The sequence below is a fragment of the Aedoeadaptatus coxii genome (assembly GCF_001553115.1).
GTDB classification, from domain to species: Bacteria; Bacillota; Clostridia; order Tissierellales; family Peptoniphilaceae; genus Aedoeadaptatus; species Aedoeadaptatus coxii.
In genome coordinates this window covers 1-57,671 of the sequence record NZ_KQ960175.1, presented here as the reverse complement: position 1 = coordinate 57,671, position 57,671 = coordinate 1, and the positions used below count along the sequence as shown (strand labels likewise).

Sequence of the window (57,671 nt, the reverse complement as noted above, 5' to 3'; positions counted from 1 at the left end):
ATAAAAAAGGCATGGAGATTTTCGTCATGGATACATTAATTGAGGGTGATCATATGATGATTAATCGGAATGTATCCTTTGAACTCTCTGATCCCCTTCACTTGGTGCGCGCAGAGAAAAGGGATTCGGAAACTGTGCTTTCGTTAGTACGGGTTGGTCGTGAAAAACTAAAGAGAGACGGCGTGGATCAATGGCAAGGGAAAGATCCGACGGAAGGAACTATAGTCGAGGATATTTTAAAGGGGCACACTTTTATTTTTAAAGACGGCGAGGATATCGTCGCCACCGCCGTTTTAATAAAAGGCGAAGATCCGACCTATTCCACTATCGACGGCGCTTGGCAAACGAGCGGAGATTATGTGACCATTCACCGTTCCGTCGTCTCGGAAAAATATGTTGGAAAGGGAATGGGGCGTCGCATGATGCATCGCATTAAACTTTATGCGGCGACGGTAAATGTGGGCTCGATTCGCGTCGATACGCACGAGGACAACAAAGCCATGCGAGCACTTATCGAAGGCTCCGGCTTTACCTACTGCGGCATTATTACCGTAGCGGACGGAACGAAACGTGTGGCTTACGAATGGAGTTTAAAATGAAGCGACTTATAATTTCCGCCGCGAGCTCCGGAGCGGGAAAGACGACCGTCACCATGGGGCTGATTCGCGCTTTTATTCGACGGGGCATAAGTCTTTCTACGGCAAAGATCGGACCGGACTACATCGATCCCATGTATCACCGCGCCCTTGGCGGCGACGGTTATAATCTTGATTCTTTTTTGATGGAGGAAGATTATATTCGCGCACTGCTATCCAAGATGGAAGAGAAGGATCTCGTTCTCATGGAAGGCGCCATGGGTTACTACGACGGCATTTCTACGACGACAAAAGCTTCCTGCGCCGACATGAGTGTGTTAACGGACACGCCTACTATTCTCGTCATGACGGGGAAGGGGAAGGGCGCAAGTCTCGGGGCGGAAGTAAAGGGCTTTTTAGATTTTGCCCCCAATCGCATTGTCGGTGTGATGTTAAATCGGACGAAGCCTATGCTGGCATCTTATTATAAAAAGATTATCGAAGACTACACAGGGCTTCCTCTTTTAGGATGTATTCCGTCTATGGATGGCCATCTGTCGTCGCGGCATTTAGGTCTTTTTCGACCGGAAGAAGTAGAGGACTTAAAAGATTATGCAGAAAAAATGGCGGTTTTTATTGAAGAATATGTGGATATGGAAAAACTCCTCGCTCTTGCCGAAGTAAAGCCGACGAAGGCCACGGGTAAAGAAAAAATGACCACGGGTAAAGTAAAAGTCGCCATAGCGAAAGATGAGGCGTTTCAATTCTACTATCGCGACGTATTGGAAGATTTCGAGGAGGCCGGAGTCGAGTGGATTCCTTTTTCGCCTCTGCGCGATTCTCTACCGAAAGGTATTTCAGGACTTTACTTAGGAGGCGGCTATCCGGAACTTTATAAAGAAGAGATTTCTAAAAACACCGTCCTTCAAAAAGAATTGCGAGATTATGTTAAAAAAGGTCATTTGCTAATCGCCGAGTGCGGCGGCTATATGAGTCTTTTAGAATCTATTGACGGTGTATCGACGTGGAACTTATTGCCGGGCAAGGCGACAATGACCGATTCTTTAAAGAATTTCGGTTACCATGTTATGGAAGCGGCGACCGGCGGCCTTTTAATAGAAGAGGGAGAGCGCGTTCCGGTACACGAGTTTCATTACGGAAAGACGACAGTAGAGGGGGAAGATTTTATTATGAAAAAAGCCGGCCGCAACGCGGAGCGGAAGGCGGGCTTCCATGGAGAAAATGTATATGCAGGCTTCCCCCATCTCCACTTAAGCGGCAATAAAAATTTACGACGGCGTATTTTGACGAAGCTGAAGGAGGCGACACCGTGGCAGGGATAATATTACTAGGCACCGCATCCAATGCGGGGAAAAGCGCCATGGTGGCGGCCCTTTGTCGAATTTACAAGCGGCGCGGATTTAAAGTGTGCCCTTTTAAGGCGCAGAATATGGCCCTCAACAGTGGCGTTACAAAAGCGGGAGAAGAAATTGGAAGAGCCCAACTGATGCAAGCGGAGGCGGCGGGAGTCGAAGCCGATCATCGCATGAATCCTATTCTTTTAAAACCGACGGGCAATGGCGTAAGCCAAGTCATCGTCAACGGAAGGGTTTTAAAAAATATGAGCACAAAAGAGTATTATGCATCGAAACCTGCTCTTTTTAAAGAAGCCATTGTAGCCTATCGATCCTTGGAAGAGGATTACGACATTATTATCGCCGAAGGGGCGGGAAGTGCGTCGGAAATCAATTTAAAATCCGTGGATATGGTGAACATGGGCTTCGCCAAGGCGGTAAATATGCCGGCGATTCTTGTTGCAGACATCGATCGCGGGGGCATGTTCGGTGCCGTCGTAGGTACCCATGTTTTATTTGACGAAGAAGAACGGCGTCTGTTTAAGGGAACCATCGTCAATAAATTTCGCGGCGATGTTTCCATTCTAAAGCCGGGCCTGGATATGCTCGAAGACTATACAAAAAAGCCCGTGCTCGGCGTCGTGCCTTATGTCGATGTTACCTTGGACGCGGAAGATTCCCTGGCGACGCCATTTCGTAAAAAACAAAATGCGCCTATCGACATCGCCGTTATAAAATTTCCCCACGTTTCCAATATTACAGACGTTGCACCCTTTACGTTATACGACGATGTTTCCCTTCGCTACGTGGATCAAGTGGAAGATTTCGGCGATCCCGATCTTTTAATTTTACCGGGAACGAAAAATACCATGGCGGATTTAAAGTGGCTGAAGGAATCCGGGCTTTATGCCCGTGTCCTTCGCCATGTTCAGAATCGAAAGCCTCTCTTTGCCATATGTGGCGGCTTTCAAATGATGGGCGCAAGCATTACCGATCCTCTCGCCATCGAAAGCGGCGGTACAATCGACGGTTTGCATTTAACTGACGGCGTGACGGAAATAACGTCCGTTAAGGAACAACGGCAAGTAGAAGCGATCATTACCTACGGCGGCGATCTCTTGCGGGAAGCAAGGGGAAAGCAAGTTAAAGGTTATGAGCTTCACATGGGACGCACGACGTCTTCGAGGGAAGGAAAAGAATTGACCGATAGAGGCGGCGTCGTCATCGACGATTCTATATATGGAACGTATTTCCACGGATTTTTTGACGAACCGGGGATAGCCGATGCAGCGATCCATTATTTGCGTGGACTTAAAAACGTCACGGCGAAAGAGACCATGGATTATCGAGCATTTAAAGAAACCCAGTATAACAAACTTGCCGATGCAGTAGAGGCTGCCATCGACATGGAAACCTTAGATCATATACTGGGAATCAACAAATGACGTCATCCATTCTGAAAAATGACGCTACGAAATATCCCGAAATTTGGATTTGATTCAAGTTTCGGGTTTTTTATTGGCCACGTTTTTTGAAAATAATGGGTAGGGATATTTGAACAAAATAAAATCGAGTAAGCGATGGCTCACTCGAAGTCGTTTCATTTTATCGTTTTATAATTTGATCACATCAATTTGGGAAGGATGACGGATGCGAGCCCCAGGAAAATAAAGAAGCCGCAAATATCCGTTGCCGTCGTCAAAAAGATGGGAGATGAAATAGCGGGATCGATCTTCATTTTGTCGAAGATCAGTGGAAGCAAGAAGCCTACCACACCTGCGATCACCATATTTAAAATCATGGCGACGAGAATAATTAAACCGAGAAAAACATTATGGTACTTCAGGTAGAGAACGAAGCCGGCGATCAGGCCGATAATGGCGCCGTTAAAAATACCGAGGCCCACCTCTTTGATGATAAGAGGCAAGTCGTCTTCCAGCGTAATTTCGTCCCGCGCAAGACTCGTCAGTACAATAGATAGTGCCTGATTACCTGCATTGCCGCCCATACCGGTGACGATAGGCATGGCGGCGGCGAGGGCCACAACTTGGCTGATAGTAGACTCAAACATACTGACCACCGCCGAGGCCATAAACGCTGTCACGAGATTAATGACCAGCCAAGGCAGACGGCTCTTAATCGAATGGAAAAAATTTGAGTCAAACTCTTCGTCTTTTGAAACCCCACCCATGGCGAGAATATCTTCATTATGTTCTTCTTCCATAACGTCGATAATATCGTCACTGGTGATGACACCTAAGATCGCCATGTTTTTATTGACGACGGGCAGGTACTTTAAGTCGTATTTATAAATTAGATTGGCGGCTTCTTCCTGGTCCTGATCGGCGTAGACGAAGAACGGGTGATTTTCCACGAGATCCGCCAAAGGTTTAAAGCCCGGCGCCACGAGAATATCTCTTAAATTGACGATACCTTGAATACGATGGAGATCGTCGGTAATAAAAATAGATTCAATGATTTCCGTCGTCGGCGCGATTTCCTTGATCTTCAACAGCGCTTCGCGTACCGTTAAGGATTGACGCAGGGAAATAAATTCCGTCGTCATAATTCTTGCGGCACTGTCGTCTTCATAGGAGAGGATCATCTTTAAAATATCCGATTCGCTCGCCTTCATATAATTTAAGACTTCTTTACGCCGTTTCGTCGACATAAAACCGAGTAAATCGGCGACATCGGCGTTGGTCATAAAGCTGAAAATTTCAATTAATTCCTTCGTGGAATAAAACCGCGTCATTTTCGGTTGCAGATCGGGATCGGCATTTTCTATTAAATTGGCGACCTGCTCGGCATTTAACATAAATAGGAAAAATTGGAGATCCGTAGGTTCCAGATCTTCTAAAACCTCGTCGATGTCCACAGAGTGGTATTGATCAAAAAGAGCAGTAGCATCGTGAACGTCACCATGTTGGATAACATGTTCTAATTGCTCTTTTAATATTGCATAGTCGGAATCAAATTCCAACATCATCACCTCCAATCCTAGTATTCCTTTCCATTATAACACTCTACAGGCGAGTTACCACAGGGAAGAAAACCAATAGGTTAAATACGTAACATAACGTCACAAAGCTGTAACAGAGAAGTAACATAAATGACCCACGAAATAGTTACATTTTGTAACCGATCATGTTATAATTTTCAAAGATCATTAAGAAAAATCTAAATTCCCGAGAGAATTCATGACGTTTGTTTTATACGAAACAAGTGATTTACATAAGGAGTGTAGCTAATAAATGAATCAGAAGATTAAACTTACCATCGGAACTGCGGCTTTAGCACTTATTTCAGTGGTAGGTCTAAGAGATACCGGCGTTTTCGTTCAGGATCACAGCACGACATTGTACAGTGGCAAGCAAATCGGATTTGCCGTTGAAGAAAAGGCAAATATTATCGAAACCACCGACAATGGTTACATCGTTCAAAAGGGCAATGCCAAAGTGACGGTTCCCAAGAATAAGATTCTTGTAACCGAAGGCAAACCTCAAGAATATATCGTAAAGAAAAATGCCATTCTCAAGAAAGACGGCAAAGTCGTCCGTAATCTTTTTATCGGCGAAACATTACAAGCAGTCGATCATTACAAAAACGGCGTTACGGTTAACACCGTCGACGGTCTTTTCGGCTCGGTAGAATATGGTTTTGTCGAAGCAGTTGAAGGCCCACACGTCACATCTGCAAAAGTAAAACAAGATTTAAGACTTGAAAATGCTAACGGCGTTTACGCAGTAAAGAAAAACAACACGGTTAACGTCGTAGGATATAAAAACGGTCTGTTCATCGTTTTAAATGAACAAGGCAAGGATTTCCAAATCGATCCGAACTATTTAGATTTCGGCGAAGGCGGAGTACAAGCTGTAAAACGTGAAGTGATTCAACGTCAAGCACCTGAGCAAGTAGCTAAGGTTGCCGTTAAGGGCGCTCCGGCTCCCAGAGTTGACGGTGCAAAAGCGCAACGCGTCATCGATTCCGCTTACAGCAAAATCGGTACACCCTATGTATGGGGCGCAACCGGATCCAACGGTTTCGATTGTTCCGGTTTAGTATATGCCATTTACGTAAAGGAACTCGGCATTTCTCTTCCGAGAACCTCTTCGGCACAATCCCAAGTAGGTACGCCTGTTGATCGTTCCGAATTACAACCCGGCGACTTAATTTTCTTCAACACTACCGGTAGAGGTGTAAGCCACGTTGGTATTTACGTAGGAAACGATGTTTTCGTTCACGCTTCCAGCGGCGGTGCACGAGTTAAGGAAAATAAATTAACGGAAAAATATTACAGCTCACGTTTTGTTAACGCAATGCGCGTTCTGTAATTCGAACGGAAGGAGCGGCTTAGCCGCTTCTTTTTTAATAGGAGGATTTTATGAAATATGATATTTCACCGCTGAGAGACAAGGTAAAATGTGTCCTTAAAGATAAAGTGGAACGGGCACGGGAACGGCAAATGGGCTATAAGCTTTTAATATTACGAGTCGGCGATAATAAGGCGGACATTAGTTATGAAAACTCCATCAAGAAATCGGCTGAAGGCGTCGGAATCGAGGTGGAAGTTTCAACTTTTGCCGAATTAGTCACGGAAAGTGAAATCATCGCCGAAATCAAGAGAGGTAATCTCGACGACAAAATCGGCGGAATCCTGCTCTTCCATCCACTGCCGAAGCATTTAGATGCCGATAGCATCGACAGTGCTATCGACAGCGACAAGGACATCGATTGTTTGAGCCCCTCGAATCAATGGAAGGTCTTTACATCCAACGGTTCCATCTATCCGGCAACGGCGAAGAGCGCTTTGTTAATTGCAAAGGATATGATGGATTTAAAGGGCAAGCGAGTTTTAATTATTAACCGCTCCATGGTAATCGGCAAGCCTCTTGCCATGATGATGCTCGATGAAAATGCGACGGTTACCATTGGCCATTCGAAAACCGAATCGATTCCGGAGCTCGCCAAAGGATTTGATCTCGTAGTATACGGAACCGGACAGTGTCAGTGGGTAGATGAATCTTTCGTATCGAAAGACCAGTGCATCATTGACTGCGGCATCGCATTTACGGAAGAGGGGAAAATGGTCGGCGATGTGAACTTCGATCGCGTTGTCGACGAGGTCAACTACGTAACGTCCGTTCCGGGCGGCGTCGGCAGCCTAACCAACCTCTTATTATTAGACAATATGTTTCAACACAAATAAAAAAATCGAGTGAATCATCACTCGATTTTGCGCATAGAGAAAGCCTCGAGTCATACTCGAGGCTTTTCGTGATTATCTGCGACGTCGCAGAGCCTTCCATAAAAAGTACTTCTTCAAAAATCCGCCCGAAGCTTTTCTGACGGGTTTGTGACCCAAAGCTTTAAAGATTTTTGTAAAGGCTAATAATTTTAAAATCGTTTTAATGTTCATCGTTGCCTCCTCTTCTTATTATAAATTTACCCAAAACAGGCTATTTTACACAGAAGATTAGCGTTTCGAATTTTTACGGCCTTTTGCAGTCTTTTGAGTTGCAGAGCGATTGTTTTTACTTTTCTGTTTCTGTTTATCTCGCGCTTTGGCTTGTTCCTTTTTTAAAGCTTCCTCTTGCTCTTTTTCAAGTTCTTCTTGTTGACGGAGTTGTTCGTCGTGCCATTCTTTCGTGTGAATATGGCAATAACTTGAAGGAAGGGTATAGAAATCCTTCGGCCTTATGCCGTCAAATTGAGCGGGATCATATCCCTTTGGACGTACGAAATAATATCCGTAGGTAATGGTATCGTAGGGACAGTAGGTCGACGCCTTTTCTCCCGATTCGGAGCAAATAAGCACGCGGGTGTAATTTTTTGTAATCTCTTTGGGAGCCGTTCCCGGCAGGAAGGGGAGCGTGACAGTGGAGTGGGCGCGTTTCGCGTAAGTCGATGCGAGATCGCCCGTTTTGTCGCTGACCTCTACCATTTCAAAGGAATCGGGAACCTTCCATTGGCTCTTATCGTCGGTAATGGAATAAAGGGACGCGTAAAATGATGTCGCAAGATCCTGATTGCGGCTCAATGCGAGTTTTTGAATTTCATTGCCCATCCAAAGTCCGTAGGTGTAATGGGGCGTAGAGCCTACCGCCATATAGTCGGAATGAAATTTATTTTCGCCGAATATGGCGTATGCGTCGTAGCCGTTTTGCTTTAGCGATTTTGAAAGCGGTGAAAGAGAGAGGGCATAGCGTAGAAGTGCGTTGCTTTTATTGGGGAACTTCACGCTCTTCGGCTCGTGACGATAGATAACATTACCTTCGCCGTCGGTAATGGATTCCACGATATAATTTCCTCCCGTTTGGGGCGATGCGATTTTTGCATAGGCGTTGACGAGATCTTTTAAGCTAACGCCGTCCACAAGATTGCCCGATGCCAAACCGTCGTAGGTTATATCGTTGCGCGTTTTATTTTCCGAAGATGAGACGATGGTATCATTTGAAGTGTCATCATACAGGCCGAGAAGCTTCAATGTATTTAGGCTTGCTTCAAAGCCGAAACGTTCGAGGATTTTGCCGCCAACGGCTTCGCGGGTATGAGCCGCTGCGTCGGCCAGTATATCGTATCCGTAAAATTCTCTTTGTGCCGGCCAGATGGCGCCGTCGATTTTAAGGGGCGTGTCGTCATAAGAGGTGGCAAGAGTGTCGCCCTTAATAAGTGCCGTCAAATAGGCGGAGAGAGGCGTAAGCGCCGTGCCCGGTTGCCGCTTGCTGTTTACGTGATTGAATCGCATTCTTGCAGGATTGCGGAGGCTGTTTCCGCCGGCCAAGGCGACGATCCCGCCGGTTTCATTATCTGCTATAAGAGCGGCGGATTGAGGTTGCAAACTGGATTCGTCGGGGAAGAGAAAGAGATTTTTTGAAAAGATTAATTCGCCGTCCTGTTCCTTAATAGAATTGCCGTATTTTTTCAAAACGTCTTTCGACATTTCGAATTCCTCGTCTCCGGAGACTTCTCCCGGTTCGAAAATAGCAGTGGCTCCCGAGAGAGTTTTTAAATTATCCCGCTTATCCAAGGTATAGAAATTCTTTAATTGAATCGTACCGTTTTTTTGCACAAAGGCGGGGTTATAAAAACTCAAATTACCGTTTTCAAATCGGTAATGCTCTTTCGACAAGTGTAAATTACCTTCCTCATCGAAGAGATTGCCATAGCGAAGGTAAAGAGTTTCTCCCCGGTCATCGACGATGTTTCCGGATTCATCTGTCGAGAAATCTATAAAGTGGGCGCCGCGATTGCGTCCGTTTTGTACGAGGTGTGCATAGCCGTCGTATAAAGTTTCCATGCCCTTTTGGTATTGGGGAACGATGGTAGATTGGATGGTAAGCCCGCCTTCGCGAACCAGCTGACGGGCACGATCCCGATCAATTTTTTGAGTCGTCATCAAAATTTGAATCGCTTCATCGGCGATGTAATCCGCTACATAGGAAGAATAAGGCGCGGGATCTTCCTGTTTCGGCTTAAAGATAATGTCACGCTTAGAAGCGTCGTCGGCTTCTTTGGAAGAGAGATATCCGCCGGCGGCCATGGCCTTTAACACGGTATTTTTGCGTTCCATGGAGCGTTCATTTTTTTCAAGATCGTAAACCTTATCGCCGACGGTTTGTGTGGCGACGATGTTTTCGTTTTTTTCATCGGATGCGGGGAGACGTTTAAGGGGTTGGTAATTGGCGGGGGATTTCGCAATACCCGCAAGGAGAGCCCCTTCTTCCAGCGTCAGATCTTCCACATGTTTTGAAAAGTATGCTTGGCTCGCCGCTTCTATGCCTTGGCTGCCGAGGCCTAAATCGACGCGGTTCAAATAAGCCTCTAAAATATCTTTTTTCGAAAGAGACTGTTCCAGAGCCAGAGTTATGTATGCTTCTTTTAATTTGCGGGCGACGGATTGATCCGTACTTAAGTAAATATTTTTCACCAATTGTTGCGTAATGGTGGAACCGCCGCGAATAATATGTCCGCTTTTTACATTAGCTGCAAGGCTCGCTAAAATTTGACGCAGATCCAAACCGTGATGGTCATAAAAACTACGGTCCTCAATGGCCAAAAACGCTTCCTGTACATGTTTCGGTACTTGTTTTAGCGCGACGTGTTCGCTGATGATCGAGGGATCGACTTCGTCGATAATATTACCTTCGGCATCGAGTATAGTCGACGTTTCGGCGATGGAGACTTTAAGATCATTAAAATCGATGGCATCGACACTATGAAGAACGGTGACCACCCACGCGCCTAACATTCCCGCAATGAATACGACAATAAATGCAATAATACATAAGGCGAGATGAATGGTATTTGAATGATTTTTAAAATGATGGGACATAGGCATCCTCCTGTCCACATTATAACATAGGGTACTTCTTGCGTAGAAGCTTGTGATTGTGTATATTTAGGAAAGGAGGTTTGGGAGTGGAGAAACATATTACGGAACGACAAAAGGTGATTACGGCTGCGGCGTGGGACGACAAGAGTAAATATAATGAAGAAAGTTTAAGCGAATTAAACGATCTCGTCGACGTAGCGGGAGGTGTCGTCGTAGGAACGGCGACCCAAACTGTGCGCAGTTTTCATCCGGCGACTTTGATGGGAAAGGGGAAGCTGGAGGAGATTCGATTGGCCGCCGAAACCCTGGGAGCGGAGCTCGTCATTTTTGACGGCGAGCTTACGGGAATTCAAATGCGCGAAATCGAAAAAGTTTTGGATTTGCCGGTATTGGATCGTACGGCGCTCATTTTAGATATTTTCGCATCCAGGGCACGCACCGATGTGGGAAAGCTTCAGGTCTACCTCGCCCAATTGGAATACGGCAAGACTCATTTGATCGGGAAGAAAAATTATTCTCGTCTCGGCGGCGGCATCGGCACTCGTGGACCCGGCGAACAAAAACTGGAAATCGACAGACGGCGGATTAATGATGACATTATGCGCACGAAGCGAAAGTTGAAACGGGCGCAAAAAGTGCGCGACACGGGGCGCAAACAAAGAGAGCGATCGGATATTCCGTCCATTGCCATTGTGGGCTATACGAATGCGGGAAAATCCTCTCTAATGAATCGAATGCTTCGCGAATCTTCGGCTCAAGGAAAAGAAGTTTACGTCGAGGACATGCCCTTTGCTTCATTAGATCCCGATACTCGGCGCATCACACTTCCGGGCGGCTTGGCCGTTTGCGTTACCGACACTGTCGGCTTTATCTCCAATCTTCCCACGACTTTAATCGAATCTTTCCACACCACTCTCGAAGAACTTAAGGATTCGGATCTTATTATTCATATGATCGACGGTTCCGAGGAAGATGAAGGTTTGCGCTATGAAACCACGCAAAAACTTTTAAGCGATTTAGGCGTTCGCGACACGCCGATTATTTTATTTGTAAACAAAGCGGATAAAATGGAACATAAAAAGTTACCCTTCCTGCCTTCGGAACATCGCGTGCTTTACGGCTCTGTAAGAGAAGATCCCTCTATCGAATCTCTTTACGCGGCTATAGAAGAGGCATTAAAATCGAAGTATGTAAAAGTCATGATGGCATTTTCCTACGGTGAAATGCATTTGGTGGAAGAAATCAAAAACCGCTTCCCGGTCGAAGCCTTTGAGTATACGCACGGAGGGGTGGAGCTTTTGGCGACGCTTCCGAAAGTGTATTTAAATCGCTATGAAGAACAAATAAGGAGGCGCTATGTATAAAACCGTCTATCGAGAAGGACAGATAAGCCTGATCGAGAAGAAATCAGAATTTATCGGGCGCGTGGCCTTTGTCAAGACGAAGGAAGGGGCGGAAGCCTACATTCAAAATATTCGAGACAGCGGAAAAGACGCCACACATCATTGTACCGCCTATATTATTAACGAAGATCAATCCATCCAGAAATACGACGATGACGGAGAGCCGCAAAAGACGGCGGGACCACCCATTTTAGATGTATTAAAACGTAACGGCCTAACCAATGTGGTTTGCGTCGTGACCCGTTATTTCGGGGGAACGCTCCTTGGGGCGGGAGGTCTTATTCGCGCCTATTCCTCCGCTGCATCGGCAGCACTCGATGATGCCGTCGTCGTGGAAATGCACAAAGCGCTGGATATTACCTTTACCTACGATTACACCGAACACGGAAGCATTGAAAACTATATGATGCAAAACGGCTATCCGATTATTGATACGGTTTATACCGATCGGGTACAAGTAACGACGACGGTGTATGAAAGTGGCTACGAAGCTTTTAAGGCCTATTTGTTAGATGTAACGTCGGGAACGGTAACCATAGAAAAAGTGGATGGTACTGAACGGGCCGTTCTCGACGGGAAACTATTATATGAAGGAAAAAGTTACAACCAAAAACAATATAAAGGGGAAGAATAATGGAAAGAATTGAAGCAATTTGCCAATGGATGAAAGAAATCGTGAAAGATGCCCACGCCGAAGGCGTCGTCTTCGGCCTAAGCGGCGGTATCGATTCCGCCGTTGTAGCGGGGCTTGCTAAGCGTGCCTTTGGTGACGATGCTCTGGGCATCATTATGCCCATCGAGTCCAATCCGCAAGACGAACACGATGCTCGCCTTGTAGCGGAATCCTTGGATCTTAAAATTGAAAAAGTAGATCTTTCAAAAACATATCATGCCTTGGTCGACGCTTCCATGGATAGCGACAATCAATTGGCGAAAAACAATATTAAGCCGAGACTTCGCGCCGTTACGCTTTATTATTACGCGCAAGACCGTAATTATTTGGTTTGCGGTTGTTCCAATGCCAGTGAATTTTACACCGGTTACTTTACAAAATACGGTGATTCGGCCAGTGACTTAATGCCGATTGCAAGTTTTGTGAAGAGCGAGGTAGTGGAACTTGCCAAAGCATTGGATCTTCCGAAAGAAGTCATTGAGAAAAAACCGACGGCGGGCCTCTACGAAGGGCAAACCGACGAAGACGACATGGGCTTCACCTATGATGAACTCGATGCCGTCATTCGCTCAGATTATCGAGGCGATCATCGGGACGCCATTGATCACAAACACGCAATCAGTGAACATAAGCGCAACATGCCGCCGAAATTTGAAAGATAGGCTTTAAGAGTGATATAATTTTACTTTGATATAAATCAAGGAGGTCATCATGTCAGGACATTCAAAATGGCATAATATTAAAAATAAAAAAGGCAAGGCCGACGCTAAGCGAGGTAAGATCTTTACGAAAATGGCACGTAAAATTGCGGTAGCCGTTAAAGAAGGGGGAGCGGATCCCGAATATAATCCTTCACTAAAGGCGGCTATCGACAGTGCAAAGGCGGAAAACATGCCTAACGATAATATTGAGCGCGCCATTAAAAAGGCGGCAGGGGACGGAGACAACGATCACTTTGAATCCGTTACGTATGAAGGTTACGGCCCCTCCGGCATTGCCGTTATGGTGCTTTGTTTAACGGACAATCGCAACCGTACGGCGCCCGATGTACGTCACGCTTTCGATAAGCACGGCGGCAATTTGGGAACAGACGGATCCGTTGCGTTCATGTTCGATAAAAAAGGACAGTTCGGCATCGAGCTTACCGATGACATGGATTCCGAAGTGCTGGAAATGGATGCCATCGATGCCGGAGCAGAGGATATTCAAGTCGACGAAGACGGTGTCCTCATTGTTACGGAACCGGAAGATTACGGCGACGTTCGAAAAGCACTAGAGGAGAAAGGATATAGTTTTGCTATTTCCGAAATAACCTATATTCCTCAAACGACGACAGTTTTAGAGGATCCGGAAGATCGCAAAAAAATGCGAAAACTTATCGACCAGTTGGAAGAAAACGACGACGTTCAGGAAGTTATTCATAACTGGGAAAACGACGACGAAGACGAGGAATAATGAATCGTATCCTATCTATTCTTTCCGTCCTATCCTGTTTTTTTCTGCTGTTCAGTTTTTCTACGGAAGCTGTGAGCCAAAATCAGAACTATTATGTCGAGCAAATGGAACAAAACGGCATTCCGGCCGTTACGGGAAAATCGTTAGATACGCTGGCGGAGATATCCACGGCACTGAGGCAGTATTTAAAAGAAGGAGAACGAGGAACCCTCGCTCCTTATTTTTCCGAAAGCGAAATCGATCACATGGTCGACGTCTATGCATTATTTAAATTAATGCGTAGTGTTTCGATGTTTGCCATAGCCATTCTCGCCGTATCGTTTTTTGCCCTTTCTCGTCGAATCGGTTGGCGTGGAGCACTGAAAATGACAGGATCCTCGGCCATGGCCATTCTCGCCATACTCGTTCTTTTTTCCATTATCGTGGCGATGAATTTTCACAGAGCGTGGTTTAAATTTCATCAGATCTTTTTCTCTAACAATTTATGGTTGATGGATCCCAAAAAGGATTTGATGATTCAAATGCTTCCCGAACCCTTTTTCTTCGGCATGGTGAAGCGAATCGGCGCTACTATGCTCCTCGGCTTGATCGGTTTATCGGGACTGTTTTTTATAAAAGGAGATTCAAATGAAATTAAATAAAACCATCGATCACACCATTCTTCAAGCGGACGCGACGAAGGATTTGGTCATTCAAACCATCGACGAGGCGAAAGCTTTCGACACGGCTTCCATTTGCTTGGAGCCATGCTGGGTAAAGCTCGCCGCCGAACGATTGGCAGATAGCGATGTAAAAGTCTGTACGGTTATCGGATTCCCTTTGGGCGCTACAACGTCTGCCACGAAAGCTTTTGAAGCGAAAGAAGCCGTGGAAAACGGAGCCGATGAAGTGGATATGGTTCTAAACATCGGCGCATTGAAAAGCGGTGAAGAGGAAATGGTATTGGAAGACATGAAGGCCGTGCGCCATGCCGTTCCTTCTGCCGTCGTAAAAGTAATTTTGGAAACCTGCCTCTTAACCGATGAAGAAAAGCAAACGGCATGCCGTTTGGCAAAAGAAGCCGGCCTCGACTTTGTAAAGACCTCCACAGGTTTCAGTACCGGAGGTGCGACGGTAGAAGATGTGAAGTTAATGCGCGAAGCTGTCGGCGAGGAATTGGGCGTAAAAGCAAGCGGTGGTATTCGTACGAGAGAAACGGCGGAAGCCATGATAGAAGCCGGCGCCACCAGAATCGGCGCATCCAAAACGGCCGCTATTTTAGGAGAATAGAATGAACCCCATTGCCTTTACTTTTTTCGGCATCGAGGTTCGCTGGTACGGAATATTCATTGCCATTGGCGCCATGCTCGCCATTTATTTCGGGGAAGAGCTTATAAAGAGAAATCCGCGTATTCCGAAAGAATCTATCGTGGACATAAGTTTAATCGCACTCCCTTTGGGAATCATCGGCGCACGATGTTATTACGTTTTGTTTGAGTGGGGATATTACAGCCAACACCCATCGGAAATACTCGCCATTCGAAACGGCGGCCTCGCCATTCACGGCGGATTAATAGCAGGCGCCTTGGTTATTTTCTTTTTTTCCAAGGCGCGTAAAATTGAATTTTTAGATCTCTTGGATATGATCGCAGGAGGCGTCGCCCTGGCTCAGGGCATTGGACGGTGGGGTAATTTTATGAATGGCGAAGCCCATGGCGGACCCACAAATTTGCCTTGGGCCATTCCCGTGGACGGCGTCATGGTACACCCGACCTTTCTTTACGAATCAATTTTAGATGTGGGAATTTTTCTCTTTATCTACTTTTACCTTTCGAAACGCAGGAAATATCCCGGTGAACTTTCAGGTGCATATCTCATCTTATATAGCATCGGACGATTTTTTATCGAAGGACTTCGTACCGACAGCCTCTACATCGGTCCCTTAAAAACGGCACAAGTCGTCAGTCTGATTGGAATCGTCATAGGATCCCTTCTTTTAATCTATGTTTATAACCATCGCAATGTAGGTGATTATAAATTGATCAAAAGGGAATCGACAAATAAATAAAATAATCTTAAAAAAACTGCCAATTTTGGTAGTTTTTTTAATTTCCGCCTTGAATCCCATATTAAATCGTGTAAAATAGAGTTAAGTGGGAGAAAGTGGTAGAAAAAGGTTCATTAGGGGTGAAAAATGTTTTTTGGCGAGATCCGACATAGCGTAGACTCGAAAGGGCGCTTAGTCATGCCGGCCAAATTTAGAGAAGGAATTCTCGACGGCTATGTCATGACCAAGGGCTTGGATCAGTGCATTTTTCTTTTCCCCTTAGATGAATGGAAACGCATGGAAGAAAAATTAAAGAGTTTACCCCTTACCCACAAAGATGCCCGCGCATTTGTCCGCTACTTTTTTTCAGGCGCCTGTGACGGCGAGCTGGACAAGCAGGGCAGAATTCGCATTCCTCAAAACCTTATGGACTACGCCGAGCTTTCCACAAAAAGTGTGGTAATCGGCGTGGGAACGCGAATGGAAATTTGGTCGGAATCCTTATGGGATGATTATAACGACGACGAATCCCTATCGTACGATCAAATTGCACAACAATTGGCCGATCTTGGAATTTAGGAGCAGCTATGACCTTTGAACATATACCGGTGCTGAAAAACGAAGTCATTCACGGCTTAAACATCGATCCTCGCGGAACATATGTCGACGGCACCTTAGGTGGAGGGGGACATAGTGGTGAAATATTGCGCCGCATTCCGGAAGGCCGTTTAATCGGCATCGATCAAGACGATGCGGCACTTCAAGCAGCGGATCGCCATTTGGCAAGTATTGGAGACAACTACACGCTTGCCAAAGGCAATTTTGTCGAAATGAAGGAAATCCTTTCCGAATTGAATATTGAAAAGGTCGATGGCATTTTATTGGACATCGGCGTAAGCTCGCACCAATTTGACACCGGCGAGCGCGGATTCAGCTATCGCTTTGACGGCCCTTTGGATATGCGTATGAATCCATCGGACGCGATCAGTGCGCGAGATATCGTCAACACATATGAAGAAGACGAGTTAAGCCGCATCTTTTGGGACTACGGAGAAGAACGTTGGGGAAAGCGTATCGCCGAGTTCATTGTAAACGAACGAAAACACGAGCCGATCGAGACGACCTTTCAGCTCGTTGACATTATAAAAAAAGCAATCCCGGGCGGCGCCAGAAGAGACGGCGGTCACCCGGCGAAGAAAACCTTTCAGGCATTGCGTATTGCAGTGAATCGAGAATTGGATGTTTTAGAAGAAGTCATTCCAGACGCGGTAAATCTTTTAAAACCTAAGGGACGGTTCGCCATCATCACTTTCCATTCGTTGGAAGATCGGATTGTAAAAAATCAGTTTAAATATTTAAATCTCGATTGTATCTGTCCGCCGCGCCAACCGATTTGTACTTGCGATAAAAAACGTGAGATTAAAATTATTACGAGAAAGCCTATTACGGCGACAGAGGAAGAGTTAGCAGAGAATACGCGGTCCCATTCCGCAAAGCTTCGCATTGCTGAAAAAATATAGGGGGAGTGATATAATGAAAAAGGTTCAGACGCGACGAAATCGTCGTCAACCCAAACCACGGAAAAAGAATCGTTCGATGTCCACTTCCGCCTGTATCGGCATTATTGTTTTGATGATATGTATAACGGGACTTGTACAGTTAAAAGTACAAACTCGCCTTGCGAGCATAAACTCCGCCATCGATCGGCAAACGAGAGCGCTGGAAGACATGGACAAGACGTATAAAGATATGACGGCGAGCTTAGATGAAATTAAAAATTCAGACGATATTATGCGCAAAGCGAAATTTCAATTGGGTATGGTCTATCCGGATAATGATCAGATTAAATACATAGACGTCGCCGTTCGAGAAAAAGAAAATGATGTAAACGAAAATGTTTACTTGAACCCTGTGATTTCCGTGTTGCATATTTTCAACGGAAAGTAGGAGACTTTTGTGCGTGAGCAGAAAATGAATCAAAATAATAGAGTGAGAAAGAGAAAAAACAAACGCCGTTCTTTTGGTACGTATTTAAGAAATATGGATCAAAAGGTAGCTTTTCTGTATTCGATTCTCTTCTTGCTCTTTTTTATTTTGTTTATTCGCGTCGGTTATTTGCAAACCTTCGAATCCGATGATCTAACCCGTGAGGCTCTTGCCATGGACAGTGCGCAAAACAAAAAAATGGCGCGGGGCTTAATTGTGGACAGCAATGGAAAAGAACTGGTTTACAACATAAGTAAATCGGATATTTACGTCGACATCGATACATTGGAAAAAGGGAAAAACAGTGCCAAAAATAAAGAGCAACTCATAAGCCTTGCGGAAAAAGCATTGAACATGACCCGCGAAGACGCGGAGAAACGCTTGGAGAAAAAGGGACATGTTCTTTTAAAGGGTGATGTGGATCGTTCCTCGGCTATGCGCGTGCGGGATACCGACATTCCCGGCGTCGTCGTGGAAGATTTCGAAGCCCGCTCCTATCCTTATAACGATTTGGCATCACTTGTTATCGGTTTTACCAATAAAGATGGGGAAGGGCGTTATGGGCTGGAACGTTACTATAATGATGTTTTGAGCGGCAAAACCACTGTCCTCCCGTCCCAAGAAGATCCTTCGTCGATTGTAGAGGGTGGAGGCAATTTAAAGCTTACCATGTCCGAACCGCTTCAACGAAAGACGGAGGAAATCCTCGATAATTTTCGGGAGAAAAATCATGCGAAGCGGATCACCGCCATTGTGCAGGAAACTCAAACCGGCGCTATTGCGGCCATGGCCTCTACAGACGATTACAATTTAAACTATCCTTACCGCCCGGCGACAAAAGCGCAAGCTGCTGTTTGGAAAAATCTTTCCCGCGAGCAAAAATCGGAAATGTGGTTTGATAATTGGCGAAACTTTTCGGTAAGCGATACGTACGAGCCTGGTTCGACGTTTAAAACCATTACTGCTGCGGCCGCCATTGAAGAAAACACAACGAACCCTAAAAAGCATTATTATTGCACTGGGTATGTGCGAGATATTCCGGGCATCACCATTACGTGTACATCGCTTCCCAATCCCCACGGCGACATTACGATGGAAAAAGCCTATGCTGAATCCTGTAATGTCAGTTTCGTCAACATTGCGAGAGAGCTTAAAAAAGAAGGTATGCTTAAATACATTCACGCTTTCGGCTTCGGCGAAAAAACCGGCATCGATTTACCTGCCGAACAAGACGGTATGATTCCCGAAAGTGTAGAGGATATTGGCGAAGCGCGCCTTGCCACCATGAGCTATGGCCACGGCATCGCCGTAACGCCTATTCAGATGGTAACGGCTATTTCAGCTGTCGCCAACGGAGGCTATTTGCTGGAACCCTACGTCGTCGACGAAATTACGGACGCAGCGGGAAATCTCGTAGAAAAACACGGCATCGTCGTAAGACGTCAAGTCGTGTCGGAGTCTACAAGCAGTACCATGCGGAATTTAATGGTGCAGGTAGTGGAAAAGGGCACGGGGAAATATGGTGCCGTAGATCGCTACCTCATCGGCGGGAAGACCGGTACGGCCGGGAAAGTTTCGGAAACCGGTGGCTATGAAAAAGACAAATACATCAGTAGTTTTGTTGCCGTCGGGCCAATGGACGATCCGAAATACACGGTACTCGTTATCGTCGAGGAGCCGGAAGGGGATTATTTCGGCGCAACTGTCGCAGCGCCCATCGCTTCCGAGATTATGGGTACGGCACTACGAAGTGCTGACGTTCCTTATTCCGCCGGCATGAAGGAGAAACAGGCGAAAAAAGTTATCGTTCCCAATGTGGAAAACATGCTTCTCGAGGACGCCGGCAAGGCACTTACCGATGTAGGGCTAAAGTTCAATATGGCCTCTGAAAATGTAGGTGCTTTCGGAATTGTAGAAAAACAAGCGCCCAAAGCGGGTACGGAAGTGGACGAAGACACCATAGTAGATTTAAAGGTGGATCCAAACGATGCCAACCGAAAGAGCGTACCGAATTTCCTTGGTAAATCGAAAGGTGAAGTGGAGGCACTGTTAGAAAACTCGAACATAGATTATATTATGGAAGGCGAGGGGACGGTGGTCTCTCAAGAGCCTTTGGCAGGGGAAGAACTTAAAAAAGGAACCAAAGTTCACCTTCGCCTGGAAGAGAAGCCTTCATCCGATAATAAGAACGAAGGAAAAGGGGATTCGGACAATAAGAAAGAGAAGCGTCAGATCTCTACGGAAAGTAAGACGACGAATTCTACGAAAAGCCGAAGAACTCAAGATACGCGGAATAAGAAAAAAAGGAGTCATTAGATATGTTTGCAACTCTGCCAATCAGTTTTGGCCTGGGGCTTATTTTCAGCTTAATAGGGGGACGTTACTTTATTCCCATGTTAAGAAGATTGCACGCCGGGCAGGAAATACGGGAAGAGGGACCTCAATCGCACTTGGCGAAGGCGGGCACGCCTACCATTGGCGGTATTATCTTTTTGACCTCCGCTATTTTAGCTACATTAGCGATCAAAAACTTAACCTATGAAGCCATGGTTTTATTTATTTCCACTTTAGGCTTCGCTTTAGTAGGTTTTGTAGACGACTATTTAAAAGTGGTACACAAGCGAAATTTAGGTTTCACAGCACTCCAAAAATTGGTGGCTCAAATTTTAATCGCCGTGTTGCTCTACGTGTTGATTCGCGTATCCGACGGTTTGACGACGGATATGTTGATACCGGGAATGGATAAGCACCTGGAAATGGGCATAATGTTTATTCCGTTCATTATTTTTGTCGTCGTCGGCACGGTAAATTCTGTAAATTTAACGGACGGTCTCGACGGACTGTCTTCTTCGGTTACCATTATCGTCATGTTATTTTTCTCCCTCGTAAGTCATAAAATGGGTCGCACGTCCATTACGATGTTCTGTCTCGTCATGGCGGGAGGTCTTTTAGGGTTTTTGTTCTACAATAAATACCCGGCAAAAGTATTTATGGGGGATACGGGATCCTTGGCTTTAGGCGGTGCCGTTGTGGCAGTAGCGATTCTACTGAATCTGCCTTTATTGCTGCCCATTTGCTGCGGCATTTATTTTATCGAGACGCTTTCAGTTATTATTCAGGTGATTTCTTTTAAAACGACGGGAAAGCGCGTCTTTTTAATGAGTCCAATTCATCACCATTTTGAGCAAAAGGGAATGAATGAAGTTCAAATCGTCGGTTTATTTTCCATCGTCGAAATTGTTCTTTGCGTGATCAGTTATTTCCTGATTTTTTAGGGGTGTACAATGAAAAACAAAAAGATATTAGTCTACGGCATGGGAAAAACGGGACTTAGCGCCATCGATGCGCTGGGCGATGAGAACACGCTTTATGTTTACGACGACGATCCTTCCCACTTGGATTTAGCGGAAGGTCTTCCCGTTTACGATGGAGAAGAAGTGGATTTCGTTATAAAAAGTCCGAGCATCCCATTGGATCACGGTATGTTGCCTGAGCTTGCGGAGCGAAACATCCCCATTCTTTCGGATATCGAAGTCGCTTATCGTATTTCCGAATGCGAAAACTTTCTCGCCATTACAGGTACCAACGGCAAGACGACGGTGACGGATTTACTCTATCATCTGTTAATCGACGGAGGAAAAGTGGCGTATGTCGGCGGCAATATCGGCATCGGCATTTTACCTATTGCCAAACGGGCGGGGAAAGATGATTTTGTCGTGATCGAGTGTTCCAGTTTTCAATTGGAAACCATCGAAGATTTTAAGCCGAAAGTGGCGATTTTAACCAATATTACGGAAGATCATTTAGATCATCATAAATCGGTAGATAATTACCGTGAGTGTAAAAAGAATATTTACAAAAATCAAGACGAAGACGATTACTTAATTTTAAATATAGACGATCCCTATCTCGCCATGACGGGAGAGGAATTGGAATCTCCTTTAGTGGTAAGTACGACGCCGATTCAACAAGACGGCGCTTATAAAGACGGCGATAAGCTTTACCTCGTCCACGGCGGTGAGACGATTTACTTAATGGATCGCGACGATATGCTCCTTGTCGGGGATCACAATGTACGCAATGCATTGGAAGCATCCCTCGCAGCGTTTCTTATGGGGGTAGATGTAGAATCGATTCGCAATACCCTCAAGACCTACAGAGGAAAAAATCACCGTATGGAATATGTAGCCACAATTGAAGGTGTGGACGTCTATAATGATTCCAAGGGAACAAATCCGGACTCCACCGACGTGGCGCTGGCCAGTTTCTCCCGTCCGGTACGCTTGTTGGCTGGCGGATACGATAAGGGGAGCGATTTTAAAGATCTTTTTAATCGCCATCACGACGGCATCGCCGCCTTATATCTTTTCGGCGAAACGAAAAATATAATAGCAGACGAGGCAAAAGGTGAAGGGGTTCAAAAGATTTACCTGTTTGAAACCATGGAAGAAGCGACGGAACAGGCGATGCGCGATGCCGTTGAAGGCGATATTGTACTGTTGTCGCCTGCCTGTGCTTCCTGGGATCAGTTCAAAAGTTACGAAGAACGGGGCGATCAATTTAAAGCGTTGATTTTAGAAAAACGGAGCTGATGAGGCTATGTCTCAATTAAAGAAATATGTAGATCCCCTTTTGCTGGGCTCCATTGTCGTGCTGCTCATTATCGGCGTGTTTATGGTGGCGTCCAGTTCATGGGGCGAGGGGCTTAAGGAATTTGGAGACGGCACGTATTATTTTAAGCGTCACATCGTTTACCTTATTGTCGGCATGATGGCTTGTGTCGTCGGTTATATCATTCCTTTAAAGACTCTTCGAAATCTAGCCATCCCTTTATGGGTGGTAAGCATGATCCTATGCCTTGCCCTCTACACTAGACTCGGCGTAACGGTCAACGGCGCCACTCGATGGCTCGCCATTCCGAAGACCCACTTTCAATTTATGCCATCGGATCTTTTAAAATATGCTTCCATCTTTTTTGTGGCGCATCTTTGCACCGTCCACAGAAAAGGCGGTAGACGAGGAGGCTTTTTGCCTATCCTTGCCGTAATCGGCGCTTCTGCAGGTATTGTTATTATCGAAGACTTTTCCTCGGCGAGTGTCATTGCCATTAGTTTAATGAGCATGTTTTTTATCTCCGACATGAGTTTTTCAGAGCTTATGACCATTCTCTTTTTAGGGATGGTGGGAATTTACGGTTTCGTTCTTCGCGTTCCCTATCGACTGAAGCGACTTACATCTTTTATTAATCCCTTCGACGACATAGCGAACACGGATTGGCAGTTGGCAAATTCCCTTTACTCGATCGGCATCGGATCGATTACGGGGGTAGGGTATTTTAACTCTTATCAAACTTTTAACCGCTTGCCGGAGGCCTATAATGATTTTATTTTTGCGGTCATCGGTCAGGAATTCGGTCTGATCGGCTCTACTTTTGTCATTATATTCTTTACGCTATTTATCGCGCGAGGTTTTCAAACGGTTAGAAGGCAGGATAAACTTTACGAAAAACTTGTCGCCACGGGCATCGTCGTGTCCATAGGGTTTCAGGCATTTTTTAATATGGGCGTCGCCGTAGGGCTTTTACCGGTAACGGGTTTAACCTTACCCTTTATTTCTTACGGCGGCACCGCCCTCGTCCTTGTCATGGGGATGAGCGGTATTTTACTCAGATTATCTGCGAAAGGAGCGTCACGTTGAAAGTTATTCTCTCAGGTGGCGGCACCGGCGGCCATATTTATCCCGCGTTGGCTATCGGTGAAGCATTAAAAAAGAGAGTAGAGGATGTAGACATTCTCTATGTCGGGAAAAAAGACAGCATGGAAGAGGAGCTTGCCAAAAAAGAAGGTCTGAAATTCGCTCCCGTGCATATTCAAGGCTTTCCCCGAAAAAAAATAAATAAAGAATCGATTCTCACTATGATGGAGCTTTTAAGAGGTCTTCATGATGCAGGTCAGATTTTAAGAGAGTTCAAGCCCGATGTGGTTATTGGAACGGGAGGTTACGTCTGCGCCCCCATTGTGTTAAAGGCTCAGAGTAAACATATCGCCACTGTCATACAGGAGCAAAATGCCTATCCGGGCAAGACGAATCGTCTCCTTGCCAAACGAGTGGATTTAATTGCCTATAGTTTTAAAGAAGCGGAACATTTCTTCCCGGAACACACAAAAAAACTGTACACGGGCAATCCCATTCGCTCAAGTTTCCAAAAAGTACAAAGAGAGAAAGCCCTTCAAACCTTAGGGCTTGACGATAAAAAACCATTAGTACTTTCCTTCGGCGGAAGCGGCGGTCAGGAATCGACAAATGATGCGATTTTAGAAATAATGGAAAAGCACAAAGAGTTGCCTTTCCATTTAGTACACATTACGGGCAAGGAACACTATGACGGTTTTATGGATCGAATGCCCGAGGTAGACGGAGACTCCTATACCATATTGGATTACTCTCATCAAATCCCCGAATTCCTAGCGGTGGCGAAACTTGTGGTGGCGTCCTCTTCCGCCATGACATTGGCAGAAATCAGCGCCATGCACTTGCCTTCCATTTTAATTCCGAAGGCCTATACGGCAGGCAACCATCAATATCACAACGCCATGAGTTATAAAAAAGCCGATGCGGCAGAAGTCATCGAAGAAAAAGATTTAAATGGCGACGTGTTATTTAATGCCATGGAAGACCTTTTAGGAAACGAAGAAAAATCCAAGGTGATGGGAAATCATGCCTACGGCCTTATTAATCCAAAGGGTACGGAAGAAATTGTGGATGCCATTTTAGAAGTGGTGGCACCATGACAGAAGGCAGAAGGAAACGCAAGAGAAAACTGAAACGTAAATATCGCAATCGGCGAATTTTGCTCGCCGTAGTGTTAATCGCTTTAATTGGCGGCGGTTGTATTTTATTTTCATCTTTAACGGCGACGCAAGGGGTGGCGATTTCGGGCACCAAGAAAATACCGAAGACTACCATTCGCCAAATCGCAGACGATTACGTAAACAAAAGCTATCTTACGATGGATCGCAAGAGCTTGAAAAATCGTTTAGAACAATTGCCTTACGTCAAGAGTGCGGACATCGGCATTTCTTTTCCCCATACGCTGACCATTGCCATTGAGGAGGAAACACCTTCGGCGCAGCTTTACAGCGGTGACGGATACATCCTCGTGAACGAGGATTTTAAGGCCTTGGCGAAGACGAGATCCTATGATACGGATCTCCCGAAAATTACAGGCATTCCCACAAGCGGCATTAAACTCGGTCAGGTGGCGTTTTGCGAAACTGGCAATGAAAAGAAAATTGCCATGATTCGTGCGTTGTTCCGCTCCGAAATAAAGAAAGACATTAATACCTTAGCCATATTGGATCGAGGAGTTAAAATTTCGTTTTCCGACGGCACCATCGTTCACATAGGAAGTTTTAACGACGCTGATTATAAAGTGAAGCAGCTTGAAGAAATTCGGAAAGAAATGAAAACGAAGGATGAAAGTTACCGGGAGATTTTCCTGGATCAGGGTGATCACCCCATCGCCGTGAAGCCTTCGAGCATGGATGAGGACGAAGGGGAACCGGATGGGGAACAGGATAATGCGCGAAGCGATTCCCCGAAAGATGATAAGGACGATAAAGGCGAAAAGCCGACGAAATCCGAAAAAAGTTCAAAAAAACCTTCTCAAAAAGAGGAAGGTTCCGGCGACAGCAAAAAAGAAAAAAGTACGGATAAAGAAGAAAAAACGAGATAAACCGCCTTTTCTTGACTTGTACAGATTTTCTCTATAAAATGTAATAAATTGATTCGATTTCATGGCTATTTGCGCGATTAGGAGGATTTAAATGTTGGATTTTGATATGGATCACGAAGAATTTGCAAAAATTAAAGTAGCCGGCGTTGGCGGCGGCGGAAACAATGCCGTAAACCGTATGATTAATGCCGGTGTACGCGGCGTGGAATTCCTCGCCATCAATACCGATCGTCAAGCGCTAAAGAACTCTTTAGCTGAAACGAAAATTCAAATCGGTGAAAAAATTACGAGAGGCCTCGGTGCCGGTGCAAACCCCGACATCGGTGAACAATCGGCCGAAGAAAGTTTAGATGAAATTCGCGAAGCATTAAGCGGAGCGGACATGGTTTTCATTACTGCCGGCATGGGCGGCGGTACCGGTACAGGTGCAGCTCCCATTATCGCCGATGTGGCAAAAGATTTAGGCGCCCTAACGGTAGGCGTCGTAACGAAACCCTTCACTTTTGAAGGTGCTCGCCGCACGAAACAAGCCATTCGCGGTATTGAAGAACTAAGAGGAAAAGTAGATACCTTAGTTATTATTCCAAACGACAGATTGTTTAATATTTCCGACAAGAAAACGACATTCTCGGAAGCTTTCAATATGGCGGATGAAATCTTAAAACAAGGTATTCAAGGTATTTCCGAATTAATCAGCGTTCCCAATGTCATTAACTTAGACTTTGCCGATGTTAAGACCGTTATGCACGACAAAGGTATCGCTCATATGGGTATCGGTTATGCATCCGGCGATGACAGAGCAACTGAGGCTGCTCGCAACGCCGTAGAAAGTCCCTTACTCGAAACCTCTATTGAAGGAGCCAAGTCCGTTCTATTAAACATTACTTCCGGCAACGATTTAGGTATGTTTGAAATGAACGAAGCGGCCGATTTAATTCGTTCCACAGTCGATGAAGATGCCAACATTATTTTCGGCGCAGGTATCGACGAATCTTTGAAAGATCAAGTGAAGATTACCGTTATCGCAACGGAATTCGATCAAGGCAATGACGAAAAGCCGAAGAAACCGGCGAAAGGCTTTAACGTGGCTAAAGACGATCAAAATGAAAAAGTGAGCGGATCCGGCAAGAAAGAAAATGACGACGAGTTAAATATTCCGGATTTTCTTCGCAGAATGAGATAGTAAATCATTGACGTATCCTGCGGGATACGTCTTTTACTTTTAGGAGGTGAATCATGCGCTGTCCTTATTGTCATCATTTGGATTCAAAGGTCGTCGATTCTCGCCCGACGGAGGAAGGCGCGTCCATTAGGCGCAGGAGAGAGTGTATTGCCTGCGGAAGACGATTCACGACCTATGAACAAATCGAAGTGGTGCCGATGACCGTTAAAAAAAAGAGCGGCGGCATCGATGTGTTCGATCGAAATAAAATTTTAAAAGGCCTTATTAAGTCATGTGAAAAGAGGCCGGTCAGTTTGGAATCTATGGAAGCCGTAGTGGACGATATCGAAGCTACGCTTCAGAGCAAAATGGTAAAACAAATTACCAGCGATGAAATCGGCGAAATGATTTTGGAACGGCTAAAAGATCTCGATGAAGTGGCTTATGTTCGCTTTGCATCGGTTTATAGACGTTTTCAGGACATCGACAGTTTTCTAAAAGAATTGGAAGAGCTTAAAAAACGCGACAACGAAAAGTAGGTGATTATGGATTTATTTGAATTTCAGATGAACAATCACTTAAAAGAGACGGCACCTTTAGCCGAACGCATGCGCCCTATGAAACTCGACGATTACGTCGGCCAAGATCACGTAGTCGGACGGGGAAAGTACATCGATCGGATTTTGCGTACGCAATTTTTGCCGTCCCTTCTTTTTTACGGACCGCCGGGCATTGGTAAAACGACGTTAGCAGAAATCGTAGCCAAGACATCGAATCGCGCATTTGTCGTCATCAGTGCCGTTACAAGCAATGTGAAGGAGTTGCGGGAAGTTTTAAAAGAGGCTGAAGATCGCTTGGGAGGGCAGGGACAGGAGACCGTCCTATTCCTCGATGAAATTCATCGCTTCAATAAATCCCAGCAAGATGTGTTGCTTCCCTATGTGGAAAAAGGCAAGATCATTTTAATGGGTGCCACCACGGAAAATCCCTATTTTTACGTTAATTCCGCTCTTTTATCTCGACTGCAGGTGGTTCAGTTGAATCCCTTAAACGATGACGCCATAAGGGAGCTTTTACACCGTGCCCTTGCCGATGAGGTAAGGGGCTTTGGAAAAGAGGATATTCAGTTTGAAGAGGGCGCCTTCGAAAATCTCATCGCCATGAGCCATGGCGATGGGCGATCGGCTCTTAATCTTTTGGAGATCTGCGTTCTGAGTACCCCGCCTAAGGAAAATGGTACGATTCTTATTACGGCGGATGATGTCTCGGCATCGTCATTACGACGTTCTCAACGTTACGACCGGGATGGAAACGAACATTACGATACAATTTCAGCCTTTATAAAATCCATTCGCGGATCGGATCCGAATGCCGCCGTATTTTATTTAGCCAAGATGCTGGATTCCGGTGAAGAGCCGGAATTTATCGCCAGACGCATGATGATTTCTGCATCGGAAGACATTGGAAACGCCGATCCATATGCCATCACCATGGCGGTCTCCGCCTTTCAAACCCTTAGGGTTATCGGAATGCCCGAGGGGAGAATTACACTGGCGCAAGCGGTAACTTATTTGGCGACGGCGCCAAAAAGCAATCGAAGCTACATGGCGATTAATCGCGCGATGGAAGATGTGAAGCGCGGAATCGGCAGAGTCATTCCGCCTTATTTAAGGGATCAGCATCAACCTCTGGAAGAACACGAAGGGTATCGCTACCCTCACGATTATCCCGATGCTTACGTTACCCAACGCTATTTGCCTTTGGACATGGAAGAAACGGCCTATTACAAACCCTCGGATCGAGGACATGAAATAAAGATAAACGAGTACTTAAATAAAATACATCAGGAGGACGAGAGTGAAAATTCGTGAAGTATTAGAACATTATAACGATTATTTGGACCAAGAAATGGTGCTTGAAGGTTGGATTAAGACGTCGAGAGATTCCAAGAATTTCGGTTTTATTCAACTTACCGATGGCAGTGGATTCGACGGAATTCAAGTGGTTTATGAAGGTGATATTGAAAACTTTAAAGAAATTTCAAAATATCCCCTTTACAGTTCTATTCGAGTAGAAGGAAATCTGGTAGAAAGCCCCGGCGCTAAACAACCGATTGAAATTCACGCGACAAAAATCGAACCCTTACATTTGGCGGAATCGGATTATCCTCTTCAAAAGAAGCGCCATACATTTGAATATTTGCGAACCAAGGCGCATCTACGTCCTCGTACTAATACATTTCAAGCGGTGTTCCGCGTACGCAGTCTGATCGCTTTTGCCATTCATGAATTTTTCCAACAACGCAACTTCGTCTACGTGCATACGCCCATTATTACGGCTTCCGATGCGGAAGGCGCCGGCGAAATGTTCCAAGTAACGACATTTGATTTAAATAACGTTCCGAAAAAAGACGGCGTCGTCGATTTTGAAGAGGACTTCTTCGGTAAGCATGCGAACCTTACGGTTAGCGGTCAATTACAAGCGGAAGCTTATGCACTAGCTTTTAGAGATGTTTATACCTTCGGTCCGACATTCCGTGCCGAAAACTCCAACACCCAACGCCATGCGGCGGAATTCTGGATGATCGAGCCGGAAATGGCCTTTGCCGATCTCAATGTAAACATGGATGTGGCGGAAGCCATGCTCAAATACATTATTAACTACGTCTTCGAACATGCTCCGAAAGAGCTTGAGTTCTTCAACTCCTTTATCGATAAAGGCTTAATCGATCGTTTGAAAAATGTAATGGAATCGGATTTTGTCCGCATCACGTACACCGAAGCCATCGACATTTTAGAAAAATGCGATCGCGAATTTAAGTATCCCGTCTCCTGGGGAATCGATCTTCAAACAGAACATGAACGCTATATTACCGAAGAAGTTTACAAAAAGCCCGTTTTTATTACGGATTACCCGAAAGAAATTAAGGCCTTCTACATGAGAGAAAACGAAGATAAGAAAACCGTGGCCGCAATGGATTTACTCGTACCGGGCATCGGCGAAATTATCGGAGGTTCTCAAAGAGAAGAGCGTTTAGACGTTTTGGAAGCGAAGATGAAGGATCTCGGTTTAACAGGTGATAATTATGAATGGTATCTCGATTTGCGCCGTTACGGAAGCGTCGTACACTCGGGATACGGTCTCGGTTTTGAACGCGCCGTCATGTACGTTACGGGCATGAAAAATATTCGCGACGTCATTCCCTTCCCGAGAACCGTAGGCAATGCAGAATTTTAGAAAGGGCACTCCCATGAAAGAATATGATCCGAAACAGATAGAAAAGAAGTGGCAAGATTTTTGGGACGAGCACGAAACCTATAAAGCGACTTTGGATCCCGAAAAGAAGAAATTTTACCCCTTAGTAGAATTTCCATATCCCTCCGGACAAGGCCTTCACGTCGGCCATCCGAGACCGTATACGGCCCTCGATATTGTAGCGCGTAAAAGACGTTATGAAGGCGAAAATGTCATCTTTACCATGGGTTGGGATGCATTTGGTCTCCCGACGGAAAACTACGCTATTAAAAATAAGATCCATCCTCGCATTGTTACGGAGCGAAACATCGAGAATTTTAAAAAGCAATTGAAAAGCTTAGGCTTTAGTTTCGATTGGAGTCGCGAAATCAATACGACGGATCCGAAATACTATCGCTGGACACAATGGATTTTCCTGCAATTATTTAAACGCGGCTTAGCGTATAAGGAAGAAATGCCCGTCAACTGGTGCCCTTCCTGTAAAGTAGGCCTCGCCAATGAAGAAGTCGTCGGTGGTAAATGCGAACGCTGCGGCACTGTCGTAAAACATCGTCGCCGCAGTCAATGGATGCTTCGTATAACCGAATACGCCGATCGCCTGTTGGAAGGTTTGGATACGGTAGATTTTATTGAGCCCGTAAAAATTCAACAACGCAACTGGATCGGGAAGAGCGTAGGCGCGGAAATTCACTTTAAAGTGAAAGATACGGATACGGTACTTCACGTGTTCACGACGCGACCCGATACGCTTTTCGGCGCCACCTATATGGTAGTAGCACCTGAGCACCCGATCGTGACCGATTACGCCGATAAAATCGAAAACATGGATGAAGTAAAGGCTTATCTTGCGGAAGTTGAAAAGAAATCCGACTTTGAACGTACGGAACTTTCCAAAGAAAAAACCGGCGTTCCGCTGAAAGGCCTTGTGGGCATTAACCCTGCCAATGGAAAAGAAATACCGATTTGGATTTCCGACTACGTTTTAATGACCTACGGCACCGGCGCGATTATGTCGGTACCCGGACACGATCAAAGAGACTGGGAATTTGCCAAAAAATTCGATCTTCCCATTATTCCCGTCATCGAAGGCGGCAATGTGGAAGAAGAAGCTTATACCGATGTTTCGGAAGGCATTATGATCAATTCGGATTTCTTAAACGGAAAATCCGTAAAAGATGCCATCGATACGATGATCCAATGGATTACGGAAAATGGGTTGGGCAAAAAGCAAACCAATTATAAATTAAGAGACTGGGTATTCTCGAGACAACGTTATTGGGGAGAGCCGATCCCCCTCATTCACTGCGACGAATGCGGATGGGTTCCCGTTCCGGAAGACGAATTACCTTTAGAGCTTCCCGAAGTGGAAAATTATGAGCCCACAGATAATGGACAAAGCCCCCTTTCGGAGGTGGAGGATTGGGTCAACACAACCTGCCCGAAATGCGGTAAGCCGGCCAAACGCGAAACCGACACCATGCCTCAATGGGCCGGCAGCAGCTGGTATTATTTACGCTATACCGATCCGAAAAACGAAGACGTCCTGGCATCGAAAGAAGCTCTCGAATACTTTATGCCCGTCGATTGGTATAACGGCGGTATGGAACACACCACGCTTCACTTGTTGTATTCGCGCTTTTGGCATAAATTCCTCTACGATATCGGCGTCGTCAATACCGACGAGCCTTATCAAAAACGGACGAGCCACGGCATGATTTTAGGGGAAGACGGCGGCAAAATGAGTAAGAGCCGCGGAAATGTCGTAAATCCAGACGATATCGTCAATCGCTACGGAGCCGACACGTTGAGAACTTACGAAATGTTTATCGGCGATTTTGAAAAATCCGTGCCCTGGTCTGAAAACGGCGTCAAAGGTTGTCGACGATTCTTGGAAAGAGTATGGTCCTTAGCGGAAGATATTCAAGATGGCGATGTATATCGCAAGGATATGGAAGTGTTAATGCATCAAAGCATTAAAAAAGTCAGCTACGATTACGAACACTTAAAGGCCAATACCGCCATTGCCCAACTTATGACCTTGGTCAATATCTTCCAAAAAAACGGCGTTAATCGTAAAGAATTTAGAGATTTCCTCATTCTCTTAAATCCCGTAGCACCTCATATCACAGAAGAGCTTTGGGAAGCGCTCGATTACGAAGGCTATTTATGCGAGACCCACTGGCCCACATACGATGAAGCGAAGACGGTGGAAGATGTCATCGAAGTTCCCGTACAATTTAACGGAAAAGTTCGTTTTAAAGTGGTTTTAAATCGAAACGCATCTCAAGAAGAAGCCTTTAAAGTCGTTCACGAACACGAAGATTTTGCAAAGCAAACGGAAGGCAAAACTGTCGTCAAAGAAATCTACGTGCCCGGTAAGATATTAAATGTCGTTATCAAGTAATTGACAGTACGCTTTCTTTAGAGTATCTTATTCACAGAGAATTACTCGGAATTAAGGAGGTGAAGACATGAAGTTATCGACGAGAGGTCGTTACGGTCTCATGGCCATGTCCCATTTAGCGAATAATTATGGAGGAGGCCCTCTTTCGGTGAACTATATTGCTGAAAAGGAAGGGCTCAGCGTGGCTTATTTAGAACAATTGTTTTCACGCTTAAAAAAACGCAATTTGGTAAAAAGTATTCGCGGCGCACAAGGCGGTTATGTATTGACGGAACCGCCGGAAAAAATTGCCATAGGCGATGTCATCGAAGCCCTGGAAGGGGAATTGGCTTTTTCATGTTGCAGCAGCGAGGAAGGTCACAATTGTGATCGCGGCCGAGATTGCTCGGCAAAAACGATTTTGGATCGCATCCAAGAAGAAGTCGACGATGTCTTATACTCTATGACACTTGAAGACATGAGGTAGCTATGGGACAAGCCGATTCTTTTTTCGACGTGGTCACTCCTAATTTTCTCGTGGTGATCCGCGGTTTATTATTAATTTTACTCATCGGGCTCAGTGTTTACTATTTAATCAATATCGGAAATCAGCACATCGATAAGAGCAAGCGGATACGCTTCGATTTAAAGCGCGTCGGTCTCTTTTTATCGGCGATCCTTTTCTTTATTATCCTGCGCTATATATTTCATCGATTTCCCGTACTGCCTACGACCTTGGCGGCGATTGTGATATCGGTCGTTCTTTCCTATATTATTAATCCCTTAGTAACGTATTTGGAGACAAAAAAAATATCCAGACGTTTGGGCGTCCTCATCGTCTATGTAGGATTTATCCTGATCCTCGTCGTGCTTTTTCTCGTCGTCTTGCCCAAGACCATCGAGGAGCTGCGAAATCTTCTGATTTCGCTACCCCATTTGGTGAACGATGTGAACCTTCAAATTTTAGATTTGGCGGATCATATTGAAAAAGTAACGAACATCGACATGAGCCGCATTTTAAACAATATTCAAGAGGGTATCGAACAGTATTTAAATTCAGTACAAACTAGTTTGCTGGATCGATTGCGTTTTATGGCGTCTGGAATGTACGCAGCTCTTGGGCGAATGGTAAGCTTTGTTTTAATTTTGATCCTAACCTATTACTTTACGGTCGATAAAAATCGGATCAAGGTCAAAATGTATAAACTGATTCCTTCAACTTACCGTTCCGACATCCTCTATTTGGCGTCTGAAATTAACACCGCCATGTTGGAATTTGTAAAGGGAAAACTGTTGCTGGCGGTAATCGTCGGCGTTATGACGACGATTATGCTTTTAATCCTCGGCGTCAATTTTGCCGTTGCCATCGGTCTGATTACCATCATCGCCGATATTATTCCCTATATCGGACCGTTTTTGGCCTTTGTGCCCGCCTTTTTCTTCTCCGTGATGGACTCCTGGACGAAGGCCATTTGGGTCAGCATTTTCTTCGTCTTCCTGCAATGGGCGGAAAACAATTTATTTGCACCTAAGATTTTAGGAAAGCGGACAGGGCTACATCCGGCAGTTGTTTTGCTTTGTATTTTTGTCGGCGGCGGAACCTTTGGCGTTATCGGCATGATTTTATCGGTTCCGGTCTTCTCGACTTTAATGATTCTTAAGAATTTTGTCATCATGAAGTGGCGAGACAGCCAACAACGTAAAAATGAAGTGAAAAAAGTTCAATAAGCGACGGCATGGCCGCCGCTTATTTATTTTTGAATAAAGTATTCAAATTGACATTCTATCTATCCAACTTTATAATTTTATTCATAATCAAGATTATACAGATCATCGGGAGGAAACATGAAATCATTGGGTTTACACGAAATTAGAAGCGCATTTTTAGAATTTTTTGAAAGCAAAGAACACTTGGCCTTGCCGAGTTTTTCTTTGGTTCCTCAAAACGACAAATCCCTTCTCTTAATTGGAGCGGGTATGGCGCCAATGAAAAAGTATTTTACCGGAGAAGCGACACCTCCCGCACCACGGGTATGTACGTCACAAAAATGTATTCGCACAGGCGATATTGAAAATGTAGGCAAGACCGATCGGCACGCTACATTTTTTGAAATGCTGGGAAACTTCTCTTTCGGCGATTATTTTAAACCGGAAGTTATTCCCTGGGCGTGGGAATTTTTAACAAAAGTATTGGAGATTGACCCCGAACGTTTATGGGCTACAGTTTATTTAGATGACGACGAAGCATTCCGTATTTGGAATGAAGTCATCGGCCTTCCCAAGGAACGTATTGTACGATTGGGGAAAGATGACAACTTCTGGGAACTCGCTGTCGGTCCGTCGGGTCCTTGTTCGGAGATTTATTTTGATCGCGGCGAAAAGCACGGCTGCGGCGATCCGAATTGCAAACCGGGCTGCGATTGCGACCGTTACATCGAAGTATGGAACCTCGTCTTTACCCAATTTGATAAAGACGAAGAGGGCGAATACCACCCCTTGAAGCATCCCAATATCGATACGGGTATGGGTCTGGAACGGATTGCAACTGTACTTCAAGATACGAATAATATTTTTGAAATCGACGCCATCCACGATATTTTAGAAGAAGTATGCCGCATGGCGAACTACACTTACGGAACCGACGGCAAAAAGGACGAATCGGTGCGCGTTATTACCGACCACATTCGCGCCATTACTTTTATGATTTCGGATTCCATTATTCCCTCAAATGAAGGCAGAGGCTATGTGGAACGGCGTTTAACGCGCCGCGCAGCAAAACACGGGCGCAATCTCGGTATTCACGAGGCCTTTTTATATAAGCTCGCCGATAAAGTCATCGATTCATGGAAAGTGCAATATAAAGAGTTAGATGAAAATCGCGAGGTTATTCGTCGGGTAATTCTACGCGAAGAAGAACGCTTTTTAAAGACGCTTGAAACGGGCATGAACCTTCTCGAAACGGAAATCGAAAATAAAAAGCGGGAAGGGCTTAACGAATTTTCAGGCTCCGATGCCTTCAAGCTATACGACACCTATGGATTCCCCGTCGATTTGACGAAGGAAATTCTTGCCGATAACGGCATGATACTCGATGAAATCGCATTTAATGATGCAATGGAAGCACAAAAAAACCGTGCCCGCGACGCTCGCGACGATTCTGAAAACATCGGATGGTCGGCCGGCGGCGGATTCAATTTCAACGAAATCGCTGAAGAGACAACCTTTGTCGGCTACGATAGCCTAAGCGTTAAAGACGCTGATCTTTTGCATATCATTTGTGAAGATGAAGAAATCGGCGAGTTAAAGACGGGAGAAAAGGGCATTTTCTACCTCGACCCGACGCCATTTTATGCTGAAAGCGGCGGGCAAATCGGCGATACCGGCGTATTGAAAGGGAAAGACTTCACCATCGAAGTGGAGGACACTCAAAAGACGAAGAGCGGTCATATTTATTGCATTGGGAAAGTTGTGGAAGGCGTAGCGAAAGCCGGACAAGTAGATGCGATGGTAGAAAAAGACAGACGGGAAATGATTCGTCGCAATCACTCGGTCACCCACTTATTACATCAAGCGCTCAAAGATGTGCTGGGCGATCACGTCAATCAAGCGGGTTCTTACGTAGCTCCCGGGATGATGCGTTTCGATTTTACCCATTACGAAGGTGTTTCTGAAGAGGATCTTCAGGCGATCGAAGAATTGGTCAATCGAAAAATCTTTGAATCTCTTCCGGTTAAAACTGAACTTTTGTCTTACGAAGAAGCAAAAGCCGATGGCGCCGTTGGTCTTTTTGAAAATAAATATGGCGACGAAGTACGCGTTGTGACCATGGGCGACTATTCGAAAGAGCTTTGCGGCGGTACGCATGTGGATAATACGGCCCAAATCGGAATGTTTAAAATCTTATCGGAAAACGGCATTTCCGCCGGTGTACGACGTATGGAAACTGTCACAGGCCCCGGCGCTTATCGCTTTACGAAGGATAAAGAGAACTTAGCGAAAGAAACGGCACGTCTTTTAAAAACAACGGAAGGCAACGTCCTTGAAAAACTGAAGAATCATTTGGAAAAGGAAAAGAGCCTTGAAAAAGAACTTAATCGCTTAAATGCCGAAATTGCAAAATCAAAAATGAGCGATGAAATCGGCGAAGTGGAAAAAGTGGGCGATATTTCCTTCGTTCGCGGAAGTTTTGAAAATGTATCCGTCGAAGATTTGCGGAACATGGCGGAAACCATGCGCGATAAAAACGATGCCGTCGTCGTTTTATCTACGCTTAATGACGACAAGTTGAACTTCGTCTGCGCGGCTCCCAAATCAGCCATCGAAAAAGGATGCAAAGCGGGCAATATTGTGAAGGAAGTTGCGAAAATTGCCGGTGGCGGCGGTGGCGGACGCCCGGATATGGCGACGGCCGGTGCCAAAGATCCTTCGAAAGTGAAGGAAGCCATGAACAGTGTGGCAGAAATATTACAAGCCTTATCAAAATAATGTCGGATTCTGATATTTGTGTTATAATAGCTCTATGGAGGAGATTATATGGACAATAATCAGTTTGAAACGCATATATTTGAAAAATCAGGCGGTGACAGCGAGAAAATTCGTTCAGGTATGACCGTAGTGTTTCATGCACTTGAAGACAAGGGATACGACCCGGTCGATCAAATTATTGGCTATGTATTATCCGGAGATCCCACCTATATAACGAGTCATCGAGATGCACGCAGCATCATACAATCAATTGAACGTGACGAGCTTTTAGCAGAGTTGTTAAAATTCTATTTAAAAGAAAAATAGAGATGGGCGTAGGCTCATCTCTATTCTAATGTTACAAAGGAGATCTATGGCTATTTTAGGAAAGAGGGGGATCGAAGTATCGCCTTTATGTTTTGGCTCCTTGACCTTTTCCAGATTTCAAGCAAATTTATCTTTAAAAAAAGGCACGGAATTATTAATATATGCCCGAGAAAAGGGTATTAACTTCATAGATACCGCCGAGATTTATGATAATTACGCTTATATACGCGACGCTATTAAAATTTTAGGTCGCGATGAGTGGGTTATCACTTCGAAGGCTTACTGCTATGATGCTAAAACAGCAGAGGCAAGTGTAAAAAAAGCTCTGACTGAACTGAATACCGATTATATTGATATCTTTATGCTCCACGAGCAGGAATCGCTTTTAACGCTTAAAGGTCACCGCGAGGCTTTAAAGCGTCTAAAGCAGTTTAAAGACGAAGGAATAATTCGCGCCGTAGGCATATCTACGCACTTCATCGGATGTGTCAATGCGACTGCGCTTTTTCCCGAGATCGAAGTCATTCACCCGATAATCAATAAAAAGGGAATCGGGATACAAGACGGTACGGCCGAGCAAATGCTAAACGCCATTAAAGCGCGCCACGACAAGGGCATTGGAATTTATTCCATGAAAGCTTTAGGCGGCGGCCATTTAATTCAAGACAATCGCGAAGCACTTCATTGGATTCGTGAACAGGAAGGCATCGACGCAACGGCGATCGGCATGCAGTCTAAGAGCGAAATCGATTATAATGTCGATTTATTTTTAAACCATCGCGAAAACGAGGAAGCATTACAGGATGTTTCCGGTAAAAAACGCCATTTAATTATCGGCGACTATTGTATCGGTTGCGGCAGCTGTGAAAATCGCTGCAAACAAAACGGCATTCACGTCATCGACGGGAAAGCCGTACCGAATGAAGATTGTATTTTATGTGGATATTGTGCCACGGTGTGTCCGGAATTTTGTATTAAAGTGATTTAAATGAACAGAGTATTAGGCCTAGACATAGGCAATAAAACTATCGGCGTCGCCGTATCCGATCCCCTCGGCATTTTAGCTCAGGGCGTTACGACGATTATGAGAAGTTCCAAAGTAGAAGATGTAAAGGCGTTAAAGCGCATTATTGACGAATACAAGGTGGAAAAGTTAATCGTCGGTCTACCGAAGAATATGAACAATTCCATGGGCTTTCAAGCGACCCGTACGCTAAATTACGCCGAGTATTTAAAAGAAGCCCTCGCTATGGAGATCGAATTTGTCGACGAACGATTGACGACGGCTTCCGCCACTCGCGCGCTGATGGAGGGCGGTGTACGACGTGAAAACAGAAAAAAACACGTGGATAAATTAGCCGCCGTACTCATTTTACAAACATATTTAGATCAACAGTCACTTTAATTTACGCCAAAGAAGGCGCACTTTTTATGTCAAAAGGTACATGTACAGGAATAGGTGGGTGAATTATGCCGGCAAATGAATATAAGGATTTTCTACAAGATAAAGGTTATAAATACACGAAACAACGTCAAGTTGTAATGGATGTTTTTATCGAACATGATGACGAACACATGACGACAGAAGAGGTATTTCAATACGCTTCTAAAAAAATGCCTGAAATCGGCATCGCGACAGTTTACCGTGCCGTTAGCCTCTTGGAGGAAATCGGATTTTTAACGGCCTTAACTCTTTCGGACGGTACGACACGTTACGAACGCCGTTTGAGAGGCGAAAAGCATATTCACCACCATCTGGTGTGCAATAAATGCCACAAAATTACAGAAGTTAATGTGGATTTATTAGATGACTTAGAAGAAGAAATTGAACGAACGGTTCACTTTCATATAACGGATCATAATTTAAAGTTTTACGGCATTTGTGAAGAATGCGCACAGAAGTTGAAAGGAGAGTCTGATGAAGACTAAGGAAAAACTTCGTATAATTCCTCTAGGAGGATTACATGAAGTTGGGAAGAATATGACGGTCATCGAATATCGTGACGAGATAATACTGATCGACTGCGGTATGACCTTTCCGGAAGATGATATGCCGGGAATCGACGTCGTCATACCCGACATAACGTATTTATTAAAAAACAGAAAAAAAATAAAGGGAATCGTCATCACTCACGGACACGAAGACCATATTGGTGCCGTTCCCTATGTTTTAAAACAAATTAATGTGCCTGTATACGGAACCAAACTTACATTGGCACTTCTCGAGAATAAATTAAAAGAGCATCGTTTGCTTCGCTCGACAAAACTCGTGACCGTAAGTTATAAAAAACCTATGAAGGTAGGCAAATACTTTGATATCGAATGGATAAGTGTCAACCACTCCATCCCCGATGCGGCAGCCCTTGCCATTACGACGCCCCTCGGCGTGTTGGTACACACCGGCGACTTTAAAGTTGACTTTACGCCCATTGCAGGCGCGCCCATCGACTTAAACCGCTTGGCGGAAATTGGAGACAAAGGCGTATTGGCACTTTTCAGCGAGTCGACCAACGTGCTTCGGGAAGGCTTTTCAATGAGCGAGCGAAAAGTCGGCGCTACATTGGATCGATTATTCGCCCTTATGCGGAACAATCGGATCATCATCGCCACATTCGCATCTAATGTGTTCCGGATTCAGCAGATTATAAACGCTGCCGAGCGCTATAACCGGAAGGTCGTCTTAAGCGGTCGCAGCATGCTCAATGTCATGGGTATCGCCGAGAATCTCGGTTATCTTCGTGTAAAGAAGAATACCATCGTCGACATTAAGGACATGGATCGTTACAATCCCAAGCAACTGGTTTTAATTACAACCGGTAGCCAAGGGGAACCTATGAGTGCCATGACGCGTATTGCAAATAGTCAGCATAAACGCATTCAATTGACAAAAGACGATGTGATCATTCTTTCATCCCATCCGATTCCCGGTAATGAAAATGCGGTCAATACTGTCATCAATACCTTGTTGGATAAGGGCGTCCGCGTTATCTATGAATCTCTATCCGAAATTCACGTATCCGGACACGCCTATCAGGAAGAGCATAAGCTTATGCTCAGTCTTTTAAAGCCGAAATTCTTTATTCCCGTGCACGGTGAAGTAAAGCACCTTTTAAAGCATGCGGAAGTGGCGCAACGTATGGGTATTCCGAAAAACAATATTTTCCTGCTCGAAAACGGAGCATGTTTGGAAATGAATAAGACAGAAGCCCATCGCGTGAAAGATGTGGAATCCGGTCAAGTGCTTATCGACGGTCTGGGCATCGGCGATGTAGGCAATATCGTTCTACGGGATAGAAAACATCTTTCCGAAGACGGCTTGATAATCGCCATTATTGCCATGAACAAAAAGACCGGCGAAATGGTTTCGGGACCCGACATTATTTCCAGGGGCTTCGTCTACGTTCGCGAATCGACGGATTTAATGAACGATGTGCGTAACACCGTGTCGAAATCCGTTGAGAATTGCAAACAAAGCAATGTGAAAGAATGGTCTGCCATTAAATCGCAAATTCGCGACGACTTGAGAAACTTCATCTTTAAAAAGACTAGACGCAACCCCATGATTCTTCCCATTATTATGGATATTTAATAGCCGGTTTAACCGGCTTTTTTATAGCATGTATACGACAGAACCATTTATCGAAGAGTTTCTTAATGAACTCGTGCCGGAAAAAGACAATTACTTGAAAGAAATGCGGCGCTTTGCCGAAGAGGAAGAAGTTCCCATTATCGACCGGCAGGTGGAAAATTATTTGGCTTTCTTCCTATCGGTATTAAAGCCGCGCACCATTTTGGAACTGGGTACCGCCATCGGATATTCCGCATCGGTTATGGCCCGCGCGACGAACGCCGTCATTACGACGGTGGAGCTGGATTCTGTTCGTGCCATTAATGCGCGAACCCATTTGCAGAACCAACATTTGGAAGATAGAGTGGATCTCATCGTAGGTGATGCGGCGGAATTTATTACGAAAGATCGGGGATCTTACGATTTTATTTTTATCGATGCGGCGAAGGGGCAGTATGAAGTTTATTTGAAAGAATGCCTCAGGCTTTTAAATGAGGACGGCGTAATTTGTATGGACAATGTCCTTTTTCACGGCATGTTGGCGTCGAAAGCTTTGTTTAAACGTCGAAAGATAACTATCGTTAAGCGACTGAAGCGAATGTTGCATACGGTCTTTCAATCGGATGAATTAAGTGTCAACTTACTACCCGTTGGAGACGGTGTGCTGATGATAAGGAGATTGAATGAATAAAGTAGAACTATTGGCTCCTGCCGGAGATCTTGAAAAGTTAAAGACGGCCATCGACTACGGTGCCGACGCCGTTTACTTAGGCGGCGAAGCTTTTGGGCTACGTAAAGCATCGAAAAACTTTCCCCTGGAGACTATGAAAGAGGGCGTAGAGTACGCTCACGCCCGCGGAAAGACCGTCCACGTTACGCTAAACATCGTCCCCCACGACGGCGATTTCGACGGGTTGGAGGACTATGTAAAAGATTTGGAATCTATCGGTGTCGATGCGGTCATCGTCTCCGATCCCGGTATTTTTCAGCGTGTGCGCAGTATCTCGAAGATTCCTATCCACATGAGCACCCAAGGGAGCATTACCAATAGCGACACTGTAAAATTTTGGAGGGATCTCGGCGCCGAGCGGGTGGTTCTCGCAAGGGAATTGTCTTTAGACGAGATTAAAAATATCGTCGACACAGTTGACGGCATCGACATCGAGACATTTGTTCACGGGGCTATGTGTATGAGTTACAGCGGACGCTGCTTGCTCAGCAATTACATGACGGGAAGAGACGCCAATCAAGGGGATTGTGCGCAGCCGTGCCGTTACAAATACCATTTGGTCGAAGAAAATCGTCCGGGAGAATATTTCCCCATCGATTCCACGGAAGAGGGAAGCTTTATTCTCAATTCAAAAGATCTTTCCATGATCGGACACATCGACGAACTTATCGAAGCGGGCATTCGGTCTTTCAAAATAGAAGGACGGGTCAAGAGTTCTTATTATCTCGCCACCGTCATTCGTTCCTATCGCATGGCCATCGATGCTTACTATAATGACCCTGAACATTACGTGTACGACGAAAAGTTATTCGAAGAAATTCAGAAAGTATCCCATCGGGATTTTACGACGGGTTTTTACTTCGGAGAAGCGAAGGATACGCGGGGGATCAGTAACTCCACAACCTACATCAGAGATTACGATTTCGTCGGCGTCGTATTGGATTACGATGAAGAGAATAAGCGCGTCACCATCGAGCAGCGCAATCGCTTATTTGAAGGTGACGAAGTGGAGATCTTCGGGCCGGGGAAAGACTATTTCCTTTGGACGATCGAAGATATGCGAGATGAAGATGGAGAGCCTATCGAGGTAGCCAATAAAGCGAGACAAATTTTTACAGCTCGCCTCGACCGCGCAGTAGAAGCAAAAGATATGATCAGAAAGAAGATTGATTAATATGCGACCAGTTTTAATCGGCCTTTGCGGAGGTTCCGGATCCGGAAAGAGCACTGTTACCGAACAACTATATGCGAACACGGGATCCGAACGATGCACGGTCATTCGCCAGGATAATTATTATAAAGATCAGTCCCATCTTTCTTTTGAAGATCGACAAAAAACCAATTACGACCATCCCTTCGCCTTTGATAATGATCTTTTCATCGAGCATTTGAAATTGCTGCGCGAAGGGAAGTCAGTGGATATGCCGGAATATGATTTTTCCGTTCATAATCGAAAGAAAGAAACCATTCGGCTGGAACCGAAAGATATTATTCTCATTGAGGGAATTTTACTTTTTTCCGAGCCGCGCATTTTGGAACTCCTGGATATGCGGATTTTTGTCGACACCGATAGCGACGTGCGCATCTTAAGGCGCATTAAACGGGATATGAAGGAGCGGGCGAGAAGCTTAGATTCTGTTATCGATCAGTATATGGCGACGGTACGGCCCGCCCATTTACAATTTGTCGAGCCATCGAAGCGTTATGCCGATATTATCGTTCCTGAGGGCGGTTATAATAAAGTGGCGTTGGATTTAATTCAGACAAAAGTCGATCATATATTAAACAGCAGGAAGAAATAGTTTGACAAAGGTGGAATTGACTGATATACTAACGCTTGTATGAAGAAGAAGTCCGTTTCTCACCTTACGACTTACGTTTTAAGGTTTGTTCCAGATTATGTGAAGGCGGGTTTTTTGTGCCCGCTTTTTTTGTTGCCTATGGAGGTGTTTAGTCATTAAGGAAGTTCAAATCAATGGTGAAATTCGCGCAAAAGAAGTGCGTCTTATCGATCCCGATGGAGAGCAATTGGGAGTTGTGTCCATTGACAAAGCAAGAGAAATTGCTGATGAATTTAAGTTAGATCTCGTCAACATTGCACCGACAGCGAAACCGCCGGTGTGTAGAGTATTGGATTACGGCAAGTATCGCTACGATATGATGAAGAAAGAAAAGGAATCCAAGAAAAAGCAAAAGACCATTACCGTTAAGGAATTGCGTCTTACGCCTAAGATCGAGTTTCACGACTTAAACACTAAGGCCAATCGAGCAATTGATTTCCTTAAAGACGGAAATCGCGTCAAGGTTTCGGTTCGTTTCCGCGGTAGAGAAATGGGCCATACTGAAATCGGGCGCGAAGTGCTTGACGAGTTCACCGAGCTTGTTTCGGAATATGGTCAAGTCGATAAGAAACCGAAGATGGAAGGCAGAAGCATGGTCATGTTCTTCAGTTCCAAGTCAGATAACTAATAGGAGGAAATGCTATGGGTAAAATGAAAACACATAGAGGTTCCGCAAAACGTTTCAAAAGAACGGGAACCGGTAAATTGAGAAGATTTAAAGCCTATAAAGGTCACTTGACCGGTAAGAAAACGGCTAAGAGAACGCGTAATCTAAGAAAAGGATCCATGGTCTCCGCAGCCGATACGCGTCGTATCGACCATATGATTCCGTAATCGGGGGGTAGTTAAGATATGGCAAGAGTAAAAAGAGGCGTTAACGCTAAGCGTCGTCATAAAAAAGTTTTAAAACAAGCTAAAGGTTATTTTGGAGCTAAATCCAAGCTTTACAGAGTTGCAAACCAAGCAGTTATGCGCTCTATGAGCTATGCCTTTGCAGGTAGAAAGCAAAAGAAAAGAGATTTCCGTAAACTTTGGATTACGAGAATCAACGCGGCCGCTCGTTTAAACGGCATGAGCTATAGCCGTTTCATCAACGGACTTAAAAAAGCGAACGTAGATATTAACCGCAAGGTTTTATCTGAACTCGCAATTCATGACCCGGAAGCATTTGCACAACTTGTTCAAGTAGCTAAGGGAGAATAATTGCTACACCCTGTAGGGAAGACTCCCTGTAGGGTGTTTTTATATGGAGCAACCATTGAAATTACCTGACTTTATTCATAAAAAAATCACGAAAAACCCATCCCTCGTGTTAGGCTTATCCTTTATCGTGCTCATATTAGCAGGTGCCGTACTTTTAACCATGCCCTTTGCATCTGCCGACGGTAAAAGTTTAGACTTTGTCGATGCGCTTTTTACATCCACGTCGGCTTCCTGTGTAACGGGGCTTATTGTAAGAAACACGGCGGCAGCATGGAGTATATTCGGGAAAATTGTCATTATTACCCTGATACAAATCGGCGGCCTCGGCACCATGACCATGATGGCGTGGGTTTCTATTTTAATCGGTAAACGAATTGGCCTTAGCGGGCGTATGTTTATAAAAGAGCAATGGAGTGCGGAGTCTTTAAAAGGCCTTGTGCGCCTTATGCGCTTCGCCACACTTTTTACACTTTCGGTAGAAGGTATAGGCGCTCTGCTTTTAAGCTTTCGACTGATCCCTCTATATGGCATCAAAAAGGGCGTCGCTTTTTCCGTATTTCATTCGATCAGCGCCTTTTGTAACGCCGGCTTCGACCTTTTCGGCGATTCTCTCGTCTCTTTCCAGGGCGACTATTACGTTACGTTGATCATCGCCGGTTTGATAATTTTAGGCGGTCTCGGTTTTATCGTTTACGTCGACCTTTGGCATTTTCCTGAAAAACGCCGATTACGGGGGCAATCGAAACTTGTCATTACGACGACGGCCATTTTACTCGTTGCGGGAACTTTCTTATTTTATTTCTTTGAAGCGACCAACGTAGATACTATTGCCGCCTTGCCCGTTCCTCAGAAAATTCTGGCTTCATTTTTCCAATCGACGACTTTTCGTACGGCGGGATTTAATTCCATCGATATGGGGAAAATGCGCGACGCCACCGTATTTTTCAGCTTTTTGTTAATGTTTATCGGCGGATCGCCGGGTTCTACGGCAGGGGGGCTTAAAACTACCACCTTTGCCATCGTTATGAGTTCTGCTTTTGCTACATTGAAGGGGCAGGACGACACTGTTCTTTTCAAAAGGCGAGTGGAAGAGGAGACGGTACGCAAGGCATTTTCATTATTTGTCATTGCCATCGCTCTCGTTTTTGCCGTAGCAGCCTTTATAGTGGCTTTTGAAAAAGGCGTCTTTCAGTTTATGGACATTCTCTTCGAAACTATTTCCGCCTTCGACACTGTCGGTGTCTCGAGAGGCATTACAGGAAGTTTAAGCAGCTATTCGAAACTGGCGCTTTCGTTTACAATGTATATTGGTAGAATCGGGCCCACTACCTTTGCTATGGGCCTGTTCCACGACGAACATAAAAAGAAATACCGCTATGCGGAAGGAAAATATATAGTAGGTTAGGAGCGAGCTATGGGTAAAAGTTTTATTGTTTTCGGCATCGGCCGACTGGGATCCACTGTCGCCAAGAAGTTATATGCCATGCATAACGACGTATTGGCGGTAGATGTAAACATAGAGAAGATTAAAACTATTTCTGAAGACGTCACCACCGCCATTCAAGCCGACATTATGGATGCAGACGTACTGGAGGATTTAGGGCTGAGCAATTTCGATTGTGCGGTGATCGCCATCGGTAGCAGTTTGGAATCGGCGATTATGGCGACTATATCCTGTGTCGAAGCGGATGTTCCCATGATTATAGCAAAGGCTCCGACGCGACGTTACGGAGCCATACTGAAACGCTTAGGTGCCCATAAAATTATTTATCCCGAAGTGGATATGGGCGTTCGTCTTGCGAAGAGTTTGTCGGACAACGGAATTTCCGATTATTTCGAGATCTCCGAAAATTATGGCGTCATCGAATATGAGGTAACGGAAGATTGGGTTGGAAAAACGGTAAGGTTATTGGCGTTCAGAAGTCACTTCCACGTCAATGTCATCGCCATTCGGCGGGACGAGGGGCTGATCGTCCATAATATTGCCGATGAAATTTTACAGAAAGGCGATGCGATTATTTTCTTCGGAAGCGACGAAGATTTGAAAGAAATCCAAAAGGAACATGGAATTGAAAAGAATTGATTCTGAACATAATGAACGATTCAAAAATTGGAAAAAATTAAAAGATAAAAAATACCGGGATCGCTTCGGCGAGTTATTAGTGGAAGGTACGGTAGTCGTCGAAGAGATTTATCGCGAAGGCTACGTTAAGGAAATTTTAATCGACGATGAAAAACTTCATTTGGCAGAAAAATTTGAAGATAAAGACGTGCCCGTTACGGTTTTAAAGCATTCTTTATTTGAACAGCTGACGTCGACGGAAACCAGCCAGGGTATTATCGCTCGTTGTCGCCATTTTATACGCGATCTGAAAGAATTTCCCCCAAAAGGGAAATTCCTATACACCGACGGCGTACAGGATCCCGGTAATTTAGGGGGCATGATTCGCTCGGCGGAAGCCTTTCATTTCGACGGTATTTTGCTCGGAAAGGGAACGGTAGATCCCGGAAATGACAAATGCGTTCGCTCGTCTATGGCGTCGGCCTTCCGCGTGCCAATGGCGAAAATCTCAGATGACGACTTAAAAAAATTACATGAAAATATGTCTTTTTACGGCTTGGATATTCGTGGATGCGACATAGGCAGAGATTTGACAACAGAGGAAAACCTCGTGCTGATCGTAGGCAACGAGGCGCGAGGACTTCGTGAAGAAACTCAAGAAATAGTAGACCATATGCTTCGCATACCGATGAAAGGAACCATCGATTCATTAAATGCCAATGTGGCGACATCCATCGCCATGTTTATGATTGGGGGAATAAAATGAAGAATATAGTACAGCCATCGACGTTGCCGGGATTTATGGAATTGCTCCCGAAAGACCAACTGGTCTTTAATCGAATGAAAGATATTATTCGACGCAATTACGAAAGCCACGGCTTTTTGCCCATCGACACGCCGGTGTTGGAAAAGCAGGAAGTGCTCCTCGCCAAAGGCGGGGGAGAGACGGAAAAACAAATTTACGCCTTCCAAAAGGGAAGCACCGATATCGCCATGCGATTTGATTTAACCGTTCCCTTGGCGCGTTACGTCGCACAACACTATAGCGACTTAAGTTTTCCCTTCCGTCGCTACCATATCGGGAAAGTATACCGCGGCGAAAGAGCGCAAAAAGGGCGTTTTAGAGAATTCTATCAATGCGATATCGATATTATCGGTAACGACAATCTTTCCATCGTAAACGACGGCGAGATTCCCTCGATTATTGAGAGTACCTTTATGGATTTGGGATTCAACGACTTTACCATTCATATCAATAATCGCCGCATATTAAACGGTTTCTATCGTGCTCTCGGCATCGACGATACGACGGATGTTTTGCGCGTCGTGGATAAACTGGATAAAATCGGAATCGACAGTGTAAAAGAAGAGCTGGAAAAGTTGGGCCTTTCCCAAGATAGCATCGAAAAAATCGCGGAGTTTATCGCCATCGACGGTACAACTCAAGAAATATTCGATCAGTTGGATGCTTTGAAAGTTGACGATGAGGATTACAGACGAGGTGTTCAAGAGCTTAAAGAAGTATTTGAAATCGCATCCGCCCTCGGCGTTAAAAGCGAGCACATGATTCCCGACATGAAAATTGCCAGAGGCTTGGATTATTATACGGGCACAGTTTACGAAACGATTCTGGACAATTACCCATCCATCGGCTCCGTATGCAGTGGCGGACGTTACGATGATTTGGCAAGCCATTACACGAAACGAAAACTACCCGGCGTAGGCATTTCCATCGGCCTTTCCCGTCTTTACTACCAATTAAACGAAGCGGGACTCTTAAAATCTTACGATCAAAAGGGATGCGATTGCCTGATCATTCCCTTCGACGAAGCGAAAATCGAAGGTCTGAAGCTCCTCAAAACATTGCGCGACGAAGGTATTTCCTGCCAGCTCTACGGCGAAAGCGGAAAAATCGGAAAGAAATTTAAGTATGCCGACCATATCGACGTTCCCTATGCCATCGTGTTGGGTCAATCGGAAGTAGAAGAAGGTAAGCCGAAACTTCGCAATATGAAAACGGGGGAAGAAGAGAGTTTAACGGTCGAAGAGATTTTATCTGTAGTAAAGAAATAATCATAAAAATTTTGTAAATTCATTGAAAAATGAATTGCTTTCTGCTATACTACTTTTCAAGTATGAAGGGACGAGTACGCAAGCCATCAGCGAAAGAGGACGGTGTGAGCTCTTACATTTGCGGAATACCAACCCTGACTTCTGCCTTAATCGGCAGCGCATAACAGGCGTTATCTGTTTTGAGAAGTAATGAAGGTGGAACCACGGTACCGATCGTCCTTTTGGGGCGGTCGGTTTTTTTATTGAGGTGAATTATGTTTAAGTTAAGTCTACCTGATGGAAGCGTAAAAGAATATGAAGTAAAGAAATCGGTCAAAGAATTAATCGCCGATATTTCCGAAGGTCTCGAGAGAGCCAGCGTCGGAGCAGTTTTTAACGGCGAAATTGTAGATAAACATTATGTGATCGACGAAGACGGCACGTTTAAAGTGGTCAAATTCGAAGATCCCGAAGGAAAGCAAATTTTCTGGCACTCTACGGCTCACTTAATGGCCTATGCTATTAAAAGACTTTTCCCCGCTACGAAATTTGCCATTGGCCCCTCCATAGAAAACGGCTTCTATTACGATATTGATTTAGATCAACAATTAAGCCCGGACGATTTGGAAACCATCGAAAAAGAAATGAAGGCCATCGTTAAAGAAGGCCCAATCTTTGAAAAAGAAGTCGTTTCCAAAGAAAAAGCGGAAGCCATTTTTAAAGATGAACCCTATAAAATTGAATTAATCGAAGATCTTCCCGCCGATGAACAAATTTCCATTTATCGTTTAGGGGATTTCGTCGATCTATGTCGCGGACCCCATCTTGAAAATGTAAAAGACATTAAAGCCCTTAAGTTAACCTCTATTGCAGGCGCATACTGGAGAGGCGACGAAAAGAACAAAATGCTTCAACGGATTTACGGTATTTCCTTTACGAAGAAAAAAGAATTGGACGAATACCTGGAACGTATGGAAGAAGCTAAACGCCGCGATCACCGCAAGATCGGCAGAGAATTAGATCTCTTCAGTTTCCGCGAAGAAGGACCTGGCTTCCCGTTCTTCCATCCCAAGGGAATGATCGTACGTAACGAATTGGAAACTTTCTGGCGCGACCTTCAAATCGAAAGAGGTTACGGGGAAATCAAGACGCCCATCATCTTAAACGAAGCCTTATGGCACCGTTCCGGACACTGGGATCATTATCGCGACAATATGTACTTCACCAAAATTGACGGCGAAGATTACGCGATCAAACCGATGAACTGCCCGGGATCCATTTTGGTTTACGAACAAAGCATGCACTCTTACCGCGATTTCCCGATTAAACTTATGGAATTCGGTCAAGTACACCGTCACGAACTTTCCGGCGCGCTCCACGGACTTTTCCGCGTTCGTACCTTTACTCAAGACGATGCCCACGTCTTCATGCTCCCCAGTCAAATTCAAGAAGAAGTTATTAAACTTATCGACTTGGCCGACGAACTATACAATACCTTCGGATTTGAATACACCGTCGAGTTATCTACTCGTCCGGAAGACAGCATGGGTACCGATGAACAATGGGATATGGCCATCGACGCCCTTCGCAAAGCCCTCGACAGCAAACAAATGGAATACGAGATTAACGAAGGCGACGGCGCTTTCTACGGCCCGAAAATCGACTTCCACTTGCGCGATGCTATCGGCAGAACATGGCAATGTGGCACCATCCAATTGGATTTCCAAATGCCTCAAAGCTTTGAATTGACTTACGTCGACGAAAACGGCGAAAAACAACAACCGGTAATGAGTCACCGTGCGCTCATGGGTTCCATGGAACGTTTCTTCGGTATTTTAGTCGAACACTTTGCCGGTAAATTCCCCTTGTGGCTGGCTCCGGTTCAAGTTAAAGTTCTTCCCATTAGTGAAAAATTCCATGGCTATGCTGAAAAAATTACCGACGAATTAAAGGCTAAAGGCATTCGCGCCGAATTCGATGAACGTAATGAAAAAATCGGCAAGAAAATTCGCGACGCACAAATGGAACGTATTAACTATATGGTCATCGTCGGCGAAAAAGAAGAAAGCGACGACGTAATTTCCGTACGTAGTCGCGACGGCGAAGAACGTTCCGCATTAAAACTCGACGATTTCGTAGCCGAATTAAAAGAAGAAATCGCAAGCAAGAAAATTGACTAAGATTTATGCCATCGGCGATTCATATGTTGCCGGCTACGGCGTAAGGCCCGGTAAATCTTGGGTCGATCGACTGGAGGAGAAACTTCAAAAGCCCATCGTTAATTTAGGGGTGAACGGCGCCTGGATTACCGAGCGGGCGGAAGTTACGATCCCTCTTGAAGAAGACGATCTTTTAATCGTCTTAGGCGGATGTAATGATCTTTTAGGCGATGGAAGGGCACAAGATGTAGAAAAAGCTTACGAGCATTTTCGAAACATGGCCCGTGAACGGAAAGCCCGGGTATTGATCCTATTGCCGCCGATGCCGAGCATCACTTCTGACGAACTTTTTGTCGGAATGGCCATGATCGAATCCTTAAAAAATAAGTTAACGGAACTTTACGCTATAAGTGAAGGCCTGTCTCTCGATCGCGTTATCGCAAGAGACGACGCGCGATTTATCGACGGCATTCACTTAGATGAAAAAGGCCACGAACTTATCGCCGATGCGGTGTATGAAGAAATTTTAAAATTGTAAAAGAGGCTCGCTTCGGCGAGTCTTTTTTGCTCCTTGGGGTGTGAAAATGCGATGAAGCCGTCGACACCGGGAAAGGGCAATGGTACAATACCTATAGAGGTGATCACGTGAATTTTGATTTTTTGCCTTTTCGAAATAATAATATTCCCAATCGAAATGATGAACTAAAACCTATACTTAAAGATACATTTGCTCGCCTGAAACGAGGCGAAGTTTCTAAAAAGGAACAAGCTGCCCTTGCCGCTCTTCTCCTTGCAGCCACTTGCGGCATCGGTTATGGTGCTTTTCTTCATGCGCCTCTCGCCGAGCAGGAAGCATTAAAGGCCGCAATGAAAACATCGGTAGCACACGCTCAGGAAGCGGATGCGAACCAAATGAAAAACGAGAAGACGACACTTAAAGAAACGGATGTGGAAAAAGCCTTGGAAGATGATATTGCATCGGATCCCAATGTTTCCATTTCCAATGAAGAAGTGGCGAGTGGGGAAGGTAGCGAGGGAAGCCTAAATGTTGTAGTTGAGCATAATGGACCTACCGAAACCCTTACCCAATACTTGGAAACTTTAGAATCACTGCCCTATAAGGTCACCGTCGATTCCGTTTCCTACAGCAAAGATCCGTCCAATATGGAAACGACGACCATTCGTCTGTCTATTCCTTACGAAATCGTCGATAACAGCTTGGCATCTAAAACATTTGAAACGACACCGGCCACGCCGTCTGCGCCGGCTACGCAAACGCCGGAAACGACGGCCACACCTACGACAGGCAGCGGTTCGTCGTCTACAAGCTCCTCGTCTTCCTATAGCAGAACCCCTACGACGGTCGTTCGCCCCTCTACCGGTACGGCGAAAAAACCAAGCACTACCACGGTGAAAAAACCCGCCGCAAAGAAACCGGCGAGCCCGGCTAAAACCAATCAAGTGAAACCTCAAACGGAAAAACCGCCCATGACATCGGAAACCGTATATTTGGCACCGCCGATTACACGTTATTCCGTTATGGATACGATTTTAACTGTAACAGGCGACGGTACATTTGAGACGTCCTTTGTCTCCGACGGCGCAGGAAATGTAGCAAAAGAAAACCGAGTAGGTAATTTAACTTTTACGACGCCGGCTCTTGAAGAAGGGGCTCAAGCCCTGAAACGCGAAATCTTCCTCGATACGGGCGGATTCTATTTGCCGAAAAACGGCTACGAATTTACAATCGACGTTATTCCCGACGCAAATGTAGGCGGCGAATTCAGTCTACTGCTCTCCGATCTTTCGGGCCATACAAAAGAAGTATTGCCTTCCCGTAAAGGAGATGTAGGCGACGGATACACCCGTCTGTTCTTCCCCTTAAACGGTATGGACGGAACCATGCGCGTCGTGCAAATGCGCTATAAATTCCAAGATCCGGGTGGAGTATCGGTCAACATCCCCATGAAAAATGTTCAAATTTTATCCCATGGAAAATAAAATACGGGCCATGACACTCGTCGAAGTCCTTACTGTCGTCGCTATTTTAGCTTTGACGGTAGCCGTTGCGACGTTGGGCCTCCTTGGCGTTCGGCAATTTAAAGCTGAGCGCCAATTACATATGATGGCAGGAGAGCTTAGCGATTTAAGGCGTGTGGCCATGACGGAACGGAAAGAAACATCCATGAGCTTTTCAACCGACGGGTACACAAAGAGCGTGAAGGGTCGTGAAGGAACTTTTTCGCTTTACGAATCAAAACTTGTTTTTACAAAAAGCGAGACGTCTAACGGAAAAGATCGATTGAGCTTTTCTCCGTCGGGGAGACCGGCAAATAGTGGAACGATATATTTTGAAATTGGGAAAAGATCCTATGGACTCATTCTTTCTCCTGTAAACAGCCATATTCGAGTGGAGAGGTTCCATGAAAAATAAGAGTTTCAGTTTGATTGAAGTCATTTTGACCCTCGGGATCGTAGCCCTTCTTGTCGTGATGTTGAGCGCCGCCTTAGGCGGGAGTGCCCTTCAATTCGGTCGTTTAAGCCGCGATCGAGATGCTGCCGTGGAAGGGGAAGACGTCATGGAAGCGGCCATGGCCTATCAAACTTTGAAGTCAAAACACTGTCATGTGCAGATCACGAATTATAGTGAAGGAATAGAGCAAGTGGAGGTATTCCATGATAAGACGGGAAAACTTCTTTTTCGTGGGCTTCGGCCGAAAAAAAGCATTTACACTCCTTGAATTAATGCTCGCCCTGGCCATTGGATCGCTGTTAATGGCCGTTCTCGGAAATATTTTGCTCACATCCCTTAATACTTCTGCCGGACTTGGCCGGAAAATGACGCGAACCAACGACGAATTTTTTGCGTTGCAATCGTTGATCGACGAGATTCACAGCGCCGATGCATTTTACTTCATCGAAGATAACGGGTTGCAGCTGTATGTACGGGAAAAAGGGCGAAACGGCCATAAAGTGGTGAGTTATGTTTTGCAAAATCGCACACTTTCACGTTACGGCGATTATTATCGTGCAAAGTACAGTAAAGAAAAAATAGGGAAGCGACCGGGCGTACGAAATATTATCTTAGACGATGTAAAAGAGCTCCATTTCAGCAGAGAAGGCGATTTATTGACGATTCGCCTCACGCGAGGCGGAAGAGAGTACACGCGCTCTGTGGCGTTGAGAGGTGGCTATGACTAAGCGATCCGGATCCGTTTCCTTAATGGCGGTTATGATTTTTTCCATTATAGCCCTCTTATCTCTCTACTTATTTTCGAGACTGGAAACCCAATCATTATCGGCCCGCGCTATGAAAGACAGTGCGCAGAGCGGATACTACGCAGAATCTCTGGCGTACTTGGCATGGAATGACCTAAAAGAAGAAAAACTGGCATCCCTTTTTACCGGCGGAAAACAAACGCTCCCACGTCCGCAGTACGGCGACATTACAGCGCAGACGGCGGAACTTCAACCTATAAAAGAAGAGGGAAAATACTGTTCCTTTTCCCTTTTGACGCGGGCAACCTATAAGGGGATCAGTTCTTTCGCTCAACTTAAAGGGGAATTGGTCAATCCGATTTTTAATGTTGAGAGCGGACACCTGGATTTTGGGACAAAAGGCTTTAAAGAAATCGTCTCACCCTGGTTTGCGGCTCTGGAAAAAGATCCCGATTACATGAAGGAGCCTTCTGTCGATAGCTGGATGACAGCCAATGGCGATTATGTAACATACGACAACAGGCGTTTTCGAGTGATCCGTGGAGAAAATGAGATCGCAAGTTTTTCTCCCGATCTGCCGACGCGCATCTTTATACGAGGCGAGCTCACGTTAAAGACGCCCACGGCAATGGAAGGTCTCGCAGTCATTAACGAAGACGCCATTATAAAAGGAAATTTAAAGGTAAAGGGCGTCTGCATAATAAAGCCCGGTGCCCGTATCGAGGGTCGACTGGCCTGTGACGGCCTTATTTTAGGGAATCAGCCGGAAGGTGCCGTCGTCGCCTTCAATCCTAAAGCAACGGAAAGGGTTCTCTACCCGTTCCCCGGATTTATAAAAATCCATGATCTCCATATGAAAAAAGTTTACGAGCAATAGCTCCTTAGTTGTGAGATTTTTTACAATTTGGTATAATGTGTTAGCAGTACAAAGAAGGAGGATTATATGATCTCAGCAGGTGATTTTAGAAAAGGTGTAACTTTTGAAATGGATGGCGATGTCTATCAAGTCGTCGATTTCCAACACGTAAAGCCCGGTAAAGGTGCGGCATTCGTTCGTGCAAAAATCCGTTCCGTATTAAACGGCGGCGCGAAAGAAACGACCTTTAACCCCTCGGAAAAATTTGAAAATGCGGTTATTGAAACCAAGCAAATGCAATACTTATATTCCGACGGCGAGCTTTATTACTTTATGGACAACGAAACTTACGAACAAATCCCGATTGAAAAGGAATTTGTCGAAGATGCGTTGAACTTTATGCGGGAAAACGACATGGCGACGATTCAAATCTACCAAAACAAACCCATTAACGTTACACCCGAAAACTTTGTTGAACTTGAAGTTACTGAAACCGAACCCGGCGTCAAAGGCGATACGACCTCCGGCGCTACAAAACCTGCAACGGTTGAGACCGGTTTTACACTCCTTGTACCGCTATTTGTCGATCGCGGAGATAAAATTCGTATCGACACCCGTAGTGGCGAGTATATGTCCAGAGTTTAATGAAGGAGGCTGCCATGAAAAATATTTTACAAAGAATTGCGTACGTCCAAGGATTAGCCGACGGCTTGGGATTGGAAGAAAATTCCAAAGAAGGCCAAATTCTCTTGGAACTTGTCGATGTTGTAGCTGAACTTACAGAAGTTCTCGACGAAAAATTTGAAGATCTCGAAGATTACGTCGACGTAGTGGAAGAAGATTTAGCTGAACTTGAAGATTACGTCTACGACGATGAAGGGTACGACGATTTCGATGAATACGATCTCGACGATTACGATCTCTTCGATGACTATAACGATCCGACCGAAATCGATGTAGAATATGAAGGCGCCGAACCTTTTATGGATGAAAGTGATTTAAGCGAATAACAAAGACCGCCTACGGGCGGTTTTTTTAGGGTTCTATGTCAACCATTGGGGAGTCTAGTGAAAACTAGGCTCCTTTTTGTTTTCCTAAATGCCATCCATCACCGGTTTTGAACAGGCTAATATTAAACGAAGAAAGAAAAAGTAATAATTTTTTATTTTTTAAAAAGTAAATTTTGATTTTAAAAACATAATCCCAGTCAATTTAATGATATAAAAATATCAGCGTGGGATTTACTTTTCCGAGTTACAGTAATATAATTGTATACAATAAAGAATATTCCTTAACAGAACCGGATGAAACGTAAAGGAAAGTAGCTATAGGCGTCTAAAGTTGAAATGTAATTTATTAGACATGTCGGATTTAACATTAGAGTTACAAGGAGGCATAATGGTGGAACGGAATAAACTTGAAAGATATCACATGTTCACGAAGGTCTTTAGTATTATATGGTTCGTCTTACCCGTACTGGTGATCGGCTCTATGTTTAAAGATATCTACGTGGGCCATATTGATTCACGAAACATCGTGTTTCAAATATTTTGTGCTATTATATTGGTAATTGTAGGGTCTGCGTTTCGTAATCTAAACTATCTTCTGAAAGATATTCTTCATGAGGATAGGTTTTCTGTTCAATACATGGAAAAAATTTCCTCCCTTGTAAAGACGACGATGGTTGTCGTCTTCCTATATGGTTGCATAGGTTATGAGGGTGGAGGTCCCGGTTTGGAGCGAATTGATTTAAGTCCGGATATGATATTGTCGCTTGCCTTTCTTGCTTTTCTTCAAATTGTTTTCAAGCTGTTTGTTGTTTATCGGGATATGGTTCAGGAGAAGTAATTGGAAATTCTCCAAATGGTTTGACCGAAATCGATGTAGAATATGAAGGCGCCGAACCTTTTATGGATGAAAGTGATTTAAGCGAATAACAAAGACCGCCTGAGGGCGGTTTTTTCTTTGATTAGGATATTGTGAGGTTTTGAATGAAGCGTGATGAAAGACGAGACGGTAGCACTTTTGCCCAAACTCGATGTCGATAAGCATATAAATATTGAAATTGAGCTGGATGAGCTTGATTTGACAAGTGCTGAAAGTAAGGCAACATATGCTCAAATCACAGAATATGTTTGGAATAAATTTCAATTAAAAGTTTCAACATTATATATTGCACAGATAAAAAGGAAATGTGGAATAGAATTACGAGAACATTACAACAAGTCTAAAAAGGAGAAACAAATTATTCCATAATGTACACCTGAAAAAGACGCAGCCATCGTGGATGCTTTGAGACACTTCAAAATGATTTAATAGAAAAGAATGACAGCATATGACTTTCTGCATTTATGACATTCCTACTTGGTATAGGAACAGTTATTATTTCTCTCTTACGAGGTATGAATTAGAAAATAGGCTCAATATAAAGATTGATAGGATCCTTGTCAAATTGAAGCCTGCTTTTCCAAGAAGTGCCATGTTTTGCCTGTTCGTTTTCATACCAAGATTTACCTTTAATATTATATTTTTTCTTATAGCTTTCGTAAAACTCGTCAATGACAGATAGGCTATTTTCTTTGCAGAGTTTATCACTCTGATAACGGATTTGGTGGTAGCTTTTCTTGTTAGACTGGTAGCATCTACCTGTTACCATATTTACATTATTGAAGATGATGTGATTGTGGATATGCCCCTTATCTACGTGAGTAGATAAGACAAATTCGTACCATCTTTGAGTATCTTTTTACACAGCTCCATACCAATCTGGTGAGCCAATTCAGGACCCAGTAAAAATGATTGAATGAGATGTCTTGCAAGAACGGTTCCTTTTGTTCCTGCGTCATT

The 57,671-nt window shown here is 44.8% G+C and carries 57 protein-coding genes and 2 pseudogenes (1 of these 59 running past the window's edge); 55 read left to right on the top strand and 4 right to left on the bottom strand.

The features are described from left to right. The 3 genes in view from sfsA to HMPREF1863_RS04740 are tightly spaced (each overlapping or abutting the next) and all read left to right on the top strand, a layout consistent with a single transcriptional unit that may run on beyond the window. Positions 1–599 carry the end of a DNA/RNA nuclease SfsA gene (gene sfsA, locus HMPREF1863_RS04750; RefSeq protein WP_068367895.1) on the top strand. 604 nt of this gene lie to the left of the window's left edge, so the window shows 599 of its 1,203 coding nt (coding positions 605–1,203); the start codon falls outside the window, past its left edge; its stop codon occupies positions 597–599. After that, positions 596–1,918 carry a cobyrinate a,c-diamide synthase gene (locus tag HMPREF1863_RS04745; RefSeq protein WP_068367893.1) on the top strand — a complete coding sequence of 441 codons (1,323 nt, stop codon included), beginning with the start codon at positions 596–598 and terminating at the stop codon, positions 1,916–1,918. The genes sfsA and HMPREF1863_RS04745 overlap by 4 nt, the downstream gene beginning before the upstream one ends. Next, positions 1,906–3,375 (top strand): cobyric acid synthase, encoded by a 1,470-nt coding sequence (locus tag HMPREF1863_RS04740; protein ID WP_068367891.1) that lies wholly within the window; start codon positions 1,906–1,908, stop codon positions 3,373–3,375. The genes HMPREF1863_RS04745 and HMPREF1863_RS04740 overlap by 13 nt, the downstream gene beginning before the upstream one ends. Before the next feature lie 179 nt (positions 3,376–3,554). Here HMPREF1863_RS04740 and mgtE read toward each other — a convergent pair whose 3' ends face one another. Further along, positions 3,555–4,916: a magnesium transporter gene (gene mgtE / locus HMPREF1863_RS04735; protein ID WP_232300119.1), complete on the bottom strand. Its 1,362-nt coding sequence runs from the start codon at positions 4,914–4,916 to the stop codon at positions 3,555–3,557. A gap of 268 nt (positions 4,917–5,184) precedes the next feature. Here mgtE and HMPREF1863_RS04730 point away from each other — a divergent pair, with 268 nt between their 5' ends. Next, a complete protein-coding gene (locus HMPREF1863_RS04730; protein ID WP_068367887.1) occupies positions 5,185–6,264 on the top strand; it encodes a C40 family peptidase in 1,080 nt (359 codons plus the stop codon). Between the two features lie 50 nt (positions 6,265–6,314). Continuing rightward, entirely contained in the window at positions 6,315–7,139 is an 825-nt protein-coding gene (locus HMPREF1863_RS04725) for a bifunctional 5,10-methylenetetrahydrofolate dehydrogenase/5,10-methenyltetrahydrofolate cyclohydrolase (RefSeq protein ID WP_068367885.1), read from the top strand. A gap of 72 nt (positions 7,140–7,211) precedes the next feature. Here the strand turns inward: HMPREF1863_RS04725 and HMPREF1863_RS09090 are convergent, their stop codons facing one another. Further along, positions 7,212–7,349, bottom strand: coding sequence for a hypothetical protein (locus HMPREF1863_RS09090; protein WP_157065085.1), 138 nt, complete (start codon positions 7,347–7,349; stop codon positions 7,212–7,214). A 57-nt stretch (positions 7,350–7,406) separates the two neighbouring features. Then, positions 7,407–10,265, bottom strand: coding sequence for a transglycosylase domain-containing protein (locus tag HMPREF1863_RS04720; RefSeq protein WP_068367880.1), 2,859 nt, complete (start codon positions 10,263–10,265; stop codon positions 7,407–7,409). Between the two features lie 86 nt (positions 10,266–10,351). Here HMPREF1863_RS04720 and hflX point away from each other — a divergent pair, with 86 nt between their 5' ends. From hflX to HMPREF1863_RS04470, 50 genes and pseudogenes are all read left to right on the top strand, one after another. Further along, positions 10,352–11,629, top strand: a complete 1,278-nt coding sequence (gene hflX / locus HMPREF1863_RS04715; RefSeq protein WP_068367878.1) for a GTPase HflX — start codon at positions 10,352–10,354, stop codon at positions 11,627–11,629. Further along, entirely contained in the window at positions 11,622–12,302 is a 681-nt protein-coding gene (locus HMPREF1863_RS04710; protein WP_068367877.1) for an IMPACT family protein, read from the top strand. The genes hflX and HMPREF1863_RS04710 overlap by 8 nt, the downstream gene beginning before the upstream one ends. Further along, positions 12,302–13,003, top strand: coding sequence for an NAD(+) synthase (gene nadE / locus HMPREF1863_RS04705; protein WP_068367876.1), 702 nt, complete (start codon positions 12,302–12,304; stop codon positions 13,001–13,003). The genes HMPREF1863_RS04710 and nadE overlap by 1 nt, the downstream gene beginning before the upstream one ends. A 49-nt stretch (positions 13,004–13,052) precedes the next feature. After that, positions 13,053–13,796 (top strand): YebC/PmpR family DNA-binding transcriptional regulator, encoded by a 744-nt coding sequence (locus tag HMPREF1863_RS04700; RefSeq protein ID WP_068367873.1) that lies wholly within the window; start codon positions 13,053–13,055, stop codon positions 13,794–13,796. After that, the gene (locus HMPREF1863_RS04695) at positions 13,796–14,437 is read left to right on the top strand and encodes a TIGR01906 family membrane protein (RefSeq protein ID WP_068367871.1); all 642 of its coding nucleotides are present in this window, start codon (positions 13,796–13,798) and stop codon (positions 14,435–14,437) included. The genes HMPREF1863_RS04700 and HMPREF1863_RS04695 overlap by 1 nt, the downstream gene beginning before the upstream one ends. Beyond that, the gene (gene deoC / locus HMPREF1863_RS04690) at positions 14,424–15,065 is read left to right on the top strand and encodes a deoxyribose-phosphate aldolase (protein ID WP_068367869.1); all 642 of its coding nucleotides are present in this window, start codon (positions 14,424–14,426) and stop codon (positions 15,063–15,065) included. The genes HMPREF1863_RS04695 and deoC overlap by 14 nt, the downstream gene beginning before the upstream one ends. Position 15,066: 1 nt before the next feature. Beyond that, positions 15,067–15,843 carry a prolipoprotein diacylglyceryl transferase gene (gene lgt / locus HMPREF1863_RS04685; protein WP_068367867.1) on the top strand — a complete coding sequence of 259 codons (777 nt, stop codon included), beginning with the start codon at positions 15,067–15,069 and terminating at the stop codon, positions 15,841–15,843. Positions 15,844–15,969: 126 nt separating this feature from the next. Further along, positions 15,970–16,401: a division/cell wall cluster transcriptional repressor MraZ gene (mraZ, locus tag HMPREF1863_RS04680; RefSeq protein WP_068367865.1), complete on the top strand. Its 432-nt coding sequence runs from the start codon at positions 15,970–15,972 to the stop codon at positions 16,399–16,401. An 8-nt stretch (positions 16,402–16,409) separates the two neighbouring features. Next, on the top strand, positions 16,410–17,342 hold the full coding sequence (rsmH, locus tag HMPREF1863_RS04675; RefSeq protein WP_068367863.1) for a 16S rRNA (cytosine(1402)-N(4))-methyltransferase RsmH: 933 nt from the start codon (positions 16,410–16,412) through the stop codon (positions 17,340–17,342). Positions 17,343–17,355: 13 nt separating this feature from the next. Next, the gene (locus HMPREF1863_RS04670; protein WP_068367861.1) at positions 17,356–17,769 is read left to right on the top strand and encodes an FtsB/FtsL family cell division protein; all 414 of its coding nucleotides are present in this window, start codon (positions 17,356–17,358) and stop codon (positions 17,767–17,769) included. A gap of 93 nt (positions 17,770–17,862) precedes the next feature. Further along, positions 17,863–20,124: a penicillin-binding transpeptidase domain-containing protein gene (locus tag HMPREF1863_RS04665; protein ID WP_232300118.1), complete on the top strand. Its 2,262-nt coding sequence runs from the start codon at positions 17,863–17,865 to the stop codon at positions 20,122–20,124. A 2-nt stretch (positions 20,125–20,126) separates the two neighbouring features. Further along, entirely contained in the window at positions 20,127–21,083 is a 957-nt protein-coding gene (gene mraY / locus HMPREF1863_RS04660) for a phospho-N-acetylmuramoyl-pentapeptide-transferase (RefSeq protein WP_068367854.1), read from the top strand. 9 nt (positions 21,084–21,092) lie between these two features. Then, positions 21,093–22,400 carry a UDP-N-acetylmuramoyl-L-alanine--D-glutamate ligase gene (gene murD, locus HMPREF1863_RS04655; RefSeq protein ID WP_068367853.1) on the top strand — a complete coding sequence of 436 codons (1,308 nt, stop codon included), beginning with the start codon at positions 21,093–21,095 and terminating at the stop codon, positions 22,398–22,400. A gap of 7 nt (positions 22,401–22,407) precedes the next feature. After that, on the top strand, positions 22,408–23,505 hold the full coding sequence (locus tag HMPREF1863_RS04650) for an FtsW/RodA/SpoVE family cell cycle protein (RefSeq protein ID WP_068367851.1): 1,098 nt from the start codon (positions 22,408–22,410) through the stop codon (positions 23,503–23,505). Further along, positions 23,502–24,599: an undecaprenyldiphospho-muramoylpentapeptide beta-N-acetylglucosaminyltransferase gene (gene murG, locus HMPREF1863_RS04645; RefSeq protein ID WP_068367850.1), complete on the top strand. Its 1,098-nt coding sequence runs from the start codon at positions 23,502–23,504 to the stop codon at positions 24,597–24,599. Before HMPREF1863_RS04650 ends, murG begins: the two co-directional genes overlap by 4 nt. Further along, positions 24,596–25,543 (top strand): cell division protein FtsQ/DivIB, encoded by a 948-nt coding sequence (locus HMPREF1863_RS04640; protein ID WP_068367848.1) that lies wholly within the window; start codon positions 24,596–24,598, stop codon positions 25,541–25,543. Before murG ends, HMPREF1863_RS04640 begins: the two co-directional genes overlap by 4 nt. A gap of 91 nt (positions 25,544–25,634) precedes the next feature. Further along, on the top strand, positions 25,635–26,726 hold the full coding sequence (gene ftsZ, locus HMPREF1863_RS04635) for a cell division protein FtsZ (RefSeq protein WP_068367846.1): 1,092 nt from the start codon (positions 25,635–25,637) through the stop codon (positions 26,724–26,726). A gap of 53 nt (positions 26,727–26,779) precedes the next feature. Then, a complete protein-coding gene (nrdR, locus tag HMPREF1863_RS04630) occupies positions 26,780–27,244 on the top strand; it encodes a transcriptional regulator NrdR (protein ID WP_068367845.1) in 465 nt (154 codons plus the stop codon). Between the two features lie 6 nt (positions 27,245–27,250). Further along, on the top strand, positions 27,251–28,576 hold the full coding sequence (locus tag HMPREF1863_RS04625; RefSeq protein WP_068367844.1) for a replication-associated recombination protein A: 1,326 nt from the start codon (positions 27,251–27,253) through the stop codon (positions 28,574–28,576). A 37-nt stretch (positions 28,577–28,613) separates the two neighbouring features. Then, entirely contained in the window at positions 28,614–29,942 is a 1,329-nt protein-coding gene (gene asnS / locus HMPREF1863_RS04620; RefSeq protein WP_068367957.1) for an asparagine--tRNA ligase, read from the top strand. 13 nt (positions 29,943–29,955) lie between these two features. Next, positions 29,956–32,364, top strand: coding sequence for a leucine--tRNA ligase (gene leuS, locus HMPREF1863_RS04615; protein WP_068367842.1), 2,409 nt, complete (start codon positions 29,956–29,958; stop codon positions 32,362–32,364). Positions 32,365–32,431: 67 nt separating this feature from the next. Further along, positions 32,432–32,830, top strand: a complete 399-nt coding sequence (locus tag HMPREF1863_RS04610; protein ID WP_068367838.1) for an RrF2 family transcriptional regulator — start codon at positions 32,432–32,434, stop codon at positions 32,828–32,830. A 2-nt stretch (positions 32,831–32,832) separates the two neighbouring features. Then, complete coding sequence (locus HMPREF1863_RS04605; protein ID WP_068367837.1) at positions 32,833–34,071, top strand: AI-2E family transporter; 1,239 nt, start codon at positions 32,833–32,835, stop codon at positions 34,069–34,071. A gap of 117 nt (positions 34,072–34,188) precedes the next feature. Beyond that, positions 34,189–36,828, top strand: a complete 2,640-nt coding sequence (gene alaS, locus HMPREF1863_RS04600; RefSeq protein ID WP_068367835.1) for an alanine--tRNA ligase — start codon at positions 34,189–34,191, stop codon at positions 36,826–36,828. Between the two features lie 48 nt (positions 36,829–36,876). Next, positions 36,877–37,134 carry an IreB family regulatory phosphoprotein gene (locus tag HMPREF1863_RS04595; RefSeq protein WP_068367833.1) on the top strand — a complete coding sequence of 86 codons (258 nt, stop codon included), beginning with the start codon at positions 36,877–36,879 and terminating at the stop codon, positions 37,132–37,134. 46 nt (positions 37,135–37,180) lie between these two features. Further along, positions 37,181–38,122 (top strand): aldo/keto reductase, encoded by a 942-nt coding sequence (locus HMPREF1863_RS04590; protein ID WP_068367831.1) that lies wholly within the window; start codon positions 37,181–37,183, stop codon positions 38,120–38,122. After that, positions 38,123–38,539 (top strand): Holliday junction resolvase RuvX, encoded by a 417-nt coding sequence (ruvX, locus tag HMPREF1863_RS09230; protein ID WP_068367829.1) that lies wholly within the window; start codon positions 38,123–38,125, stop codon positions 38,537–38,539. Between the two features lie 65 nt (positions 38,540–38,604). Further along, the gene (locus HMPREF1863_RS04580; protein ID WP_068367828.1) at positions 38,605–39,063 is read left to right on the top strand and encodes a Fur family transcriptional regulator; all 459 of its coding nucleotides are present in this window, start codon (positions 38,605–38,607) and stop codon (positions 39,061–39,063) included. Beyond that, on the top strand, positions 39,053–40,723 hold the full coding sequence (locus tag HMPREF1863_RS04575) for a ribonuclease J (protein WP_068367826.1): 1,671 nt from the start codon (positions 39,053–39,055) through the stop codon (positions 40,721–40,723). The genes HMPREF1863_RS04580 and HMPREF1863_RS04575 overlap by 11 nt, the downstream gene beginning before the upstream one ends. A 28-nt stretch (positions 40,724–40,751) precedes the next feature. After that, on the top strand, positions 40,752–41,393 hold the full coding sequence (locus HMPREF1863_RS04570) for an O-methyltransferase (RefSeq protein WP_068367824.1): 642 nt from the start codon (positions 40,752–40,754) through the stop codon (positions 41,391–41,393). Beyond that, positions 41,386–42,606 carry a peptidase U32 family protein gene (locus tag HMPREF1863_RS04565; protein ID WP_068367822.1) on the top strand — a complete coding sequence of 407 codons (1,221 nt, stop codon included), beginning with the start codon at positions 41,386–41,388 and terminating at the stop codon, positions 42,604–42,606. The genes HMPREF1863_RS04570 and HMPREF1863_RS04565 overlap by 8 nt, the downstream gene beginning before the upstream one ends. Continuing rightward, positions 42,602–43,234 (top strand): uridine kinase, encoded by a 633-nt coding sequence (gene udk / locus HMPREF1863_RS04560; protein WP_157065086.1) that lies wholly within the window; start codon positions 42,602–42,604, stop codon positions 43,232–43,234. Before HMPREF1863_RS04565 ends, udk begins: the two co-directional genes overlap by 5 nt. A gap of 196 nt (positions 43,235–43,430) precedes the next feature. After that, entirely contained in the window at positions 43,431–43,901 is a 471-nt protein-coding gene (gene infC, locus HMPREF1863_RS04555) for a translation initiation factor IF-3 (RefSeq protein ID WP_232300117.1), read from the top strand. Between the two features lie 14 nt (positions 43,902–43,915). Beyond that, entirely contained in the window at positions 43,916–44,107 is a 192-nt protein-coding gene (rpmI, locus tag HMPREF1863_RS04550) for a 50S ribosomal protein L35 (protein ID WP_068367816.1), read from the top strand. Between the two features lie 18 nt (positions 44,108–44,125). Then, positions 44,126–44,476 (top strand): 50S ribosomal protein L20, encoded by a 351-nt coding sequence (rplT, locus tag HMPREF1863_RS04545; protein ID WP_068367814.1) that lies wholly within the window; start codon positions 44,126–44,128, stop codon positions 44,474–44,476. 43 nt (positions 44,477–44,519) lie between these two features. Next, on the top strand, positions 44,520–45,881 hold the full coding sequence (locus HMPREF1863_RS04540) for a TrkH family potassium uptake protein (RefSeq protein WP_068367812.1): 1,362 nt from the start codon (positions 44,520–44,522) through the stop codon (positions 45,879–45,881). Positions 45,882–45,890: 9 nt separating this feature from the next. After that, entirely contained in the window at positions 45,891–46,559 is a 669-nt protein-coding gene (locus HMPREF1863_RS04535; protein ID WP_068367810.1) for a potassium channel family protein, read from the top strand. Continuing rightward, on the top strand, positions 46,546–47,304 hold the full coding sequence (locus tag HMPREF1863_RS04530; protein ID WP_232300116.1) for a TrmH family RNA methyltransferase: 759 nt from the start codon (positions 46,546–46,548) through the stop codon (positions 47,302–47,304). Before HMPREF1863_RS04535 ends, HMPREF1863_RS04530 begins: the two co-directional genes overlap by 14 nt. Continuing rightward, positions 47,301–48,611 carry a histidine--tRNA ligase gene (gene hisS / locus HMPREF1863_RS04525; protein ID WP_068367806.1) on the top strand — a complete coding sequence of 437 codons (1,311 nt, stop codon included), beginning with the start codon at positions 47,301–47,303 and terminating at the stop codon, positions 48,609–48,611. The genes HMPREF1863_RS04530 and hisS overlap by 4 nt, the downstream gene beginning before the upstream one ends. 254 nt (positions 48,612–48,865) lie before the next feature. Next, positions 48,866–50,770 carry a threonine--tRNA ligase gene (thrS, locus tag HMPREF1863_RS04520; RefSeq protein WP_068367804.1) on the top strand — a complete coding sequence of 635 codons (1,905 nt, stop codon included), beginning with the start codon at positions 48,866–48,868 and terminating at the stop codon, positions 50,768–50,770. After that, positions 50,763–51,287, top strand: coding sequence for an SGNH/GDSL hydrolase family protein (locus HMPREF1863_RS04515; RefSeq protein ID WP_068367802.1), 525 nt, complete (start codon positions 50,763–50,765; stop codon positions 51,285–51,287). Before thrS ends, HMPREF1863_RS04515 begins: the two co-directional genes overlap by 8 nt. Positions 51,288–51,394: 107 nt before the next feature. After that, on the top strand, positions 51,395–52,750 hold the full coding sequence (locus HMPREF1863_RS04510) for a hypothetical protein (RefSeq protein WP_068367800.1): 1,356 nt from the start codon (positions 51,395–51,397) through the stop codon (positions 52,748–52,750). Next, complete coding sequence (locus tag HMPREF1863_RS04505; protein WP_198142713.1) at positions 52,740–53,183, top strand: hypothetical protein; 444 nt, start codon at positions 52,740–52,742, stop codon at positions 53,181–53,183. Before HMPREF1863_RS04510 ends, HMPREF1863_RS04505 begins: the two co-directional genes overlap by 11 nt. Further along, on the top strand, positions 53,173–53,490 hold the full coding sequence (locus tag HMPREF1863_RS04500) for a type II secretion system protein (RefSeq protein WP_068367796.1): 318 nt from the start codon (positions 53,173–53,175) through the stop codon (positions 53,488–53,490). The genes HMPREF1863_RS04505 and HMPREF1863_RS04500 overlap by 11 nt, the downstream gene beginning before the upstream one ends. Beyond that, positions 53,426–53,950, top strand: coding sequence for a PulJ/GspJ family protein (locus HMPREF1863_RS04495; RefSeq protein ID WP_083508512.1), 525 nt, complete (start codon positions 53,426–53,428; stop codon positions 53,948–53,950). Before HMPREF1863_RS04500 ends, HMPREF1863_RS04495 begins: the two co-directional genes overlap by 65 nt. Beyond that, a complete protein-coding gene (locus HMPREF1863_RS04490; RefSeq protein ID WP_068367792.1) occupies positions 53,943–54,845 on the top strand; it encodes a polymer-forming cytoskeletal protein in 903 nt (300 codons plus the stop codon). The genes HMPREF1863_RS04495 and HMPREF1863_RS04490 overlap by 8 nt, the downstream gene beginning before the upstream one ends. A gap of 66 nt (positions 54,846–54,911) precedes the next feature. Continuing rightward, entirely contained in the window at positions 54,912–55,469 is a 558-nt protein-coding gene (gene efp, locus HMPREF1863_RS04485) for an elongation factor P (RefSeq protein WP_068367790.1), read from the top strand. A gap of 14 nt (positions 55,470–55,483) precedes the next feature. Then, positions 55,484–55,834, top strand: coding sequence for a CD1247 N-terminal domain-containing protein (locus tag HMPREF1863_RS04480; protein WP_068367788.1), 351 nt, complete (start codon positions 55,484–55,486; stop codon positions 55,832–55,834). A 637-nt stretch (positions 55,835–56,471) separates the two neighbouring features. After that, positions 56,472–56,672, top strand: a complete 201-nt coding sequence (locus HMPREF1863_RS09330; protein ID WP_232300115.1) for a hypothetical protein — start codon at positions 56,472–56,474, stop codon at positions 56,670–56,672. A 162-nt stretch (positions 56,673–56,834) separates the two neighbouring features. Beyond that, a pseudogene (locus tag HMPREF1863_RS04470) lies at positions 56,835–57,080 on the top strand (hypothetical protein); the annotation flags it as partial. Between the two features lie 178 nt (positions 57,081–57,258). On the opposite strand, the pseudogene HMPREF1863_RS08880 reads toward HMPREF1863_RS04470, so the two are convergent. Next, positions 57,259–57,671, bottom strand: a pseudogene (locus tag HMPREF1863_RS08880) (relaxase/mobilization nuclease domain-containing protein); the annotation flags it as partial.

Coding starts and splice junctions, on each gene's coding strand:
- HMPREF1863_RS04535 (WP_068367810.1), top strand. CDS start 45,891: ATGGGTAAAAGTTTTATTGTTTTCGGCATCGGCCGACTGGGATCCACT.
- ruvX (WP_068367829.1), top strand. CDS start 38,123: ATGAACAGAGTATTAGGCCTAGACATAGGCAATAAAACTATCGGCGTC.
- nadE (WP_068367876.1), top strand. CDS start 12,302: ATGGAAAGAATTGAAGCAATTTGCCAATGGATGAAAGAAATCGTGAAA.
- rpmI (WP_068367816.1), top strand. CDS start 43,916: ATGGGTAAAATGAAAACACATAGAGGTTCCGCAAAACGTTTCAAAAGA.
- HMPREF1863_RS04700 (WP_068367873.1), top strand. CDS start 13,053: ATGTCAGGACATTCAAAATGGCATAATATTAAAAATAAAAAAGGCAAG.
- HMPREF1863_RS04605 (WP_068367837.1), top strand. CDS start 32,833: ATGGGACAAGCCGATTCTTTTTTCGACGTGGTCACTCCTAATTTTCTC.
- mraZ (WP_068367865.1), top strand. CDS start 15,970: ATGTTTTTTGGCGAGATCCGACATAGCGTAGACTCGAAAGGGCGCTTA.
- efp (WP_068367790.1), top strand. CDS start 54,912: ATGATCTCAGCAGGTGATTTTAGAAAAGGTGTAACTTTTGAAATGGAT.
- HMPREF1863_RS09090 (WP_157065085.1), bottom strand. CDS start 7,349: ATGAACATTAAAACGATTTTAAAATTATTAGCCTTTACAAAAATCTTT.
- HMPREF1863_RS04745 (WP_068367893.1), top strand. CDS start 596: ATGAAGCGACTTATAATTTCCGCCGCGAGCTCCGGAGCGGGAAAGACG.
- lgt (WP_068367867.1), top strand. CDS start 15,067: ATGAACCCCATTGCCTTTACTTTTTTCGGCATCGAGGTTCGCTGGTAC.
- alaS (WP_068367835.1), top strand. CDS start 34,189: ATGAAATCATTGGGTTTACACGAAATTAGAAGCGCATTTTTAGAATTT.
- HMPREF1863_RS04590 (WP_068367831.1), top strand. CDS start 37,181: ATGGCTATTTTAGGAAAGAGGGGGATCGAAGTATCGCCTTTATGTTTT.
- HMPREF1863_RS04565 (WP_068367822.1), top strand. CDS start 41,386: ATGAATAAAGTAGAACTATTGGCTCCTGCCGGAGATCTTGAAAAGTTA.
- HMPREF1863_RS04665 (WP_232300118.1), top strand. CDS start 17,863: ATGGATCAAAAGGTAGCTTTTCTGTATTCGATTCTCTTCTTGCTCTTT.
- HMPREF1863_RS04540 (WP_068367812.1), top strand. CDS start 44,520: ATGGAGCAACCATTGAAATTACCTGACTTTATTCATAAAAAAATCACG.
- HMPREF1863_RS09330 (WP_232300115.1), top strand. CDS start 56,472: ATGGAAAAAATTTCCTCCCTTGTAAAGACGACGATGGTTGTCGTCTTC.
- deoC (WP_068367869.1), top strand. CDS start 14,424: ATGAAATTAAATAAAACCATCGATCACACCATTCTTCAAGCGGACGCG.
- HMPREF1863_RS04595 (WP_068367833.1), top strand. CDS start 36,877: ATGGACAATAATCAGTTTGAAACGCATATATTTGAAAAATCAGGCGGT.
- leuS (WP_068367842.1), top strand. CDS start 29,956: ATGAAAGAATATGATCCGAAACAGATAGAAAAGAAGTGGCAAGATTTT.
- HMPREF1863_RS04650 (WP_068367851.1), top strand. CDS start 22,408: ATGTCTCAATTAAAGAAATATGTAGATCCCCTTTTGCTGGGCTCCATT.
- murD (WP_068367853.1), top strand. CDS start 21,093: ATGAAAAACAAAAAGATATTAGTCTACGGCATGGGAAAAACGGGACTT.
- HMPREF1863_RS04505 (WP_198142713.1), top strand. CDS start 52,740: ATGGAAAATAAAATACGGGCCATGACACTCGTCGAAGTCCTTACTGTC.
- HMPREF1863_RS04570 (WP_068367824.1), top strand. CDS start 40,752: ATGTATACGACAGAACCATTTATCGAAGAGTTTCTTAATGAACTCGTG.
- HMPREF1863_RS04725 (WP_068367885.1), top strand. CDS start 6,315: ATGAAATATGATATTTCACCGCTGAGAGACAAGGTAAAATGTGTCCTT.
- HMPREF1863_RS04490 (WP_068367792.1), top strand. CDS start 53,943: ATGACTAAGCGATCCGGATCCGTTTCCTTAATGGCGGTTATGATTTTT.
- ftsZ (WP_068367846.1), top strand. CDS start 25,635: ATGTTGGATTTTGATATGGATCACGAAGAATTTGCAAAAATTAAAGTA.
- HMPREF1863_RS04480 (WP_068367788.1), top strand. CDS start 55,484: ATGAAAAATATTTTACAAAGAATTGCGTACGTCCAAGGATTAGCCGAC.
- nrdR (WP_068367845.1), top strand. CDS start 26,780: ATGCGCTGTCCTTATTGTCATCATTTGGATTCAAAGGTCGTCGATTCT.
- HMPREF1863_RS04670 (WP_068367861.1), top strand. CDS start 17,356: ATGAAAAAGGTTCAGACGCGACGAAATCGTCGTCAACCCAAACCACGG.
- HMPREF1863_RS04575 (WP_068367826.1), top strand. CDS start 39,053: ATGAAGACTAAGGAAAAACTTCGTATAATTCCTCTAGGAGGATTACAT.
- HMPREF1863_RS04695 (WP_068367871.1), top strand. CDS start 13,796: ATGAATCGTATCCTATCTATTCTTTCCGTCCTATCCTGTTTTTTTCTG.
- HMPREF1863_RS04710 (WP_068367877.1), top strand. CDS start 11,622: ATGTATAAAACCGTCTATCGAGAAGGACAGATAAGCCTGATCGAGAAG.
- rplT (WP_068367814.1), top strand. CDS start 44,126: ATGGCAAGAGTAAAAAGAGGCGTTAACGCTAAGCGTCGTCATAAAAAA.
- HMPREF1863_RS04500 (WP_068367796.1), top strand. CDS start 53,173: ATGAAAAATAAGAGTTTCAGTTTGATTGAAGTCATTTTGACCCTCGGG.
- asnS (WP_068367957.1), top strand. CDS start 28,614: ATGGTGCTTGAAGGTTGGATTAAGACGTCGAGAGATTCCAAGAATTTC.
- HMPREF1863_RS04640 (WP_068367848.1), top strand. CDS start 24,596: ATGACAGAAGGCAGAAGGAAACGCAAGAGAAAACTGAAACGTAAATAT.
- HMPREF1863_RS04730 (WP_068367887.1), top strand. CDS start 5,185: ATGAATCAGAAGATTAAACTTACCATCGGAACTGCGGCTTTAGCACTT.
- thrS (WP_068367804.1), top strand. CDS start 48,866: ATGTTTAAGTTAAGTCTACCTGATGGAAGCGTAAAAGAATATGAAGTA.
- mgtE (WP_232300119.1), bottom strand. CDS start 4,916: ATGTTGGAATTTGATTCCGACTATGCAATATTAAAAGAGCAATTAGAA.
- rsmH (WP_068367863.1), top strand. CDS start 16,410: ATGACCTTTGAACATATACCGGTGCTGAAAAACGAAGTCATTCACGGC.
- HMPREF1863_RS04495 (WP_083508512.1), top strand. CDS start 53,426: ATGATAAGACGGGAAAACTTCTTTTTCGTGGGCTTCGGCCGAAAAAAA.
- HMPREF1863_RS04610 (WP_068367838.1), top strand. CDS start 32,432: ATGAAGTTATCGACGAGAGGTCGTTACGGTCTCATGGCCATGTCCCAT.
- mraY (WP_068367854.1), top strand. CDS start 20,127: ATGTTTGCAACTCTGCCAATCAGTTTTGGCCTGGGGCTTATTTTCAGC.
- hisS (WP_068367806.1), top strand. CDS start 47,301: ATGAAGAATATAGTACAGCCATCGACGTTGCCGGGATTTATGGAATTG.
- HMPREF1863_RS04580 (WP_068367828.1), top strand. CDS start 38,605: ATGCCGGCAAATGAATATAAGGATTTTCTACAAGATAAAGGTTATAAA.
- HMPREF1863_RS04720 (WP_068367880.1), bottom strand. CDS start 10,265: ATGTCCCATCATTTTAAAAATCATTCAAATACCATTCATCTCGCCTTA.
- HMPREF1863_RS04625 (WP_068367844.1), top strand. CDS start 27,251: ATGGATTTATTTGAATTTCAGATGAACAATCACTTAAAAGAGACGGCA.